General features: G+C 66.2%; 46 protein-coding genes, 1 tRNA gene and 2 riboswitches. Of the genes, 17 read left to right on the top strand and 30 right to left on the bottom strand.

All coding sequences use genetic code 11. From position 1 onward, the window contains the following. Positions 1-73: 73 nt before the first annotated feature. From PV761_RS18530 to PV761_RS18520, 3 genes are read right to left on the bottom strand one after another with little or no spacing between them, the layout of a single operon-like run. Positions 74-1405 carry a nucleotide disphospho-sugar-binding domain-containing protein gene (locus PV761_RS18530; RefSeq protein WP_347899011.1) on the bottom strand — a complete coding sequence of 444 codons (1332 nt, stop codon included), beginning with the start codon at positions 1403-1405 and terminating at the stop codon, positions 74-76. Between the two features lie 55 nt (positions 1406-1460). After that, positions 1461-3953 carry a DNA helicase PcrA gene (gene pcrA / locus PV761_RS18525; RefSeq protein WP_347899009.1) on the bottom strand — a complete coding sequence of 831 codons (2493 nt, stop codon included), beginning with the start codon at positions 3951-3953 and terminating at the stop codon, positions 1461-1463. Between the two features lie 44 nt (positions 3954-3997). Continuing rightward, positions 3998-4846 (bottom strand): inositol monophosphatase family protein, encoded by an 849-nt coding sequence (locus PV761_RS18520; RefSeq protein ID WP_028271291.1) that lies wholly within the window; start codon positions 4844-4846, stop codon positions 3998-4000. 68 nt (positions 4847-4914) lie between these two features. Between PV761_RS18520 and PV761_RS18515 the strand changes: the two genes are divergently transcribed. Then, complete coding sequence (locus PV761_RS18515; protein ID WP_347899007.1) at positions 4915-5535, top strand: hypothetical protein; 621 nt, start codon at positions 4915-4917, stop codon at positions 5533-5535. Here PV761_RS18515 and PV761_RS18510 read toward each other — a convergent pair. Further along, positions 5437-6309 (bottom strand): hypothetical protein, encoded by an 873-nt coding sequence (locus PV761_RS18510; RefSeq protein WP_347899005.1) that lies wholly within the window; start codon positions 6307-6309, stop codon positions 5437-5439. The two genes, PV761_RS18515 and PV761_RS18510, sit on opposite strands and share 99 nt — an antisense overlap. A gap of 85 nt (positions 6310-6394) precedes the next feature. Between PV761_RS18510 and PV761_RS18505 the strand changes: the two genes are divergently transcribed. The 3 genes from PV761_RS18505 to PV761_RS18495 all read left to right on the top strand — a co-directional run bounded on the left by PV761_RS18505 (position 6395) and on the right by PV761_RS18495 (position 7343). After that, a tRNA-Arg gene (locus PV761_RS18505) sits at positions 6395-6467 on the top strand. A 1-nt stretch (position 6468) separates the two neighbouring features. Beyond that, positions 6469-6936, top strand: a complete 468-nt coding sequence (locus PV761_RS18500; protein ID WP_028271294.1) for a DUF6314 family protein — start codon at positions 6469-6471, stop codon at positions 6934-6936. 2 nt (positions 6937-6938) lie between these two features. Continuing rightward, entirely contained in the window at positions 6939-7343 is a 405-nt protein-coding gene (locus PV761_RS18495; protein ID WP_028271295.1) for an NUDIX domain-containing protein, read from the top strand. A 9-nt stretch (positions 7344-7352) separates the two neighbouring features. On the opposite strand, the gene PV761_RS18490 is transcribed toward PV761_RS18495, so the two are convergent. Together PV761_RS18490 and PV761_RS18485 are read right to left on the bottom strand one after the other, a co-directional pair. Further along, positions 7353-9266 carry an ABC transporter ATP-binding protein gene (locus PV761_RS18490; RefSeq protein WP_347899002.1) on the bottom strand — a complete coding sequence of 638 codons (1914 nt, stop codon included), beginning with the start codon at positions 9264-9266 and terminating at the stop codon, positions 7353-7355. After that, entirely contained in the window at positions 9263-10972 is a 1710-nt protein-coding gene (locus tag PV761_RS18485) for an ABC-F family ATP-binding cassette domain-containing protein (protein WP_347899000.1), read from the bottom strand. The genes PV761_RS18490 and PV761_RS18485 overlap by 4 nt, the downstream gene beginning before the upstream one ends. Positions 10973-11154: 182 nt before the next feature. On the opposite strand from PV761_RS18485, the gene PV761_RS18480 reads away from it, so the two are divergent. Next, positions 11155-11901 carry a hypothetical protein gene (locus PV761_RS18480; protein ID WP_347898998.1) on the top strand — a complete coding sequence of 249 codons (747 nt, stop codon included), beginning with the start codon at positions 11155-11157 and terminating at the stop codon, positions 11899-11901. Beyond that, positions 11898-12632 (top strand): hypothetical protein, encoded by a 735-nt coding sequence (locus tag PV761_RS18475; protein ID WP_028271299.1) that lies wholly within the window; start codon positions 11898-11900, stop codon positions 12630-12632. Before PV761_RS18480 ends, PV761_RS18475 begins: the two co-directional genes overlap by 4 nt. Before the next feature lie 217 nt (positions 12633-12849). On the opposite strand, the gene PV761_RS18470 is transcribed toward PV761_RS18475, so the two are convergent. The 10 genes from PV761_RS18470 to PV761_RS18425 all read right to left on the bottom strand — a co-directional run bounded on the left by PV761_RS18470 (position 12850) and on the right by PV761_RS18425 (position 24095). Continuing rightward, complete coding sequence (locus PV761_RS18470; protein WP_347898995.1) at positions 12850-15876, bottom strand: glycoside hydrolase family 38 C-terminal domain-containing protein; 3027 nt, start codon at positions 15874-15876, stop codon at positions 12850-12852. Positions 15877-16051: 175 nt separating this feature from the next. Beyond that, positions 16052-16924: a formate dehydrogenase accessory sulfurtransferase FdhD gene (gene fdhD, locus PV761_RS18465; RefSeq protein ID WP_347898993.1), complete on the bottom strand. Its 873-nt coding sequence runs from the start codon at positions 16922-16924 to the stop codon at positions 16052-16054. Positions 16925-16996: 72 nt separating this feature from the next. After that, a complete protein-coding gene (locus PV761_RS18460) occupies positions 16997-18439 on the bottom strand; it encodes a molybdopterin molybdotransferase MoeA (RefSeq protein WP_347898991.1) in 1443 nt (480 codons plus the stop codon). Further along, positions 18436-18774, bottom strand: a complete 339-nt coding sequence (locus tag PV761_RS18455) for a DUF6457 domain-containing protein (RefSeq protein ID WP_028271303.1) — start codon at positions 18772-18774, stop codon at positions 18436-18438. The genes PV761_RS18460 and PV761_RS18455 overlap by 4 nt, the downstream gene beginning before the upstream one ends. Before the next feature lie 59 nt (positions 18775-18833). Further along, positions 18834-19451: an NTP transferase domain-containing protein gene (locus PV761_RS18450; RefSeq protein ID WP_347898988.1), complete on the bottom strand. Its 618-nt coding sequence runs from the start codon at positions 19449-19451 to the stop codon at positions 18834-18836. Positions 19452-19531: 80 nt separating this feature from the next. Then, positions 19532-20032 carry an HNH endonuclease gene (locus PV761_RS18445; RefSeq protein WP_028271305.1) on the bottom strand — a complete coding sequence of 167 codons (501 nt, stop codon included), beginning with the start codon at positions 20030-20032 and terminating at the stop codon, positions 19532-19534. 222 nt (positions 20033-20254) lie between these two features. Beyond that, on the bottom strand, positions 20255-21010 hold the full coding sequence (locus PV761_RS18440) for an NlpC/P60 family protein (RefSeq protein WP_347898986.1): 756 nt from the start codon (positions 21008-21010) through the stop codon (positions 20255-20257). Between the two features lie 158 nt (positions 21011-21168). Beyond that, complete coding sequence (locus PV761_RS18435) at positions 21169-21843, bottom strand: NlpC/P60 family protein (RefSeq protein WP_347899015.1); 675 nt, start codon at positions 21841-21843, stop codon at positions 21169-21171. Positions 21844-21913: 70 nt separating this feature from the next. Then, positions 21914-22108: riboswitch (cyclic di-AMP (ydaO/yuaA leader) on the bottom strand. 112 nt (positions 22109-22220) lie between these two features. Next, the gene (locus tag PV761_RS18430; RefSeq protein ID WP_347898984.1) at positions 22221-23045 is read right to left on the bottom strand and encodes a M23 family metallopeptidase; all 825 of its coding nucleotides are present in this window, start codon (positions 23043-23045) and stop codon (positions 22221-22223) included. Positions 23046-23048: 3 nt separating this feature from the next. Beyond that, a riboswitch (cyclic di-AMP (ydaO/yuaA leader) is annotated at positions 23049-23259 on the bottom strand. Positions 23260-23399: 140 nt separating this feature from the next. Beyond that, positions 23400-24095: a metal-dependent transcriptional regulator gene (locus PV761_RS18425; RefSeq protein WP_347898982.1), complete on the bottom strand. Its 696-nt coding sequence runs from the start codon at positions 24093-24095 to the stop codon at positions 23400-23402. A 378-nt stretch (positions 24096-24473) separates the two neighbouring features. Between PV761_RS18425 and serC the strand changes: the two genes are divergently transcribed. Then, positions 24474-25604, top strand: coding sequence for a phosphoserine transaminase (gene serC, locus PV761_RS18420; protein WP_028271310.1), 1131 nt, complete (start codon positions 24474-24476; stop codon positions 25602-25604). Positions 25605-25686: 82 nt separating this feature from the next. On the opposite strand, the gene PV761_RS18415 is transcribed toward serC, so the two are convergent. Together PV761_RS18415 and PV761_RS18410 are read right to left on the bottom strand one after the other, a co-directional pair. Beyond that, positions 25687-26244 (bottom strand): DUF3027 domain-containing protein, encoded by a 558-nt coding sequence (locus tag PV761_RS18415; RefSeq protein WP_347898980.1) that lies wholly within the window; start codon positions 26242-26244, stop codon positions 25687-25689. Positions 26245-26252: 8 nt separating this feature from the next. Continuing rightward, positions 26253-26636 carry a cold shock domain-containing protein gene (locus PV761_RS18410; RefSeq protein WP_011690655.1) on the bottom strand — a complete coding sequence of 128 codons (384 nt, stop codon included), beginning with the start codon at positions 26634-26636 and terminating at the stop codon, positions 26253-26255. Between the two features lie 184 nt (positions 26637-26820). On the opposite strand from PV761_RS18410, the gene PV761_RS18405 reads away from it, so the two are divergent. Genes PV761_RS18405 through PV761_RS18395 form a run of 3 tightly spaced genes read left to right on the top strand, consistent with a single transcriptional unit; the run spans position 26821 to position 31265 of the window. Next, the gene (locus PV761_RS18405; protein WP_055797600.1) at positions 26821-27054 is read left to right on the top strand and encodes a hypothetical protein; all 234 of its coding nucleotides are present in this window, start codon (positions 26821-26823) and stop codon (positions 27052-27054) included. Between the two features lie 10 nt (positions 27055-27064). After that, complete coding sequence (locus tag PV761_RS18400; protein ID WP_347898978.1) at positions 27065-29569, top strand: helicase-associated domain-containing protein; 2505 nt, start codon at positions 27065-27067, stop codon at positions 29567-29569. A 40-nt stretch (positions 29570-29609) separates the two neighbouring features. Then, positions 29610-31265, top strand: a complete 1656-nt coding sequence (locus tag PV761_RS18395; protein ID WP_347899013.1) for a DNA repair helicase XPB — start codon at positions 29610-29612, stop codon at positions 31263-31265. A 74-nt stretch (positions 31266-31339) separates the two neighbouring features. Here the strand turns inward: PV761_RS18395 and PV761_RS18390 are convergent, their stop codons facing one another. From PV761_RS18390 to PV761_RS18380, 3 genes are all read right to left on the bottom strand, one after another. Further along, positions 31340-32206: an FHA domain-containing protein gene (locus PV761_RS18390; RefSeq protein ID WP_347898976.1), complete on the bottom strand. Its 867-nt coding sequence runs from the start codon at positions 32204-32206 to the stop codon at positions 31340-31342. Positions 32207-32213: 7 nt separating this feature from the next. Further along, positions 32214-32471, bottom strand: a complete 258-nt coding sequence (locus PV761_RS18385; RefSeq protein WP_347898975.1) for a hypothetical protein — start codon at positions 32469-32471, stop codon at positions 32214-32216. 141 nt (positions 32472-32612) lie between these two features. Next, complete coding sequence (locus PV761_RS18380; RefSeq protein ID WP_347898973.1) at positions 32613-33809, bottom strand: phosphotransferase; 1197 nt, start codon at positions 33807-33809, stop codon at positions 32613-32615. 67 nt (positions 33810-33876) lie between these two features. On the opposite strand from PV761_RS18380, the gene PV761_RS18375 reads away from it, so the two are divergent. The 4 genes from PV761_RS18375 to PV761_RS18360 all read left to right on the top strand — a co-directional run bounded on the left by PV761_RS18375 (position 33877) and on the right by PV761_RS18360 (position 37049). After that, a complete protein-coding gene (locus PV761_RS18375) occupies positions 33877-34329 on the top strand; it encodes a MarR family transcriptional regulator (RefSeq protein WP_347898971.1) in 453 nt (150 codons plus the stop codon). Between the two features lie 73 nt (positions 34330-34402). Then, positions 34403-35113: a response regulator transcription factor gene (locus PV761_RS18370; RefSeq protein ID WP_028271318.1), complete on the top strand. Its 711-nt coding sequence runs from the start codon at positions 34403-34405 to the stop codon at positions 35111-35113. Positions 35114-35115: 2 nt separating this feature from the next. Continuing rightward, positions 35116-36627 (top strand): HAMP domain-containing sensor histidine kinase, encoded by a 1512-nt coding sequence (locus PV761_RS18365; RefSeq protein ID WP_347898969.1) that lies wholly within the window; start codon positions 35116-35118, stop codon positions 36625-36627. Between the two features lie 134 nt (positions 36628-36761). Beyond that, positions 36762-37049 (top strand): WXG100 family type VII secretion target, encoded by a 288-nt coding sequence (locus PV761_RS18360; RefSeq protein ID WP_347898967.1) that lies wholly within the window; start codon positions 36762-36764, stop codon positions 37047-37049. A gap of 23 nt (positions 37050-37072) precedes the next feature. On the opposite strand, the gene PV761_RS18355 is transcribed toward PV761_RS18360, so the two are convergent. The 6 genes from PV761_RS18355 to PV761_RS18330 form a co-directional block, all read right to left on the bottom strand. Then, a complete protein-coding gene (locus tag PV761_RS18355; RefSeq protein WP_028271320.1) occupies positions 37073-38047 on the bottom strand; it encodes a ribonuclease HI family protein in 975 nt (324 codons plus the stop codon). Between the two features lie 167 nt (positions 38048-38214). After that, positions 38215-39843 (bottom strand): chaperonin GroEL, encoded by a 1629-nt coding sequence (groL, locus tag PV761_RS18350; protein ID WP_028271321.1) that lies wholly within the window; start codon positions 39841-39843, stop codon positions 38215-38217. A 293-nt stretch (positions 39844-40136) separates the two neighbouring features. Further along, the gene (locus PV761_RS18345; protein ID WP_347898965.1) at positions 40137-41432 is read right to left on the bottom strand and encodes an ABC transporter substrate-binding protein; all 1296 of its coding nucleotides are present in this window, start codon (positions 41430-41432) and stop codon (positions 40137-40139) included. After that, positions 41432-41635 (bottom strand): cold-shock protein, encoded by a 204-nt coding sequence (locus PV761_RS18340; protein WP_347898963.1) that lies wholly within the window; start codon positions 41633-41635, stop codon positions 41432-41434. The genes PV761_RS18345 and PV761_RS18340 overlap by 1 nt, the downstream gene beginning before the upstream one ends. Positions 41636-41800: 165 nt before the next feature. Beyond that, entirely contained in the window at positions 41801-42451 is a 651-nt protein-coding gene (locus PV761_RS18335; RefSeq protein WP_028271324.1) for a LytR C-terminal domain-containing protein, read from the bottom strand. Positions 42452-42499: 48 nt separating this feature from the next. Further along, positions 42500-42787: a DUF3263 domain-containing protein gene (locus PV761_RS18330; protein ID WP_051628911.1), complete on the bottom strand. Its 288-nt coding sequence runs from the start codon at positions 42785-42787 to the stop codon at positions 42500-42502. A 263-nt stretch (positions 42788-43050) separates the two neighbouring features. On the opposite strand from PV761_RS18330, the gene PV761_RS18325 reads away from it, so the two are divergent. Continuing rightward, complete coding sequence (locus PV761_RS18325; protein ID WP_028271326.1) at positions 43051-43818, top strand: uracil-DNA glycosylase; 768 nt, start codon at positions 43051-43053, stop codon at positions 43816-43818. 15 nt (positions 43819-43833) lie between these two features. Beyond that, a complete protein-coding gene (locus tag PV761_RS18320) occupies positions 43834-44673 on the top strand; it encodes a siderophore-interacting protein (RefSeq protein WP_347898960.1) in 840 nt (279 codons plus the stop codon). Positions 44674-44744: 71 nt separating this feature from the next. On the opposite strand, the gene PV761_RS18315 is transcribed toward PV761_RS18320, so the two are convergent. The 3 genes from PV761_RS18315 to PV761_RS18305 form a co-directional block, all read right to left on the bottom strand. After that, complete coding sequence (locus tag PV761_RS18315; RefSeq protein WP_028271328.1) at positions 44745-46241, bottom strand: threonine/serine exporter family protein; 1497 nt, start codon at positions 46239-46241, stop codon at positions 44745-44747. A 28-nt stretch (positions 46242-46269) separates the two neighbouring features. Beyond that, on the bottom strand, positions 46270-47343 hold the full coding sequence (locus tag PV761_RS18310) for a peptidoglycan bridge formation glycyltransferase FemA/FemB family protein (protein ID WP_347898956.1): 1074 nt from the start codon (positions 47341-47343) through the stop codon (positions 46270-46272). 120 nt (positions 47344-47463) lie between these two features. Further along, the gene (locus tag PV761_RS18305; RefSeq protein WP_347898954.1) at positions 47464-48285 is read right to left on the bottom strand and encodes a DNA/RNA non-specific endonuclease; all 822 of its coding nucleotides are present in this window, start codon (positions 48283-48285) and stop codon (positions 47464-47466) included. 77 nt (positions 48286-48362) lie between these two features. Here PV761_RS18305 and PV761_RS18300 point away from each other — a divergent pair, with 77 nt between their 5' ends. After that, on the top strand, positions 48363-48920 hold the full coding sequence (locus PV761_RS18300; RefSeq protein ID WP_347898952.1) for a TspO/MBR family protein: 558 nt from the start codon (positions 48363-48365) through the stop codon (positions 48918-48920). The last annotated feature ends 131 nt before the right edge of the window (positions 48921-49051 follow it).

The raw sequence follows: 49051 nt of genomic DNA, 5'->3' as shown, positions 1-49051 counted from the left end.
CCTGGACCAAGACAGCAGAACAGATCCTCGAATCCATCGGCCGACTTCTGAACCGAATTTCAGGCGCGGGACACTAGGAGCCGGCGGCAGGTCCTGCACTTTCGACGACGGCGGCAGCCGCCTCGGCGGGGTCCGCCTGGTCAAACTGCTCACGCATCTGCGCCGCCCGTCTTTTCCAGGCAGGATCCCCCAGAACGTCAGCCACCGCCCGGGCAATGTCGCCGGACCTGGGCGCCTCGGTCCGCAGACTGATGCCCACGCCGGCGTATTCGACGCGGGCGTTGACGTCGCTCTTGCCCTCGTTGATGCCGGACACCACCAGCGGAACGCCCTTGGACAGGCTCAGCTGCACGCCGCCAAAACCGCCGTTACTGATGAACACATCGGTGTGCTCGAAGACTTTGGCGAAATCCACGTAGTCGCGCACCATGATGTTGGGCTGCGGATACCGGGCCTTCAATTCCTCGGTGCCACGGCCGCCGGTGGCAACGATCACCAGCGCGTCCAGGTCCTTCACGGCTTCGAGCGCAGGGACGATCAGCTTGCCTTGGTCGATGTTGTCCACGGTTCCCTGCGTCACCACGATGGTGGCCGGGTAGGACCGCGGCCGTGCCCCGTCGTCGCCCGGCACCACCTCTGCTGAGCGGGCACCGTCCGCCCCGGGGCCGACAGCCTCCGCTGCCCGGTAGGGAAGAAGCGCGCCGACGTAATGGACCTTCGGATTGACGGTCCGGCGCGGGAAGTCCAGCGACTCCGGGCCCGTTTGGATGACGGCAGCCGCGCAGCGGTACGGTTCATCGGTCAGCCGTCCCCGGCGGGGGACCTCCTGGCCGTACGCCGCGTGCTGCCGCCTGTAGCTCTGGCTGGCAGGCCGGAGGATGACCTTGTCTGACAGCAGCCCCGCCGCGGCCTGGGCGGCTTTTTCTGCCAGGTTGCGGGACGGCTTGAACCCGAAGAAGAGCGGCGGCACCAGGGGGTCGCTTTCCATGTTGGGAATCGCCACAAACGTCACAACCGGCGTGCTCATCAACCGGGAAACCAGCCGCTGGATGAACATGGAGCTGTCCACCACGGCCACGTCGAACGGGAAGTCGCCGCGGAGCTCCCGGATGTCCTCGAAGAAGTGGCTGATGTTGCTGGCAAAGATCTTTTCGCCGTCGAAGCCGATGGCCCGGGGGCCCTTGAGCCTGGCGCGTTCCGGATACAGCTCGTTCAGGTTGTCGCCCCGGTGCTCAATGGCGCGGCGGAACGGGAAGTGCAGAACCTCGAGCCTGCGCAGTTTGTCCGCGAAGACAGGTCCTGTGTACCAGCCGACGTCGTGGCCGCGCTCCCTGAGCCGCACGGCAACGCCGGTCATCGGATTGAAGTGGCCCTCAATGGCCTGGCTGGCGAACAGGATCTTCATGGTCCCCCCGGACTCGCTTTGAGCCTGAGCGGCTCCGCGCCGCGAGCCTGCGGCGCTATGCGTCCAGTTTGGTCAGCGGCGCGTACCTTAGCAATAGCCGCTTCTCGCCAACGCTGAACTTCACCTTCGCGACTGTCTTGTCGCCGGCGCCTTCAACGGCCAGGACCGTGCCGTTGCCGAAACTTGTGTGATTGACCTTGTCCCCCACGCTAACGGCCACCACTTCCTTCTGCGGCTGCACGCGGTTCTTCGCGACGGCGGCGGGCACGTCGGCGTTGAAGCCGGCGGAAGGGCTCGCAGCGTTGCCGCGGGCTGTGCCGGCGCCCCAGAACGAGCCGCTGTACCGGCTGGAGCCGATGGCGGCGCCGCTCCCCCAGCCGCCGACCTGGCGGCTGGTGCCTTCGCGCCGCCATTCCACCAGTTCGGCCGGGATTTCCTCGATGAACTGGCTGGCCGGGTTGTACTGGCTCTGGCCCCACATGCTGCGGACCTCCGAGCGCGTCACGTAAAGGCGCTTCCGTGCACGGGTCAGGCCCACGTAGGCAAGCCGGCGCTCTTCCGCGAGTTCTTTGGGGTCCGTGGCGGACCGCTGGTGCGGGAAGAGTCCGTGCTCCATGCCGGTGAGGAACACCACCGGGAACTCCAGCCCCTTGGCCGTGTGGAGGGTCATCAGCGTGACAACGCCCAGCCGTTTGGCTTCCGCGACGGCGGCATCGATGTCCGCGCCGGGGGCGTCCGGGATCTGGTCTGCGTCCGCAACGAGCGAGACCTGCTCCAGGAAGGCGCCCAGGGATCCTTCCGGGTTTTCCTGCTCGTATTCGCGCACGACGGCGACGAGTTCGGCGAGGTTCTCCACGCGGGACTCGTCCTGGGGATCCGTGCTGGACCGCAGGCCGGCCAGGTAGCCGGTCTGTTCCAGGACGGCTTCCAGGGCTGCCGCCGCGCCGGAGCCGGTGGCCACCTCCGCGAGGTCATCCAGCAGCTTCACGAAGCCCAGCACCGCATTGACCGAGCGGGTGGCCATGCCGGGAGCCTGGTCCGCGCGGCGGGCGGCGGCCATGAACGAAGTGCGTTCGCGTTCGGCAAGGGCAGCCACAGCGCCCTCGGCGCGGTCGCCGATGCCGCGCTTGGGCTCGTTGAGCACCCGCCGGAGGTTGACGTCGTCGTCGGGGTTGACCAGGACGCGCAGGTACGCGAGGGCGTCCTTGATTTCCTTGCGCTCGTAGAAGCGCGTGCCGCCCACCACCTTGTACGGCAGCCCGACGCGCACCAGGACGTCTTCAATCGAGCGCGACTGGGCGTTGGTGCGGTAGAAGATGGCGACGTCGCCGGGGCGCAGGTTGTCCTCGTCCTGCAGCCTGTCGATTTCCTTGGCGATGAACTGGGCTTCGTCGTGTTCGTTCTCGCCCACGTAGCCGATGATTTTGTGGCCCTCGCCCTCGGCGGTCCAGAGCCGTTTCTCCGGCCGGTTGGGGTTGCGCGAGATCACCGAGTTGGCGGCGGAGAGGATGTTCTGGGTGGAGCGGTAGTTCTGTTCCAGCTTGATGGTGCGGGCGTTCGGGTAGTCCTTTTCGAACTCCACGATGTTGCGGATGTCGGCGCCGCGGAAGGCGTAGATGGACTGGTCCGAGTCGCCCACCACGGTGAGTTCGGAGGCCCCGGGTCCCTCGCCCACAATTTCGCGGACCAGTGCGTACTGTGCGTGGTTGGTGTCCTGGTACTCGTCCACGAGGACATGGCGGAAGCGCCGCCGGTAGGACTCGGCGAGCGCCGGAAAGGCCCGGAACATGTAGACGGTCTCGGCGATGAGGTCGTCAAAATCCATGGCGTTGGCCTGGCGCAGCCGCTGGGTGTAGCCCTTGAAAACATCGGCCACGGCTGATTCGAAGGGATCGTTGTGGTTGGCCGACATGGCGTAGGAGTCGGCGTCGATCAGCTCGTTCTTCAGCGCCGAGATCTTGTGCTGGATGGCCTTGGGCGCGAACTTCTTGGGATCGAGGTCCAGGCTCTTGGACACCTGGGTCACGAGGCGGAGGGAGTCCGCGGAGTCATAGATGGAGAAGTTGGACTTCAGTCCGACGTTAGCGGCCTCCTGCCGGAGGATCCGCACGCAGGACGAGTGGAACGTGGAGATCCACATGATCTTGGCCTTGCCGCCAACCAGCGCCTGGATGCGCTCCCGCATTTCCGCGGCCGCCTTGTTGGTGAAGGTGATGGCCAGGATCTCCCCGTGATGCGCCTGCCGGGTGGCGATGAGGTACGCGATCCGGTTGCTGAGTACCCGGGTCTTGCCGGATCCGGCTCCGGCAACGATGAGCAGCGCGCTGCCGGAATGCTTGACCGCTTCCTCCTGCTGGGGGTTGAGGCCCTGCAGCAGTTCATCGGCTCCGGGCAGCCGCGGGTGCGCCCGTTCCCGGTCGGATTCCTGCCCGCCGTTCCCGTACCGTGCAGGATCTTCCCCGCCCCCGGGGCGCGACTTAGTGAGCGCTGCCGCTCGCGGGGCAGCCTTGAACGGTCCGTCGGCGTAGGGGTCAAACAACATATCCATGGTGCTATAAGTCTAGGCGGTGGGGCCGACACTAACGTCCGGGCTTACTCCACCGAGCCGGCTTCGAGGGCCGAACGGAGCTGCCGGACCGCCGTCGTTCCGCCTGCCATGAACCATTCCAGCCCGTTCACACGGACGGTCTCGGCGGCGCCGCCGGCGGCGATCACGATCGCCTGGCCGGGGAGCCAGTCCCATTCGGGGCAGCTGTGCTGGAACCAGCAGTCCAGTTCGCCGTCGGCCACCCGGCCCAGGTCGCACGAGCCCGAGCCGAACATCCGCAGCGCCGCTGCAGCGGTGGCCGCGGCGTGCCAGGGCATGGCGCACAGCGGGTCCGCGAGCCAGGACGGGTGGATGTAGGTTGCGGCACCCTGCTCGGCCAGCGGTTTCCGGGTCCTGGCCCCGCCGTCTTCGTGGAAGGAGGTGATCCGTTCTCCGTTGAGGGTTGCGGGCCGGGTGGTTCCGCCGAGCCACAGCTTGTCCTCTTCGGGCTGGAAAATGGCACCAAGCACGGTCCCGGCAGTGTCCTTGAGGGCGAGCGCGGAGCACCAGTACGTGGAGCCGTGCAGGAAGTTGTACGTGCCGTCCACGGGGTCGATCACCCAGGTCCGGCCGCTGCTGCCCTGGACGGACGCCCCTTCCTCCCCCAGGATGCCGTCGTCCGGCCGGCAGCGGCGCAGCTGGTCGAGGACGTAGGCTTCGGCGGCGTGGTCGGCGGCGGTGACAACATCGGAAACCGACGTTTTTTGCTGCCCTTCCAGGCCGCCCTGGCGCATCATGAGCGCCAGCATCCCGGCTTCCCTGACCAGGGCCTCGGCCAGCTGGTAGTCGTCCAGGCCCGCGTTGAGTTCAGCCGCGCTGTGCCTGCCAAGTTTGTGTCTTCCTAGTTCCGTCACGCGTCCCAGCCTATCCGGGGCCACCCGCAAGGGACAGGAACAGGAACAGAACCAGCGATAATGAACGCATGGCCAAGACACCAGCACAGCGGATCAAGAAACACGGCGCCAGGGCGTCCGTTCCCCAGCATCATCTGCCGCCGGTGATCAACCCGACCACCCGGCGGACGCCGGAGAAGGCGCAGAGCAACAGCAGCCTGATCCTGATCGCGGGCGTGGTGGCCAGCCTCTTCCTGTTCTGGTACCTGCACTTGCTGACGCTGAACCAGCTCACCCAGCTCTCGGGCGGCCTGCCCATGCCCGATTCGCTGATCGGGGGCTTTGACCAGGGCTTCGTGGAGCAGCTGAGGGCGGCCATGAACGAGGACGCCCGCGGCCAGCTCAACTACCTCCACAAGACGGCGGGCACCCTGTTTCCGCTGATCTTCGCCTTCACCTGGCTGCTGCTGATCGGGACCAACGTTGCGCGCAAACCCCTACGCTGGGCGCTCTGGGCGCTCCCGCTGCTGTTCGCTGCGGTCCGGTTGTGGGGGAACGCCGCCATTGATTCGATGATGTCCGCGTCAACGGCCGACGCCGGCCAGGTTGCACTAGCGTCCGTGCTCACTGTTTCCGGCTGGGTGCTGCTCGTGCTGAGCCTGCTGGCCGGCGGCGCTGCGGTGTTTATCGGCCGGAAGCCGCGGAAGTAGCTCCGGGGCAGCGGCCCGCGCCGCCTTCCGCGCCCTCAGCTCCTGCCGCACCCGCTGGGCGATGACCAGCCCCGCCGTGGCCAGGCCGACCGTCACCGGGTAGCCCATGAAGCGCTCCAGCGTGCCCGGCTGGGGCACGGCCATCCCGGTGACGCCGCCGGTCACCAGGGCACCGAAGGAAACTGCGCCGCAGGCGAGGATGAACCAGCCCAGGGGTGACTGCCGCAGCCACAGCACCCCCAGCAGCAGCAGTGCCAGCGCGCCCCCGATGAAATACATCAGGGCGCCGGTCAGATGCACGGCAAACAAGCCGGCGTCTTCGGGCACCAGCCCCACGATGATTGTCCCGGTTCCGGCGGTGAAAGTCAGGACCTTGGCAGCGAGGGCGGTGAGCCAGGGCGCGCGGTGGCCCGGGCCGAAAGCGATCCGTATACCGGGACGGGCTGCCACGCACAAGAGCGCGGAGCTGAGGAGCAATGCCCCCGCGAGCATGCCCAGCCCCTGCACCACGAACGAGGCGTTCATCAGCGCGTGCAGGGGCGAGCAGACGTCCCGGTCCTCGTAGATCCCGCAGTGCACGGCCCCAAGGTCACTGATGTAGCCGGTCCGGCGGTCGTAGGGTTCCGGCCCCGCCCACGCCGCGATCACGGCCGATTCCGCCACGAAGTATTGCAGCACGCTCAGCTTGGCCCACGCCCCGAAATACTCCCGGGCGGAGGCGATATCCGGGAGGAACCCGGCCCGGTAGGACGTTGCTGGTGTTGCTGCAGTCATGCCAAGAGCGTAGTACGGGCCCGTACCTTGTATGCTTGTATCCGTGCCCGAACAGGACGGCCTGTGCCAACCGTTTCGGACGCCCGCCCTCGTAGCTCAGTGGATAGAGCACGGCTCTCCTAAAGCCGGTGTCGTTGGTTCGATTCCAATCGAGGGCACTTGAACTTCCACCTGCGCGCGTACCTGCTGGGCAGCTGGTCCGTGGAGCGCACCTTGTGGGACCGCAGTTCCGGAACCCGGGGGACCTTCACCGGCGTCGCCCTGTTTTCCCCCGCGGACGACGACGGCCTTGACTTCCACGAAGAAGGCACCGTGCGCTGGCCTACTCCGGACGGCGGCGCGTTCACGGGCCCGGCAAGCCGGAACTACATCCTGCAGCCTGCCGATTCCCCCGACGCGATGGACATGACGTTCCCCGACGGACGGCCGTTCCACCGCATGAGCTTCCGGGAAACGGCCAGCCAGGACAACCACTGGTGTGATCCGGACACCTACCGCGTGACGTACGCCCTCCGCGGACCCGACGAATTCAGCTATTCCTGGGACGTCCAGGGGCCCCGGAAGGACCTGCTCCTGGAATCAGTGCTGCGGCGGCTCGCCCCGGACGCGGATGGGCTAGGGTCGTAGCCGTGAAAGACCGCATTGTTGTGTCCGCCGTCTGCGTCTATGACCGCGCCGGCCGCCTGCTGACCGTCCGCAAGCGCGGCACGGACAAGTTCATGCACCCGGGCGGCAAACCCGAACCCGGCGAAACGGCAGCCCAGGCCGCATCCCGTGAACTGCTGGAAGAAGTGGGCATCATCGTGGCGCCGGAACATCTCCAGCTCATGGGCGTATGGCTGGCCGACGCCGCCAACGAGGCCGCCACGGATATCGAGGCCACGGTTTTCACTGCCCCCGGGACCTGGCAAGCGCACCCGTCCGCCGAGATAGCGGAAATCCGCTGGCTGGACCTGGCCGGCGAACTGCCGGCCGATCTTGCGCCCCTGTTGACGGACCACGTCCTGCCTGCCCTCGCCGCCGGCGGCAGGTAGCTTCCCGGGCTAGAACTCCGGCACAGCCTCTTCCACGACGGCGGTCGCCTCGGCAAACTGCGTGCGGTACAGCTCCGCGTACCGGCCTTCCGCCGCGAGGAGTTCGGTGTGGGTACCGCGCTCCACGATGGTGCCGTCCTCCACCACCAGGATCATGTCCGCCGCTCGGATGGTGGACAACCGGTGGGCGATCACGACGGCGGTACGGCCCTCGAGCGCGGCGCCCAGGGCCTCCTGGACCGCGGCTTCGTTGGTGGAATCCAGGGCCGCGGTGGCCTCGTCCAGGATCACGACGCGCGGCTGGGCAATGAGCAGGCGGGCGATGGTGAGGCGCTGGCGTTCGCCACCGGAGAGCCGGTAGCCGCGCTCCCCCACCACCGTGTCCAGGCCGTCCGGGAGCGTCCGGATCATGTCTTCGAGCCGGGCCTGCCGCAGCACATCCCACATGAGCTCGTCGCTGGCCTCCGGCCTTGCCAGGCGCAGGTTGGAGGCGATGCTCTCGTGGAACAGGTGCCCGTCCTGCGTCACCATGCCGAGCGTGTGCCGCATCGAATCGAAGGTGAGGTCGCGGACGTCCACCCCGGTCCCCGGAGTGGTTCCGCCGAAGCGGACGGCGCCGGAATCGACGTCGTACAGGCGGGAGAGCAGTTGCGCGATGGTGGACTTTCCGGCGCCCGAGGAGCCCACGAGGGCGACCGTCTGGCCGGGTTCCACCCGGAAGCTGATGCCGTGGAGCACCTCTTCGCCGCCGCGGGTGTCGAGCGTGGACACGTCCTCCAGCGAGGCGAGCGAGACCTTGTCTGCGGACGGGTAGGAGAAGCGGACGTCGTCGAACTCCACGGACAGCGGACCGGCCGGCGATGACACCGCGTCAGGCTTCTGCTGGATAAGCGGCTTGAGGTCCAGGATTTCGAAGACCCGTTCAAAACTGACCAGGGCGCTCATGATCTCGACCCGGGCGTTGGAGAGGGCGGTGAGCGGCGCATAGAGGCGGGTGAGGAGCAGCGCGAGCACCACGACGTCGCCGGCGGCCAGCTGCCCCTGCAGCGCCAGGAAGCCGCCCAGCCCGTAGACCAGGGCAAGCGCCAGTGCCGAGACGAGCGTCAGGGCGGTCACGAAGGTGAACTGCAGCATCGCCGTCCGCACGCCGATATCCCGGACGCGTCCCGCGCGGGCGGCGAATTCCCGGGATTCCTCGTCCGGGCGGCCGAAGAGCTTCACCAGAGTGGCTCCGGGGGCGGAGAAGCGTTCCGTCATCTGGGTGCCCATGGAGGCGTTGTGCTCCGCGGCTTCCCGGCGCAGGTCGGCCAGCTTGGAGCCCATCCGGCGGGCGGGGATGAGGAAGATCGGCAGCAGGATCATGGCGAGCACGGTCACGAGCCAGGACTTGCCCAGCATCACCACGAGGGTGAGCGCGAGGGCCACGACGTTGCTCACGACGCCGGACAGCGTCCCTGCGAAGGCGGACTGCGCCCCGATCACGTCATTGTTCAGGCGGCTGACGAGGGCACCGGTCCTGGTGCGGGTGAAGAAGGCGATCGGCATTTTCTGCACGTGGTCGAACACCTTGGTGCGCAGGTCCACGATGACGCCCTCACCGATGGTGGAGGACAGCCAGCGCGTCACCAGGCCCAGTCCGGCCTCGGCAACTGCAACGACGGCGATGAGGACAGCCAGCCGGACCACGACGTCGGCACCCACGCCGGCGATGATGGCATCCACCACCTGCCCGGCAAGAACGGGTGTGGCCACAGCCAGGACCGCCATGGCGATGGACAGCAGCACGAAGGCGATCAGCTTGCCCTTGTGCGGACGGGCGAAGCCGAACACCCGCTTGAGCGTTGCCTTCGAGAACGGCTTCGATCCGCTCGAGGCGCGCGTGATGTTGTAAAGGGAGCTCCACGCTACCCGGTCCATGCTCATCGTGACTGGCCTTTCGTGGCACGTTCAGTGGCGCGGCCCGCGTTGCCTTGCGGCGATCCCGCGCCGGCGAGTTGTTCGGTCACCACACCGTCCTCGACGTTCCACCGGACGTCCAGGCGCACATTTTCCAGCAGCCGCCGGTCATGCGTCACCAGAAGCAGGGCGCCGTCGTAGCTTTCCAGTGCTTCTTCGAGCTGCTCGATAGCGGGCAGGTCCAGGTGGTTGGTGGGCTCGTCCAGGACGAGCAGGTTCACGCCGCGGGCCTGCAGGAGCGCCAGCGCAGCGCGGGTCCGCTCGCCCGGGGAAAGCGAGTCGACCGGACGCGAGGTGTGGTCGGCTTTGAGGCCGAATTTGGCGAGCAGGGTGCGGACCTCGGCGGGAGTCAGGTCCGTCAGGACGGCTTCGACGGCGTCACCCAGGTTGAGGTGGCCGGCGAGCAGGCCACGGGCCTGGTCGATTTCGCCGATGGCCACCGAGGCGCCCATGGCGGCGTTGCCGAAATCGGGCTCCCGGATGCCGAGCAGGAGCCGGAGAAGCGTCGACTTGCCGGCCCCGTTAGGGCCCGTGATACCGATGCGTTCCCCGGCGTTGAGCTGCAGGTTCACCGGTCCCAGGGTGAAATCGCCCTGGTGCACGACGGCGTCCCGCAACGTGGCCACCACTGCACTGGACCGCGGCGCCTGGCCAATGCTGAACTGCAGCTGCCACTCCTTGCGGGGTTCCTCGACCTCATCGAGCCGGGCGATCCGGGACTCCATCTGGCGCACCTTTTGGGCCTGCTTCTCCGACGATTCTGTAGAGGCGGCGCGGCGGATCTTGTCGTTGTCGGGGCTCTTCTTCATGGCGTTGCGAACGCCTTGGGAGCTCCATTCGCGCTGGGTCCTGGCGCGGGAGACGAGGTCCGCCTTCGTGGACGCAAACTCCTCGTAGCGCTCCCGGGCATGGCGCCGCGCGACGGCGCGTTCCTCCAGGAACGCCTCGTAGCCGCCGTCGTAAACAGCCACGGAATTCTGGGCCAGGTCCAGTTCCACGATGGTGGTGACACACCGTGCCAGGAACTCACGGTCGTGGGACACGAGGACCACACCGCCACGGAGGCCCTGGACGAATGCTTCCAGCTTGGCCAGTCCGTTGAGGTCCAGGTCGTTGGTGGGTTCATCGAGCAGGACCACATCGAAACGGCTCAGCAGCAGGGCGGCCAGCGCCACCCGCGCGGCCTGTCCGCCGGAAAGTCCGGTCATCAGCGCTTCCGGTCCCACGTCCAGGCCAAGGTCGGCCAGGACCGGCGCAATCCGTTCGTCAAGGTCGGCCGCGCCGGAGGCCATCCAGCGGTCGAAGGCCAGGGAGTAGGCGTCATCCGCGCCGGGGGCGCCGGACCCCAGGGCCTCGGCAGTGGATTCCATGTCCGCCGTTGCCTGGGCGCAGCCGGTGCGGCGTGCAACGTAGTCCGCCACGGTTTCCCCGTCCACGCGTTCGTGTTCCTGGGGCAGCCAGCCCACGAAGGCATCGGCCGGGGCCAGGTTCACCGTGCCGGCCAGTGGCTGGTCCACACCGGCCAGGAGCCGCAGCAGGGTGGATTTGCCCGCGCCGTTCGCTCCAACGACGCCCACGACGTCGCCGGGCGCCACTGTGAGGGAAAGTTTTGAGAAGAGTGTGCGGTGGTCGTGACCGCCAGAAAGATCTTTGGCAACTAGGGTTGCAGTCATTAGTCCATCCTCTCACTGCGGCCCAAAACGGCCTGAAATCCCGCCGGGCATGGAGGAACCCGCTGGTCCGGACTTGGGGGGTGTACGGACCAACGGGTTCGACCATTTAGCATAGTTCATATACCCCCCGCCGTAAAATCGACCGACGAATCCAGCCCGCCCCACCCTGCAGGAAGCCATCCATGCCACTCCCCGCCAAGGCGTTCCAACGCTGGCTTCACGGAATTGCACCCCAGGCGAGCACTGCCGATATCTGCAGGATCTCGGGGGTCAAGCGGACCACGTTGGCGCAGCAGCTGGTCCGCGGGAAAGTGGCGGAAAGCACCGTTGTCAGCATCAGCCGGGCCTTCAACATCAACCCCGTGGCGGCACTGGCCACCTTTGAAAATTTCGGCGAGCTCGGCGGGAGTCCGCTGCTTCCCACCGCCGCCGAGCTGGTCAGCCAGATCGCCACGATGGATTTGCTGAAGGCAGTCATTGCCCGCTCCGCCGAGGCTGCGCGAGCGGGCGACACGGACCAGCCGCAGCCGGCCCCGCCGCTGACCCCCGTTCCGCATGCGACGTCGGTGAAGAACTGGGTGGACGCAATCGACGACGGCGAGCTGCGGCACCGGGTGTCGGCAGCCACGGGAATCGCCCCGCAAAACTACTCCGCGCAGCTGACCGCCAACCGGCTGACTCCCGAGCTGGCCATCGCCACGGCCAAGGCGGCCGGCACCGGCCTGACCGGCGGGCTGGTGGCCACCGGCATGATCACCGAGGCGGAGGCCGGCTGGCCGCGGGGGGCGCGGCAGGCAGCCCTGGACGCGTTGTCCGATGGGGAGCTCGCCGCCCTGGCCGGTGACCGGCTGCAAGCATTGGGGAAGACCCTCAAGCGCCAGGAACAAGACCACGAACAAACCAAAACGATCTGGGAGAACCTCGGATGATCGAGATCCTGCAATGGTCCACGCTGGCAATTTGTTGTGCCGCCGCCGTGGCCCGAATTCCAAGCGCCGTCAGGGGTGAGAACAGGTCGCTTTTCTACATTTTCGTACTGGCCACCCTGGCGATCCTCCTGAGCATCGATGGCCCGTACATTGCCATCGACCGGCTGCTCGGAGGCACCAACGTCGCCAACCTCATCCTTCGGTTCGTCATCTTTGCCGTCATCTTCTTCATCGGGCTGCGTTTCATCAGGGGCTTCGGCGCCCATGGGGCGCGGCGGTGGCTCCTGGGCATGCCCGGGCTGCTGGTGCTTGGCGTTATTGCTGCCGCCATGGTCGTCTTCTTCGCCATGATGGATTCGTCCGGCTCATCGGCGGGGCTTGTGGCTGTGTCCCAGAGCAGCGAGAGGAATGCCCGGCTCGTCGAATATTATGGCGCCGCCGGGCGCGCCTATCCTGCCTATGTCTCCCTGGTGCTGCTCCCCGCCATGGCGAAGGCCGTTGCCAGCCGGCTGCCGGTGCTGGTCCGGGCAGGGGCGCTTCTGCTGGCTGTCGGCGGCATCTCGCTGGCCATAAGCCTGCTTTTCCCTTTCATTCCGGCACAGTGGCACTTCCTCAGATTCATCATCAATTACGGGGCCGCGCTCTGCTTTGTCCTCGGCCTTGCCGCCTTTTGGGCTGCGCGGGTCCGGGCGACCCAAATGAGCACCCGGAAGTCATCTACTGCAAAGTAGACTTAGTGCTTTCACAAAATCATTAGAACGTGAGAGAATCATGAAAGTGTGAAAGTGGGTGCGGGCTGGGGTCGTGAATGGGGATAATCCGTTCGGCGCCGGCCGGCCACTGAGCGCTATTGGGGGGATGAGTGGTGGCGGGCCGTTGGGGACCGCCCCCACTCAGCCTGTTTAACGGCGGGATGGCCGCGGGCCAGCGCCCTGGACCCCTGGCGTCCTAGCGGGCAAAGCGCAGGGTGACCAGCTGGAACGGCCGCAGCGTCAGCTTTGCGGAGTCCTTGCCGGCAGTCACGCCCGGGTCCTCAACCGGACGCTCCAGCAGGTCCACCGCCTGCACTTCCCTGGCGTCAAAGTTTGCCGTCACCAAACCCTCGGACCGCTCCCCCAGCGACTCATAAAGCCGCACAATGACGTCGCCGGAACCGTCCTCCGCCAGCTTCACCGCTTCCACCACAATTCCCTGGTTGAACACGGTAAACAGCGGGCTGACGGCGTTGGCGCCCTTCACGATGCGCGGGGCAAGGTTGGTCCGGTAGCCCTCTTCCACGGCATCGGCGATCTCCGCCCCCGGCCTGATGGTCACCAGGAGCTCGTGCCGCCCGCGGTCGGCGCCGGGATCCGGATATTTGGGAGCGCGAAGCAGGGACGTGCGCACGGTGGTGGTGGTGCCGCCGTCGTCCCTCACGCTGCGGGTGACATCGTGCCCGTAGCTGGAGGCGTTGGAGACCGCCACGCCATAGCCCGGCTCTGCCACGTGGATCCAGCGGTGGGCGCAGATTTCGAACTTGGCCGCTTCCCAGGACGTATTGGTGTGGGTTGGCCGGAAGACATGCCCGAACTGCGTCTCCGATGCTGATCGGTCCGCGCGGACGTCCAGGGGGAAGCCGATCTTGAGCAGTTTTTCCCGTTCCTGCCAGTCAACGGAGGTCAGGATGCCCAGTGAGCCGGAACCGGCCTCGAGCGATATCCGCTGGGTGATCGCTGATGTTCCGGCCAGCCGCTCCACCACCACGACGGCGTCCCAGCCGCCCCGCTCCAGCGTCACCGAATGCGCTTCGGTCAGTGAGGTGACGTTGCGGCGGTAGAACTCGTCAATGTCCCACGCGTCCCATTCGTTGGGCGTGTCGCGGTGGAGTTCCAAGTGGTTCCCGAACTGGCCGGGGGCAATCGCTTCCCGGCCGCTGGCATGGTCGATCAGCGAGGTCAGGAGTCCGTTGGAGTCCAGCACGGCCTGGATCACGCCGTTATCCAGGATGTATCCCCCGCTGGATTCGGTGACCGTCACCGGGTGGTCGCTGCGGACGGGTTCGGCGGCAGCCAGTGCAGGCACGCCGCTGCGTTCGTGCGGCGCGGCGTTGAGCAGGAACTCGCGGCTGCCCTCGCCGAGAACGGCACGGGCAGCGCCGGCAATGATGGACTCCAGGGCATCCGAGATGGCTGCGTAGTTCCGCTCCGCGTCCTGGTGGACCCAGGCAATGGAACTGCCGGGCAGGATGTCATGGAACTGTTGCAGCAGGACCAGCCGCCAGAGGCGTTTCAGCTCGGCTGCCGGGTAGGTGAAGCTGCCGTCAGTACGGACGGACGCGGTGGCGCACCAGAGTTCGGCCTCCCGGAGCAGGTGCTCGCTTCGCCGGTTGCCCCGTTTCGTCTTGGCCTGGCTGGTATAGGTTCCGCGGTGCAACTCCAGGTACATCTCCCCCACCCATACCGGCAGGGACGTGTACTCGGCCTGTGCCTGGCTGAAGAAGTTCGCGGCCGTTCCGATCCGCACCTTCGGGGACCCCTCGAGGTCGGCCGTGCGGTGGGCTGCTGCGATCATCTCCCGGGTGGGGCCGCCGCCGCCGTCGCCGTAGCCGAACGGGACCAGGGAGACAGTGCCGCGGCCGTGGTCCCGGTAGTTCCGCTCCGCATGCGCCAGTTCCCGCCCGCTCAGCTCGGAGTTGTAGGTGTCAACCGGCGGGAAGTGCGTGAACAGCCGCGTGCCGTCGATGCCTTCCCAGTTGAACGTGTGGTGCGGCATCCTGTTGACCTGGTTCCAGGAGATCTTCTGGGTCAGGAACCACTTGCTGCCAGCTGCCTTGACGATCTGCGGCAGGGCGGCGGAGTACCCGAAGGAATCAGGCAGCCAGGCTTCCCGGCACTCCACGCCGAACTCGTCCAGGAAGAACTGCTTGCCTTCGATGAACTGCCGGGCCATGGCCTCTCCGCCGGGCATGTTGGTGTCCGATTCCACCCACATGCCGCCGACCGGCACGAACTGGCCCGCTTTGACCTTCTCGCGGATGCGGCCGAACAGCTCCGGATAGAACTCCTTCATCCAGGCGAGCTGCTGCGCGGACGAACAGGAGAACACGAAATCGGGAGACTCGTCCATCAGCGCCACGACGTTGGAGAATGTGCGTGCACATTTGCGGATGGTTTCCCGGACGGGCCACAGCCAGGCCGAGTCGATGTGCGCATGGCCCGTGGCCACCAGCTGATGGGCCGAGGCGTACGCCGGGCGGGAGAGTACCTCAGCCAGGGCTGCACGGCCGGCCGACGCGGTGCCGCTGACATCGTCCGGGTCCATGACGTCCAGCATCCGCTCCAGGGCGCGCAGGATCTCGTGGCGGCGGGGCAGTTCCATCGGCAGCTCGTGCATGAGCCCGCTGAGCGTCCAGACGTCCTGCTGAAGCTCCCAGACGGTCTGGTTGAGTTCGGCGATGGCGATGGTGCCCAGCCGGTATTTGGGTTCGCTTCCCGCTGTTTCCTTGTCCCCGTAGGGCATGGCTGCGAAGGTCCATCCCTGCGCGACGTCCGGGTTGGCAGCTGCCTCCACGTAGAAGTCCACTGCCATTCCGCTTCCGAGGAGCTTCAGGGGGATGTACTGGTTCCGCGGCGAGATGGCCTTGATGATGGTGCCGTCCGGCCGCCACGCAATTCCCTCGCACTGGAATCCCGGCAGTTCGCGGGTGAAGCCAAGGTCCACCACGATCTCCACCGCGGTATCCGGAGCGGTCCCCCAGGAATCGGGCACTTCGCCCTGCAGCCTCAGCCACTTGGTGCTCCATGGCTTACCCCAGGCAGTTCCGTGTTCCAACGGGGCGAAGTCGTGGCGGAGGGCTTCCATGACGGAAACAGGCTCGTCCGGAACGTCCCAGCTGGTCAGGTTCAGCGGGACGCTGCGGGTGTACACCGCGGGGTCCACGCGTTCACGCATGAAGCGGTCAAGACGGACTTCCGTGATGCGGCGGTCGTCGTGCAATGTGGTCCTCTTTAATACCTGTGGTCTGGAAGCTGACGGCTGGCTCGCGGTATTGGCTTTGGCGTTGGCTTCAGCTTATGCGCAAGCCCTTGAACACTGCCGAAGGAGCGGATCGGCGCGTCCAATCGATGGATAAAATCTACTGTGCCGGGCCCGATAAACCAAGCACTTTGTCCTATCCGGGGACCGGAGCCGGTGCCTGGATCCGGTGCTGCCCGGCATAGACGTTGAGGGTGGCGCCCCTGCTGAAGCCGGCCAGTGTCATGCCGCTGGCGTCAGCAAGTTCTACGGCCAGGCTGGATGGCGCACTGACGGCAGCGAGCACCGGAATCCCGGCGAGCGCCGCCTTCTGGACCAGTTCGAAGGAGGCACGGCCGGAAACCTGCAGCACGCTGCCCGCCAGCGGCAGCAGCCGTTCGCGGAGCGCCCAGCCCACCACCTTGTCCACGGCGTTGTGGCGTCCCACGTCCTCGCGCAGGCACAGCAACTCAGTGCCGCCGTCGTCGGTGATCCTGAAGAGGCCGGCAGCGTGGACCCCTCCGGTGGCGTCGAAGACGGCCTGCGCCTTACGAAGCTCGTCCGGGAGCCCGGCGAGCGTCTCAACCGGGACGGTCAGCGGATCACCGGCAGGGCTGAAATGCGATGACTTGCGGACGGCGTCGATGGAATCGGTGCCGCAGATGCCGCATGAACTGGACGTGAAGATGTTGCGGCCCCTCTCGGGGAGGACGACGTCCGGCCGCAACTGCGCCTCCACAACATTGAAGGTCTGAACGCCGTCCTCGTCCTCGCCCGCGCAAAACCGCAGGGAGATGAGTTGCTCGGGGTCCCAGATGATGCCCTCGGACACCAGGAACCCGGCCACGAGGTCAAAATCGTCCCCGGGTGTGCGCATGGTGACGGTAAACGGGAGGGATCCCAGCCGTACTTCCAGCGGTTCCTCCACGGCAAGTACGTCTTCCCGGTGCCGCACGGGGAATGCGAGGGCCTGCGGCGAACCGTCCAGGACGAACTTGTGAATTTTGCGGCGTTGCGTCATGCGGGCCACGATGCGCTCCTCTTTAGTGCGGGGTATGACCATCATTGCAAGCCCGGACGGCCTTCACCAGCCGGGACCGTCTTAGCCGAGCAAAGCACTCCAGTCCACCGGACCGTCTGATGCGGCGGGCTTCCGCGGGGTCTTGCGGGGAGCCGCTTTGGCCTTCGCCGCGGCCAGTCCAGCCGCCGGGATCGGGGCACCCCACGGCAGGGCGAAAGCGGGCGCGGCCTCCCCCAACTGGATGCCGTGCGGAGGCACAACGAGGACGCCGTCGGCTGCCGCAAGGCCGCGCATCATCCCGGACCCCGCGTGCTGGGCAGGTGATGCCATGCCGTAGAGCAGCCTGAAAGGCATCAGCCGGGTCCTTCCCGGTTCAGCGTCGATCATCGTCCCGCAGGGTACCTCACTGATCGGCGGCAGCGACCCGTGGCCCAGCGCGGCCAGCAGCGGAGCTCCCACTGTGCAGAGCGCCATCATCGCGGCAAGGGGATTGCCGGGCAGTCCAAGGATGAAGCGGCCGTCTGGCAGTTCGGCGAGGACAGCCGGGTGCCCGGGCCGCATCGCGATGCCGTCGATCAACAGGCGGCCGCCGAGTTCCGCGACCGCGCGGCGGAGGTGGTCTGTGCCGGACCGGCCGGTTCCGCCGGTGGTGATGACGACGTCGGCCGGCGCCTCCTCCGCAGCGTCGTCCTCCAGGGCGGCGAGCCATTCGTCGTAGCTGTCACCGATCTTGTCCTGCCCGGCGCTGATGCCGCCCATCATCTCGACGACGGCGCCAAGCTGTGGTCCGAAGGTGTCGCGCACCTTACCCGGCGCCGGCAGGCCTGAGGTGACCACCTCGGAGCCCGTGAGCAGGATCCTCACCACAGGTTTTCCCTGGACGTGGAGGGAGTCGTGGCCGGCAAGCGCCGCGAGGGCCAGATGGGCCGGGTTGAGCACAGTTCCGCTGGCGATCAGGACGTCTCCGGCCGCTGCTTCCTCGCCGGCTTTCCGGATGTGCTGGCCGTTCCTCGGTTCACCGGGCCGTGCCCCGCCGCCCAGGACCAGGACGGGGAGCCCTTCCTCATCCGTTGCCATGGCGCCGCTTTCACTGCGGAGCACAGCCTTGGCACCAGGGGGGATCAGGCCGCCGGTGACGATGGGACTGGCCTGGTGGGGTGCCAACCGGTGGCCGGGCTCCGCGAGGATCCACGGCCCGCTTCCGTTGACCGCCCAGCCGTCCATGGCCGATGAAGCGTAGTGCGGCATGTCCTGGAGCGCGGTGACGTCCTCCGCGAGTGTCCGGCCGAGCGCGGTCCTGAGCGGCACCGGCCCCGGCGGGATCGGTGTTGCGGAGTCGAATGACGCCTGCCGCGCCTCCTGCCAGCTGTGCGCCAAATGGGTGTGGCCGGTGTCGGCAGTGCCCGCTTCAACAGTGCCCGCTTCGGCAGTCCCCGTTTCCGCGGTGCCGGGACCCTCGGAGGGTTCCCCGTTTTCAGGCACGTCGCTGGCGGCGTCCCCGCCGCCCGGCGGCGCAGCCGTCATGCGCCGGGGTTCCCGCTGCTGACGGCCGGTCCGTCATCGGGCTGCGGCGTGGCCGCGGCGGAATCCGCCGCGGCGTAATCCATCGCCAGCGCCCGCGCCACGCCCATGGCGGCCTGCATTGAAACCGCGTCCGGGGCCTGCCCCGAACCAGACGCCATACCTGCCGCGAAGCCGGCGATGAACGTGGTTAGCGGCGCCGCCGGACGGACCACAGAGTGGGCCGCAACCCCGGCCAGCGCCAAGACTTCATTGACGTCCACCTCGACGTCCTCCAGCTCGAAGGCTTGCAGCAGCGCCCGGCACCAGTCCTCCAGCGTTTCGTCCTGGCTTTTCACCGTTGCCTCCAAACTCAAATTCAGTTGCAGTACCACCGCCCGGTCCCACCAACGGTGGCTTATGACCCCTGGCGGGATACCCCTAGCGCGGTGGCATCGTCCCAGGTATCCACATCGTCCGTGGCACCGGCGGGGACGATAACAGTCCGCACGTCAAGCCTAGCAAGGAGGGCGAAGACTGAAGCGCCTGCCAGGCCTCCACTCTCCCCCAGTTCGTTCACGGCACGTTGTAGCGCAGCCGTGCCATAAAAACCCGCAAGCGGCTGTCTGCGGCCATCAGGCGAAGCGGACATGATTCCCTCGGAGCCGGCCGCGCCGCTGCTGTCCTCCGCCAGGGCGAGCAGAAGTGCGGCAACGGCTTGGTCGGCTTTGGGCATGTCACAAGCCAGGATCAGGGTCGTCGCCGCGCGCAATGGACCGCGTGCGCGATCCAGGGCGGCCAGGCCGGCGCCTATGGCCGCCGCCGGGCCGGCAAACGCGGGTTCCTCCCGGCATGACAGAACACCGGCGGGCAGTCCGCCGGGATCAGGTCCCACCACCACCACCTCTCCCGCCCCCGCGGCTGCCGCGAGCGACCGCGACAGGAGGGTGGCGCCGTCGTACACCAACTGGGACTTGGGCACGCCACCCAGGCGCGATGACCGCCCGCCGGCCAGTATTAAGGCATCAAACTCCACAGTGCCAGCCTAGCCATGCAGGCCGACACCGCGTAACCGTGCAGCCTTAGGAACCGTGAAGCCTTAGAAACCGTGAAGCCTTAGGCGGCGGATTCGGGCAGGAGGAAAGGGTCCCAGGCGGGCGTGGGCTTTTCCAGTTCCTTGATCTGCCAAATGGTGCCGTGCGGAGGCGCGGGGACGAACCTGAGCTTCCAGCCCATCTCGGCGGGCGTGTGGTCGCCTTTCACGTTGTTGCACCGAAGGCAGGCGGCCACCAGGTTCTCCCAGGAATCGGCACCGCCCCTCGATTTCGGGTGGACGTGGTCAATGGTGTGTGCTGCTTTCCCGCAGTAGGCGCAGCGGTGGCCGTCACGGCGCAACACGCCCCGGCGGCTCACAGCAGTGATCGTGTTGTACCGGGGCCGGATGTAGCGGTTCAGGAGTATCACGGACGGACGGCCCAGGATCTCCTGCGGCCCGACGACAGGATCGTCGCCTTCGGCCACTACGCTAGCTTTTCCGGTCAGCACAAGAACCAGCGCCCGGCGGAAGGTCACAACCGCCAGCGGTTCATATCCAGCATTAAGAACGAGAGTGCGCATGCACATACCTCTTCACGGCCGCACCCGTCAGGGGCTCGAGGGCCGGCTGCCCTCTGCTTGTCCGGGCTATGGATCGACAACACAAGAGTAAACACTCAAGTGGCCTATCGCCGAATCGGCTCCTTACCATAGACTCCGTGTCGGCAAAAATTCACCTGCCGGAAACGCAAAAGGACCCCAGCCCGAAGGCAGGGGTCCTTTTGTTACGCGGAAACCGGGGTATTAGCCGCCGACGCGGATGAAGACCGGGCCGGAGCCAACGTTGACGCTGAACAGGACGGTTGTTCCGCCGTTCCAGCCCCCGTGGACGGCCATGCCGTTGCCGACGTAAACAGCAATGTGGGCCCTGCCCATGCCGCCGTCTTGATAGTAAGCGAGATCGCCAGGCTGGGCTTCAGCTGCACTGACGGTGCGGCCCAGGGACAGGTAGCCTGCGGGCCAGCCGCGGTAGTTGATGCCAACCGCAGCGAGAGAGTTTGTCACAAGCATCGTGCAGTCCTGGGCAACGCCGAGCTGGGCGTACGCTGCAGCCGCGATCGCGGCACCGTTTCCGCTGGCGGCAGCGGGGGCTGCAGCTGCGGGGGCGGCCGGGGCCGACACGGTCGCGGCAACCGGAGCAGCCTCGGGAGCAGCTTCCTGAACCTCGACGACAGGCTTGGGAGCCTCGACGACCGGAGCCGGGGAGGTGGAGACAGCCGGCTTCTCGAAGGAGATGGCAATACTGGAAGCGGCCGAGATGTTGGCCGGAGCAGAGGACTGCACTTCCAGGGTGGAAGCAGAGGTTGCTTCGCGCTGTACGTTGGTATCGGCAGCGTTCGCTGCGATACCGCTGGTCAGGACCAGGCCGGAAGCTGCAGCGATAACCGCAGCCTGGCGGCCCACGCCGCCGGCGTTGTCGCCGACAGCCTTGGCAATGACAGCAAGCGAGTTGGTTTTGGTAACCTCGGCGCGGTGCCGTGCGATCGCACGAGTAGTCATTATTTCTCTCTTTCGTTTTCCTCAGACTGCGTGGCAGGCCGCGGTTTGGACGCTCCGGCATCTTGGGGGTAAGCCGGAACGGCCCGAACAGGTTTATATAGCGAAGAACGCGCGCTTCAGCGACGGGAAACCCGTGATGGAGCGAAGCGCCGCGTGTTCTAGCGAAGCGTGTAGAACGCGGATGTGCCCGTGGCGGACACAGCGTGCAGGAGCGTGCCCTGCGACGGGTTCAGCGCGCTGATCATCATGCCGTTGCCGACGTAGATGCCAACGTGAGCTCCGCCGTTCTGCATGACCAAGTCGCCCGGCGCCGGGGTGGCGGTGGGCTTCATGGCGGTCCATGCGTTGGTGCGGGGGATGCTGATGCCGGCCTGGGCGTAGACCCACTGGGTGAAGCCTGAGCAGTCCCAGCCGCTGGGGGTGGTGCCGCCCCAGACGTAGGCGCTGCCAATGCCGGTGTACGCTATGGCGGCGAGGCCAGATGCTGCTGCAGAGGAGGCGGCGTCGGCAAGTTTGCCGGCCTTGGCCTCCCCGTCAGCTGCTGTGGGGTTCTCACTGGCGTCGGTACCGGTGGATTGTGCCCGGACGGTTTCAATCTTCGGCGCTGCCATCGTGGTGACGGACGGACGCTCGAAGGAAACAGTCGCTGTCGGTTCAGCGCTTACGGCCAGCTGGGCTGACTGAGAGCCGGACTCCGTCGAAGCGGAAACACCCAGGTTGGTATCGGCGGCATTTGCCGGCATGCCAACACTGAGGATCAGTCCGGACGCGGCTGCGATCACAGCCGCCTGGCGACCTACGGTCCCGGCGTTGGCAGTAACAGCCCTGGACACGGAGTTCAACGGGTTCGTACGAACCGTTTGCGCACGGTGGCGCGCAGAAGTGTTGCGTGTAGACACGAAGGTAGCCTCTCCCAATGCCTACGAGGTGAGCTGTCGGATTCGGATGGGAGTCACCCGGCCGCGCGGCTTCCTGGGAAGCTTTTGCGACTTAACCCCAAGGTCTTCTTGCGAAGACCAAAATTGGTTCCCCCGCCTCTGCCAGACGATGTCATGCGAACGGACCTTGAGCGGTGGCAGAGTTAGGCAATCCACTCAAGAGCGCCAACTTCGGAAAAGTTGGCGTGCTTTAAACGGTACAGGAATTCCGATCGCATGTCACATTCAGGTCACGGCATGTCACAGGAATGCGAGAGTAACCCATCGCTTGGTCAGAGCCAGCCGGTGGGGTCGACGACTTCGCCGTTGACCATCACTTCGAAATGGAGGTGGCAGCCGGTGGAGGCTCCGGTGGTCCCGGCGAGCGCCACGACGTCCCCGCGGCCCACCTTTTGCCCCACCTGGACACTGGAGGACGACAGGTGGTTGTAAGTGGTTTCGAGGCCGTTGCCGTGGTCGATCACCACGCGGTTTCCGCCGCCATAGGGGTGCCAGCCCGAAAAGGTTACTGTTCCGCTCGCAGCGGCGAGGACGCTGGTGCCGCACTGTGCCGCATAGTCCTGGCCCCGGTGGAACTCACCTGAGCCACCCGTGATCGGGCTAGTGCGGAAACCGAAGGGAGATACCGAAATCATTTGTTCCAGCGGAGCCCCCAAGCTGCCCGCGGAGGCCGCACGCGTGATCGTCCCTGCCGACTGTGCGCTCAGGAGCTGTTTCAGCTTGCCGTCGGGATCGCCCTTGGTGGCCACGTAGGTCCGATTGAAGTCGATCTTGGCACCTGCAGCAACGGACACTTCGGGCTGGGGCGCAACCGAAGCGGTGGCGGCAGCGTTCCCGGTGTCCGCAGTGGACATCATGGGCCCGGTCGACGGGACGGAGACGGTGAGCACCAGTCCGGCGGCGGCGAGGGCAATGCCGGCCTTCTGACCCACGCCGCTTGCCGAAGCGAACTCCGTCACCTGGCTGAACAGGCTGCGGCGTCGGCGCGCATCACGGTGTGCATCGCGCGGCCTGACCGTCATAACGGCTTCGGCCACGGGGTACTCCGAAGCGGGACCGGTCGCCCTGCGGCGGCCCCTGACGGTCTGCGTGGTCAAGAATTATCCTCTCTGGAGAGCCTGCGAAGTTAGCTGTCGGATTCGGGTCAGAGAGTGCAAAGACCCGGTCCGCCATTGCAAGGCATCCGGCACAGGTGTCCCTAGGGAATCCTTCGTCGGAGGTGACTTGCCGCTGACGGACTTCACCCCAAGGCCGTATTCAACGGCCGATTGTGGTTCCTCCGCCTCTGCCAGGAGATGGTTCTGACGCTGATCCGCTGGCAGAGCTCGGCTTCGGATCAGGTAACGCTTTTGTATCGGCGCTAGTGCTCAACTATAGGCGATTAATCAGCGCGGTAATAATTCCGTTATCTGGGTCTCAGTAAGTTGTAGGTGGTCCTACCACTACGCCGGTTAGCTGACCGTAACAAACACGTGGGCAGCAACCTCGGGCGGCAACTCCAGCGCGCCTTCGATCTCGGGCACACGCACGGAGATGTATTCGCCGACGCGCTCGAGGGCCAGGGACGCTCCGGGCCGGATTCCGCCTTCATCCAGCTGCACCAGCAACTCCGGCTCAACCTGGATGGGTTCGGCCAGCCTGCTCACGGTGATACGCGAGTCGGCCCCGTACGCGGTCATGGCCTCAAGGAGGTTGACCACACCGTCGGTGAAAGCGGGAGCCGGCTGACCGCCAAGCGCCGCCAGTCCCGGAATGGGATTGCCGTAGGGGGAAACGGTGGGGTGGTTGAGGAGTTCAAAGATGCGACGCTCCACCCGCTCGCTCATGACGTGTTCCCAACGGCAGGCTTCGTCATGGACATACGCCCAGTCCAGTCCGATCACATCGGCCAGGAGCCGTTCCGCGAGGCGGTGTTTGCGCATGACTTCGGTGGCGCGTTTCCGGCCGGTTTCAGTCAGCTCAAGGTGCCGGTCCCCCGAAACAACCACCAGCCCGTCACGCTCCATCCGCCCGATGGTCTGCGAAACGGTGGGTCCGGAGTGGCGCAGCCGTTCGGCAATCCGGGCGCGGAGAGCCACGATGTTCTCTTCCTCAAGCTCCAAGATTGTCCGAAGATACATCTCCGTGGTGTCGATTAGATCGGTCATCCAGCTCAGCTCCTCGAGCACAGTCCTTGCGTCAGTCCCACCGTACCGCGCAAAGGCTTCCACGTTGGCCTCGGCGGGGTGGACCTGCATCCACCAACCAGCCGCTGGGAAAAGCCCCACGGGATCAGCCAGGCCGGCTTCGCGGCCCACTGTACGACAGCATCCAGCTTAGCCTATTTTGAATTACTCCGGATAATCTTCAGCGTATCGCTCTGACCTGCCGCCGGGATGTCTCAGTGACTGGACTATGACGGATGCCGTTCCCTCCCCCGCAGGCACGTCAGGCAGAATATAGGGGATTCCCCTGCAGGAACCCGTGCACTGCCGGGCCCACGTCCACGCCGGAAACCACGTCCACGCCGATAAATTGGAGCCATTGTGAGCGACACCAGCATCACTATCCCCGCCAACCTCCTGCCCAAGGACGGACGGTTCGGCGCCGGGCCATCAAAGGTCCGCCCCGAACAGATCGAAGCACTGTCTGCCGCCTCTGCCACCCTCCTCGGCACGTCGCACCGCCAGGCCCCGGTGAAGAACCTGGTGGGATCTGTCCGCAGCGGCCTCAGCGAATTTTTCCGCGCCCCCGAAGGCTACGAAGTCATCCTCGGAGTGGGCGGCTCAACGGCGTTCTGGGACGTCGCGGCGTTCGGACTGGTGGACAGCAAGGCCCAGCACCTCTCGTTCGGCGAATTCGGCTCCAAGTTCGCCTCGGCTACGAATAAGGCTCCGTTCCTGGACGCCTCCTCCATCATCAAGGCCGAGCCCGGGACGCGGCCGGTAGCCGCCGCGGAGGCGGGCGTGGACGTCTACGCTTGGCCGCAGAATGAGACCTCCACAGGCGTGGCAGCACCGGTCAAGCGGGTTGCCGGCGCGGATGAAGGATCGCTTGTCCTGGTGGACGCCACCTCGGCTGCCGGCGGCCTGGACGTCGATGTCTCGGAAGCCGACGTGTACTACTTCGCCCCGCAGAAGAACTTCGCATCCGACGGCGGCCTGTGGCTGGGGCTTTTCTCCCCCGCGGCCCTGGAACGCGCCGCCCGGATCAAGGCAAGCGGCCGGTGGATCCCCGATTTCCTGGACCTGCAGACCGCCATCGACAACTCACGGCTCAACCAGACGTACAACACCCCGGCGCTGGCCACCCTGGTGACCCTGGACGCCCAGGTGCAGTGGCTGAACGCCAGCGGCGGCCTTGAGTTTGCCGCGGCACGGACCGCCGATTCGGCCGGCCGCATCTATGACTGGGCGGAGGCCTCCGAATACGCCACGCCGTTCGTTGCCAAGGCAGAAGACCGCTCCAACGTGATCGCCACCATCGACTTCGATGATTCGATCGATGCAGCCGCAATTGCCAAGGTCCTGCGCGCCAACGGCATCGTGGACACCGAGCCGTACCGCAAGCTGGGCCGCAACCAGCTGCGCATCGCCACCTTCGTGGCAATCGACCCGGACGATGTTTCGGCCCTCCTCTCCAGCATCGACTACGTCGTGGGAGAACTGCGGAAGTAGGAAGTCAGCTGCTGCTGACGCGTTAACGTCCGACGGCGTCGTACGGGTCAGGTCCCGGACGGCGCCGTCGTCGTTAAGTGCTCTAGTCGGTCTCGCGGGCGGAGCCGGATTGTTCCTCCGGTGAGTCACTGTCGTCGTCGGAATCGTCGTCGTCGGAATCGTCGTCAGCGGAGACCGCGGTGTCGTCGTCGTAGCCCGCCGGGGCAGTGTCCTGGGCGTCGGCGTCCACAACAAGCGCCTCCGCGTCCTGTTCATTTTCCTGGGCATCCTCGGGGCGCACCCGTTCAGCCCAGGGCACCCACTCCGGCGCGAGGATGGAATCCTCCGACGGCAGCAGGCCAAGTTCGTTCACCGTGACGACCTTGGAGCGGGAATTGCGGGTGAGCACCGCGTACCACTGCCACCCCTGGTACCCGGCCAGCTTGGACTCGAAGAGATGAGTGACAACGCGGTCCCCTTCACTCTTGGCACCTAGGTGCTGTCCGATCTGTTCGGCCGGGGCGATGCCCTCCACTGCAGCCCGGGCAAAGTCCACGGCTGCAGCGAGCACCGCATCCGGTTTGCCGACGCGCCACACGGGGACGCCGGCACGGGGCTTGGACGCCGGTTTGGAGGTGCTCTGGTCAGGTTGGGAAGTCATGCGGGTGCCTAAGCGTCCAGCTCGTCGGCAACCTTACGGAGGGCCGCTGCAATCGCCTTGGCCTTGTTGCCTTCCGGGTATTTTCCGGCGGACAGCGTCCCGGACAGGTTGTCCAGGACGGTCACGAGGTCCTGGACGAGTGGCGCCAGGTCCTTGGCGCTGGGACGCTTTGCCTTCGCGATGGACGGGGTCTTGTCCAGCACCCGCAGCCCGAGGGCCTGGGCTCCCTTGCGGCCGTCGGCCACACCGAACTCCACGCGCGTGCCGGCTTTGAGCTCCGTTACGCCCTCGGGCAGGGCGGATTTGGGCAGGAATACTTCCTGGCCGTCCTCACCTGCGAGGAATCCGAAGCCTTTTTCCTTGTCATACCACTTGACCTTGCCGGTAGGCACGTAATCAACCTTCTTCGTTCTGGACTTCCTGTGACACGGCCGGCGGCCACCGCATCCGCACTGATATGCGGGTTCAGGGTGTGGCTGCCCGGACCATGTTGGTCTGTATCTTCAAGGTTATCCTGCCGGGACCCGGATTCCCGCTTTGCGGCACGGGCACAGCCGGGCTGTTAGCGTTACTTCCATGACACCCTCCCGCTACCGGCGGCCCCTGATGATAGTTGCGGCGGTTATTGCTGTCCTTTCGCTGGCTGCCGTGGGCGCCGTCATGGCCATCGCCTTTGGCGGCAGTGCCGCCCCGGTGTGGGTGACATCCCTGGCCCTGTACGGCCTGCCGCTGGCGTTCCTCCTGATGATATTCCTGGTGATCGACGGCGTCGCCGCCCGCCGCCGGGCAGGAAAGTCCGGCGGGCGGTAACGTTGGACTGATGTCCTTTATTCGCGCGCTCAGCAAGGAACTGGAGGCCCGCAGCGACGACTCGTTGCGGGCCCTGTTCTCCGCGCGGCCGGACCTGGTCTCACCCAACGTTCCGGACTTTGCGGCCCTCGCGGCGCGGGCCAGCGCCAGGGTCAGCGTGCAGCGTGCACTGGAGCGCCTGAACCGGCCGCAGATGCAGGTCCTGGAGACGCTCCACCTCTGCACCAACACGGACACAGCCCACAGCGCCTCGGCCGCCGGACTCAAGAAACTCATCCGCGGCGCATCGCTGTCCGCCATCGAACGGATCCTGCACTCCCTTGAAGAACTCGCCCTCGTGCACCGCGCCGAGCCCCCGCACGGTGTCGCACTGCCGGCAGGCGCCCGCCAGCGCTACTACCTTCCGGTAGGAAGCCTCCGTGACGTCGTAGGAATATATCCGGCGGGACTAGGCAGGAGTTACACGGAACTTGTCCGGCTGCAGCCGGCCTTCGCCCAGCGCGTGGTGCAACTGGTGGGCGAACTGCACCACAGCGGCGCCTCCATCCATCCCGCCACAACACCTATGGAAGCCGCCCTGTCATTGCAGCATTGGACAGCCACGCCCGAGGCCCTGGAACGGCTCCTCGCCACCGCCCCGGAGCGCACCACGGCGCTCCTGGCCCGTTTCGGGAACTGGGCCATGGGCGCGGTGCCCCAGGCCCAGCGGCGGGCTTCCGTCCTCAATGAGGGCCCCGACGTCGGCCCTGTTGACTGGCTCCTGGCGAGGGGCCTGCTGGTACCGCTGGACGCCGCCCACGTGGAGTTGCCGCACAGCGTGGGGATCGCCCTCCGCGGCGGGGCCGTGATCGAGGACTTCACGCTGACTCCCCCGGTGCCCAGGCTAGGACAGACCACAGCGGCGCTCCGGCGAAATGCCGCTCTGGGCGCCATTGCCGAAACCCTCCGCCTGACAGGTGAGCTCCTGTACAACGTGCGCGAGCAGCCCCTCATCACGTTGCGGAGCGGGGGCGTCGGCGTCCGCGAGATGAAGCGCCTGGCGGACGCACTCCGGATCGACCTTCACGCCGCCGGACTGCTGGTTGAACTCTGCGCCCTGGCCGGCCTTCTCCGGCTTGACGTTGACAGCTCCGCCTGGGTGCAGCCGGAACAGCTTGAGTGGCTTACGCTGCCGCGCCAGGAACAATGGCTCTGGCTCGTGAATGCCTGGCTGGCCAGCGAACGTGCCCCGTCGATGGTGGGCCAGCCAGTCACCGGTCCGGGCGCGGGGGCCGCCCCGCACCGTACGGCGGCGGGCACCACCATCAATGCGCTGTCGGCTGAGGCCCAGCGGCCGGACGCGCCCGTCATCCGGAAGAGGATCCTGGAAATCCTCAACGAACTGACGGATGAGGCCGTTGAGGCCGACGGCAAGGCGCCGGTGCTGGACGCAGCCGCGGTGCTGCAACGGGCAGAGTGGACCCAGCCCCGGATGGCACGGCGCTTTAGTTCGCTGATCCGCGGCGTCCTGGCCGAAGCGGAGATGCTCGGCCTCATCGGTTCGGGCGCGCTGAGCCAGTTGGGCTCGGCCATCGCCGCAGAGCGTCCTGATGAAGCGCTGGATATCCTGGGGGAACATCTCCCGGCCGCCCTCAACCACGTGTTGCTGCAGGCTGACCTCACCGCCGTCGCGCCGGGGTACCTGGCGCCCGAGTTGAGTGAGAAGCTGCTGGTGATGGCCGACGCCGAAGGCCAGGGTCCCGCGACGATCTACCGGTTCTCCGTGGCGTCCGTCCGCCGGGCGCTCGACGCCGGCCACGACGCCGGCAGCATGTTGCGTTTCCTGCGCGAGCACTCGGCCACCGCTGTACCGCAGCCACTCGAATACCTCGTGGAGGACACCGCGGCCAGGCACGGCAGGCTGCGCGTGGGCGTGGCGTCCAGCTTCATCCAAAGCGACGACGAGGAAGCCCTGCTCGAACTCGTCAAGGAATCCAGCGCGTCCGGGCTGGGGCTGGTGCGCATTGCGCCCACAGTCCTGATTTCCCGCGCGGGCACCAAGGAAACCGCCCAGGTCCTGCGCGCACTCGGTTTGTCACCGGCCGTCGAGGAGGCTGAGTCAGGGCTGATCCGGCTGCGCCGGACCACCGCTGTTCCGGGCAGCGGGCGTCCTGTGTACAGCGCGCCGCGGACGGCACCGGCAGAGGCCGACGTCGACGCCCAGCTGACGATTCTCCGCAGCCACGGTGCCGCCCATGGAGCGAACGGCAATGGAAGCCACCGCCCGGCGTCGGGGGCAACGGGAGAGGAAGCAACGCAGCTCGGGCTCGAAACCCTGCAGAAGGCCATCCGGCTCCGGCAAGCAGTCGTAATGAACGTGGTGGACAGCCAAGGGAATTCCAGCAGGGAAACGGTTGTTCCGGTCTCTGTGAACGGCGGCCGGGTGAGGGTCTTCGACCCCGCACGCGAAACCGAACGCGTGCTCTCGATCCACCGGATCATCGACATTGAGGCGGAAGAGGGATCCCAGCAGTGACCAGCACCCCACAAACCAGCGGCATCAGGGCTTGGGCGCCGTGAACGACGGGCCATTGATCGTCCAGAGCGACAAAACAATCCTGCTCGAAGTGGACCATGAGCTTGCCACCGAGGCCAGGCACGCCATCGCCGCCTTCGCCGAGCTGGAGCGCGCGCCGGAACACGTGCACAGCTACCGCCTGACTCCGCTGGGGCTGTGGAACGCCCGCGCCGCCGGACTGGACGCGGAACGCGTGCTGGACACCCTGTTGAAGTATTCGCGCTTCCCGGTGCCGCATTCCCTGCTGATCGACATCGAAGAAACGATGTCCCGCTACGGCCGGCTGCGGCTGGAAAAAGACCCGCAGCACGGGCTGGTGATGCGGACCAGCGATTACCCCGTGCTCGAGGAAGTCAGCCGTGCCAAGAAGATCCAGCCCCTGCTCGGCCCGCGCATCGACGGCGAGACCGTGGTGGTCCATTCCTCGCAGCGCGGGCAGCTGAAGCAGCTGCTCCTCAAGATCGGCTGGCCTGCCGAAGACCTGGCCGGTTACGTGGACGGCACGCCGCACCCCATCATGCTCAACGAGTCCGGCTGGAAGCTTCGGCCGTACCAGAAACTGGCCACGGAGAACTTCTGGGCCGGCGGCAGCGGCGTCGTCGTACTCCCCTGCGGCGCCGGCAAAACGCTGGTGGGTGCGGCGGCCATGTCCACAAGCTCCACCACCACGTTGATCCTGGTGACCAACACTGTGTCCGCCAGGCAGTGGAAGGACGAGCTCGTCAAGCGGACCTCGCTGACGGCGGACGAGATCGGTGAGTACTCCGGCTCGGTCAAGGAAGTCCGCCCGGTCACCATAGCGACGTACCAGGTCCTGACCACGAAACGGGGTGGACTCTACCCCCACCTGGAACTGGTGGACGGCCACGACTGGGGCCTGATCATCTACGACGAGGTCCACCTGCTGCCGGCACCCATCTTCCGGATGACGGCCGATCTCCAAGCCCGGCGTCGGCTCGGATTGACCGCAACCCTGGTGCGCGAGGACGGCCGAGAAGGCGAAGTCTTCAGCCTGATCGGGCCGAAACGCTACGACGCGCCGTGGAAGGACATCGAAGCCCAGGGTTACATCGCCCCGGCTGACTGCGTGGAAGTCAGGGTGGATCTTCCCCACGACGAACGCGTTGCGTACGCCATGGCGGAGGACGCCGACAAATACCGGCTCTGTGCCACGTCCGAAACCAAGACCACGGTGGTGGAGCAACTGGTGGAACAGCACCGCGGTGAGCAGCTCCTGGTCATCGGCCAGTACATCGACCAGCTGGACGAACTGGGCGAACGGCTCCAAGCCCCCGTGATCAAGGGCGACACGTCCGTGAAGGAGCGCCAGAAGCTGTTCGAAGCCTTCCGGGCAGGCGAAGTGAAGACCCTGGTGGTTTCCAAGGTGGCGAACTTCTCCATTGACCTTCCGGAAGCTTCGGTGGCCATCCAGGTGTCCGGCTCGTTCGGTTCCCGGCAGGAGGAAGCCCAGCGACTGGGCAGGCTCCTGCGCCCCAAGCAGGACGGCCGCGCTGCGCGGTTCTACTCACTGGTGGCACGGGATACGCTCGACCAGGACTTCGCGGCCAAGCGCCAGCGGTTCCTGGCCGAGCAGGGCTATGCCTACCGGATCATGGATGCCAAGGACGTGGGACGGAATCCTTCGGCCACCTGATGCGGCAGCCGCCAGCCTCCGCGGAACCCTGTCCCGTTAGGGTCCCGCGGCCGAACGTCACCCGCGGGTGGCAGTCAACTGATCCCCCACGATCCGTCCCGTTCCGTGGTTCCTGTCCGCGGGTCAAGCTGCGGTGCCTGATAGGCGAGTTCGCCGCCGCTGCGGCCACCGAACGGACGTCCGTGGTCCGCGAACTCCTCCCGGAAATAGGCAAGGCACCACTGCCCCATCTGAATCCGGGCGCCCGTGCGAAGAACGGACTCACCCGTGGATGCGACACTGCCTGTCACCCTCCCGTGCGGCACCAGTACGTACTCGTCGTCCGCGTTGTGGACTATTTCCGCATGGAGTCCGTCCAGCCCGTCCAGTTGGACGTCCGAGGACCCGTCACTGCCGATCCATACGATTTCCCTGCTCAGTGTGTACTCGCGGGGCACCTGGCCGTTCCACGTTGCCGAGTCCTGGACGAAGATGAGCCGGGGCCGGCCGCTTCCCCGGCTGTGGTGGGTGGTGGTGGCACGGCGGACGATGCTCCGCCTGACTGTCGGCATCAACGGCAGCGGAGTCTGCGGGGGCAGCAGCGAGAACCGCGGCGAACGCCGTCCGCGTTTCATGAGTGGCGCCAGGGGGCCGAGCTTCCCCAGCTTGATGTGCGGCGAGCGCGTAATGAGCCGCTGCGACGCCGGGCTGGCAACGGCTCCGAGGCTCACGATGTGGCCGTCCGGACCGTCAACCACCACTGAAAGCCCCCGCTCCGCAAGGGTCTTCGCCAGCGGTCGGATGTCCTCCAGCGACGGCATGCCGCCGGAACCGAACGGCTCAAGGCCGTCCACGGCAATTCGCACTTCGGTGCCGCCGGCCTGTGCTGTTCCCCGCGTTACGGCTCCGGACTCATCGGTATAGGAAAAGTCCAGATCCATGTCGAGGCGGAATCCGTTCACGTCCGGATCAGCTCCGGTTCTCGTCTGACCCCGAGGCATCGTTGTCACTGGTGGTCACCCGGAGGTTGCCGTTGAGCTTCCATGTGGCGCGAGGGGCGTCCGGGCCGATGTCTCGCGGAACCTCCACCGTCATGTCGATGAAGTTGTAGTTGATCGCGGCGCCCTTGCCGGTCAAGTAGGACCACATTTCCTCAGCCAGGTCTGCCCAGTCGCGGATGCTGCGGTCGGCCGTGCGGGTACTCTCGGGCGCTTGTATTTCCGTCATGGTGGTTGTTCCCCTTCATTGGGTGCCGCATGAACGATTGGTCCCGAATCCTCATGGACTCAGTGCGCCCACTCTAATACCGGCCGGTAGCAGGGGAAACCCTCCGCGGCCCGAACGAATTAGCCGCAAAAAGGGTTCCCCTCAGTCCGTGGCCGCGAGCAGGTCCAGGACAAACCGCGCCATGTCCGCACGCGCGGCCACCAGGGCCCGGAGCGCGTCTGAGTCCTGCTCTGCCAGCTTCTGGGTGGGGATCGCGGACAACCCGGTGAAGACGGCCATCGATGCCGCGTGGCCCCGCCTGACGGACGCCTCCGCGACGTCAGCCCCGGCATCGGCCAGGCCGGCGCAGTACGCCTCCAGGCACAGCGGTCCCAGCCGGTACAGCTCCGCCCCGCCCATGACGCCCTGGTTGACCCAGCCGGAGAGCAGCTGGCCCAGGTCGAAGCCACAACAGGCCAGGCCGAACCGCCCCCAGTCGATAACCGCGAACGACGCCGCGGCGGTGCCGGCGGGCAGGGACTCCACCAACAGGTTTTGCGGACTCGCGTCACCATGGGCGGGAAGCTGGGGCAGGGCGGTCATTTCGTCCACCAGCGCGAACGCCCTGTCCGCCAGGTCCCGAAGGCCCGCGACCAGAGCGGCATCAGCGGCAGGAGCCACCGCCGGGTGCCGCCACAGGGAGTCGCCCTGGATCGCGGGGATGAAGACGTTGGCGCCCACACCCTCCACGAAGAACCGGAGCGCGCCGGGAGTGCTGGCATCCGGGATGGCGGCGACGCATTCCCTCGCCTCGGAGCTTCCCGACAGCCTGCCAAGGAATCTGGCTGCATCCACGAAACACCGGTCCGTCCAGCCGGCCGCCGCGACCTCGGCGACGTCCTCCATCCAGATCGCCGTGCGCTGGTTGTCGAGTTCCGCGATCTTGAAAACCTCGGGAAGCCGACCGCCCTGCGGCATCACCGAGCCGAGCGCCGAAGCGTAGACCTGCGCCTCGGTGCGCCACAGATAGTTGGCGGCGAGGGCAGCACGGAATGGCGGCGGCACCTGCCCGATGCCCTGCCACAGCAACGGCGACTGGATAACCTTGACCACCATGCTGAAGCGGGCGACGCCGACCGTGTTACCAGCGCCGGCGCAACTGGTGCGGGCTGTGCCGCCGACCCGCCAGAGCCCTCCGGTGGTCATGTTGAACATGGGGAACTCGATTGCGTCGGCACGGGCACCCAGCAGCTCCACATCCCGCTCCCCGAGGGCGGCAGCGGCCAGCAGTGCCATGTCAGCGGGCTCCGCCCCGGCAGCACCCAGGGCATCCATGTTTTCGAGCAGTGGCGCCTTCATGGATTTACACCTCGGTAGCCGGGCGGCCTCTGGAAAGGCCTGAGACCAAAAATGGTAAAGTAACTTTATGATTGATGTCAATGAGTTCCCGGCAGACGCGTCTCCCCAGCACATCGCCGCCCTGCTTGCAGGGGCCTTCGACTCCCTCCGGGCTGAATTGAACGCGCGGACCTTCCCTGGACTCCGGCCCTCGCACTACCGCGTTATGTCCCTCATTCCGGGCGGCGGCCTGAGATTGTCCGAACTCGCCGAGCGGGCCGCAATCACCAGGGCCGGAATCGGCCAGTTCATGAAGTACCTGGAGAATCTGGGATACGTGGCGCTCCGGCCAGACCCCTCGGACAGCCGGGCAAAAATCGTAAGGCTGACGCCTTCGGGGACCTCCGCCGTCGAACTTTCCACGGCAATCATTGCCGAGACCGAAACGCGCTGGGAGGCGGCGCTGGGGGCCGGGCGGTACGGGGAACTGCGACGGTCACTGCAGGAAATTGGCCGGCTTGCGCCGCCACCGGCAGCCTAGTGCCGGGTTCCACACACGGGACACTCAACATTCATTCAGAAAACTCCCAGATTCTGGGAGCATCATGGGAGGTATGAAAAAGAACGGTCCCGAAGCCAAGCTGCTCGTCGTCGATGATGAACCAAACATCCGCGAGCTGCTCTCCACCTCCTTGAGGTTCGCAGGCTTCGAGGTCGTCTCGGCCGGCAACGGACGCGACGCCCTCGCCGCCGCCGAGCTCCATGCTCCCGACCTTGCGGTGCTCGACGTGATGCTCCCGGACATGGACGGCTTCACAGTGACCCGCCGGCTGCGCGCCTCAGGCAAGCACTTCCCCGTCCTGTTCCTCACGGCCAAGGACGACACCGAGGACAAGGTCACCGGGCTCACCGTCGGCGGCGACGACTATGTCACCAAGCCCTTCAGCCTGGACGAGGTGGTGGCCCGGATCCGCGCCGTGCTGCGGCGCACCCAGCCCCTGCTCGACGACGACGCCGTCATCCGCGTGGACGACCTCGAGCTCGACGACGACGCCCACGAGGTGCGCCGCGGCGGCACGGTCATTGAGCTCTCCCCCACGGAGTTCAAGCTCCTGCGCTACCTGATGCTGAACCCGAACCGGGTCCTCTCCAAGTCCCAGATCCTGGACCACGTCTGGGAATACGACTTCAACGGAGACGCGTCCATCGTGGAGTCCTACATCTCCTACCTGCGGCGCAAAGTGGACATCGACCCCGATGCCCCGGCGCTCATCCAGACCAAGCGCGGCGTGGGCTACGTACTTCGGACAGCCGAAAAGCGCTGACCTTGCTGCACCGTTGGAAGTCGGCCTCGCTGCGTTCCCAGCTGGTGGCCATCATGATGGCGCTCATGCTGGTGGCCTTGGCCGTGACCGGAGCCGGCACGCTGACGCTGCTCCGGAGCTACCTGCAAGGGCAGGTGGACGACAAACTCAAAGTCGCGGTCAAGTCCGTGCAACAGCAGCAGTCCTTCAACCAGCTGCTGCAGCAGAATCCGAACATTCCCACGGATTATTCGCTCATGCTGCTCCGCCCGGACGAGGGTCCCATTCCTTTCGGCGGCAACAAGGACTCCCACCCGGACATCGAAAGCCTCTCCCCGGTCGAAGCCAACAGGCTCGACCTCGCCCCGTTCCAGGTCCGCGGCACCGACGGGCGGAACTGGCGCGTCGTGGCACTGCCTGTAGTTGACGGCAACCAGCGCAACGCCGTCGTCATCATCGGCCTGTCGCTGGCCCCGGTGGACTCGGTGGTGGAACACGCTTCACTGGTGGTGGTGGGAGTGGGCTTCCTGACCCTGGTGCTGGCCTTCTTCATTGCTACCTGGACAGTGTCCAGGTCCTTCCGTCCGCTGGCCCGCGTGGAAAGGACCGCCGCGGCCATCGCCGCCGGTGACCTTTCCCGCCGCGTCGATGTGGAGAATCCGGCCACCGAAGTGGGCCGGCTGGGCGGCTCCCTGAACGCGATGCTCAGCCATATTGAATCCGCCTTCGCGGCCAGGCTCGCCTCGGAAGAGCGGATGCGCCGCTTTGCCGCCGACGCTTCCCATGAACTCCGCACTCCCCTGGTGACGATCCGGGGGTTCTCCGAGCTCTACCGCCAGGGCGCCCTGACCAAGGACGAGGACGTGGCCATGGCCATGGGCCGGATTGAGAGCGAGGCCAAACGGATGGGCTCCATGGTGGAGGACCTTCTGCTCCTCGCCCGGCTGGACGAGCAGCGCCCCCTGCAGCAGAAGCCCGTGGATCTGCTGCTTCTCGCCAACGACGCCGTGGTGGACACCCAGGCCAGCGACCGGGACCGGACGATTTCACTGACGGGCCTCGACGGCGGACCGCCCTCCCCCGCGCCGATGCTGGGCGATGAGGCCAAGCTGCGCCAGGTGGTGGGCAACCTGATGGGAAACGCCCTGCGCTACACCCCGGCCGGGACGCCCATCGAGCTCGCCGTCGGAGTGCGCACCGGCGAGGCGGGCCAACGGTTTTCCGTCATCGAGGTGCGCGACCACGGCGCCGGGATCCCGGAGGACGAAGCGTCACGGATCTTTGAGCGCTTCTACCGGGCGGACACCTCCCGGACGCGGGAAACGGGCGGCAGCGGCCTCGGCCTGGCCATCGTTGCTGCCATCGTGGGCTCACACTCGGGGTCCGTCCGCATGGTCCCCACGGACGGCGGCGGCGCCACGATGGTGGTCAGCCTGCCGTTCCGGGACGAGGCAGCCGAGTATTTAGGCAGTAGGAACGACGGCTCAGGCAGTAGGAACGACGGCGGCGAAGCCGGCGAAGTTGTCCACATATAGGAAGTTGTCCACATATAGGTAGCGGATGTGGCGCGGCTTTCCGCCCGTTTCCTAGGCTCGACGTAGCGGTCCGAACACCCCGGTCCGCCCGCAGGCTTGACCCGGCTTGCGAACAGCGTCGAAGGGCAATCACCATGAGCATCATCTCCGTAGATACCGAACTGCTCCAGCTCAAATCAGCCAACGTGAAGGCCACGGTTGACCGCATCAGCGCGGACGTCCAGGCCATGAAGCGGGGGCTGGATGAGCTGCAGGGCACCTGGCGCGGATCGGCGGCCACCAACTTCCAGGCGCTGATCACCGAGTGGACCATCACGCAGGGCAAAGTGGAGGCTTCGCTGGCCTCGATCAATACGGCCCTGACGTCAGCGGCCGCCACGTACGCCCAGGCAGAGCAGGGCAATACGCAGCGGTTCAGCTGATTCAAGGGCTCAGCTGAAGCGGGCTAAGCCTCCGGGGTTCCCTGGTGGAAGCGCAGGCGCCACTGGGTGCCGTCCAGCACCCAGAGCGAACTGCGCAGCGACGATCCCGACCGGTCCTTGCTTCGGTACGTCAGCAGGACCGCCTGCGGTCCCACCCGGTCGGCGCCAATGATCTCCAGTTCGGCGGCAGTGCCCGGGCTCTCCTCGAGGGCCATCATCATGGCATCGCGTGTCCAGAACCGGCCCGAGCTGCCGATTTCCGTAAACTCCGGATGCAGCAGCACGCCGGTGCGCCCGATGTCGGCGCGGGTGTCGGGGCTGAGCAGTTCCCGTTCCAGTGCCTCAACGACGGCCTCGGGAGCTGCGTCCGGCCCCGGCTGCGCGAAGGGGTCCGTCTCCAGCTCACTGAATAGGTCCGGCTCGGTGAAAAGGTCCGGCTGGTTGCGGCTTCCGGCCAGGGTGAGCGATTCCTGGCGCTGCGGCACCCGGGGCGCGGCCTGTGTGGAGGCGCCTCCCTCGGGGACAATGCCGGCGCGGACAAAACCCGGTCCCGACCGTACTGCAATGCCCTGCTGATAGGAGGTGGCCGCAGCCCGCGCCCGGTCGTCGGCGGCCTCGTTGAGATCGTGCCCGGCGTGGCCCCGGACCCATTCGAAGCGGTACTTGCGCCCAGTCAGCGCCTGGTCGATTTCCCGCAGGATCTCCACGTTCAGGACCGGCTTGCCGTCAGCCTTCCGCCAGCCCTTGCGCTTCCAGCCGGGCATCCACTTGGTGACCGAGTTGATGACGTATTGGCTGTCGCAAAGAATATGCAGCTCCTCCTCGGGGAGGTGCGCGGTGCAACGGAAAAGATCCAGGACGGCCATCAGCTCGCCCTGGTTATTCGTGCCGTGCGGCCACCCGCCTGCCCGCCAGCAGTCGTCGTTCACGTACCAGGCCCATCCGGCCGGGCCGGGATTTCCTAAAGCCGAACCGTCGGCTGCTGCAGTAATCGTCACCGCACTATCCTGCCAGACCCGCCCGACATTGTGGCTTTCGGTGATGCACGGCCACGGCGGACGGTGGCTGCACCAGTGTCCGTGCGAACGTCCTTCCGAACGCAAAAGTGCGGCCCCCCTCGCAATGAGGGGGCCGCACTCAGGTGCGCTTTGCGCGGTTGGGCAGGTTAGAAACCGCCCATGCCGCCCATCTCGTCGCCGCCACCCATGGCCGGAGCGTTCTTCTCCGGCTTGTCGGCCACAACGGCCTCGGTGGTGAGGAAGAGACCCGCGATGGACGCAGCGTTCTGCAGGGCAGAGCGCGTTACCTTGACGGGGTCGTTGATGCCGGCAGCCAGCAGGTCAACGTACTGTCCGGTGGCGGCGTTCAGACCGTGACCGGCGGGCAGGCCGCGGACCTTGTCGACAACAACGCCCGGCTCGAGGCCGGCGTTGAACGCGATCTGCTTCAGCGGTGCGTCGATGGCAACGCGGACGATGTTGGCGCCCGTTGCTTCGTCGCCTTCGAGCTGCAGGTTGGCGAATGCCTTGGCGCCGGCCTGGATGAGGGCAACGCCACCACCGGCAACGATGCCTTCTTCAACGGCAGCCTTCGCGTTACGGACAGCGTCCTCAATGCGGTGCTTGCGTTCCTTGAGCTCAACTTCGGTTGCGGCACCGGCCTTGATGACTGCAACGCCGCCGGCCAGCTTGGCCAGGCGTTCCTGCAGCTTCTCGCGGTCGTAGTCCGAATCGGAGTTCTCGATCTCGGCGCGGATCTGGGAAACGCGGCCGGCGATCTGGTCGGCGTCGCCGGCACCTTCGACGATGGTGGTCTCGTCCTTGGTGACAACAACCTTGCGTGCCTTGCCCAGGAGTTCGAGGCCGGCGGTCTCAAGCTTGAGGCCGACTTCCTCGGAGATGACCTGGCCACCGGTGAGGATGGCGATGTCCGCGAGCTGCGCCTTGCGGCGGTCGCCGAAGCCCGGAGCCTTGACGGCGACCGACTTGAAGGTGCCACGGATCTTGTTGACGATCAGGGTGGCCAGGGCCTCGCCCTCGATGTCTTCGGCAATGATCAGCAGCGGCTTGGAGGACTGCATGACCTTTTCGAGGACAGCAACCAGTTCCTTGACGTTGGAGATCTTGGAGTTGACGATCAGGATGTACGGATCCTCGAGGACCGTTTCCTGACGCTCAGCGTCGGTGACGAAGTAAGCGGAGATGTAGCCCTTGTCGAAGCGCATGCCCTCGGTGAGCTCAAGCTCGAGGCCGAAGGTGTTGGACTCCTCGACGGTGATAACACCTTCCTTGCCGACCTTGTCCAGTGCTTCAGCGATCAGCGCGCCGATTTCGTCGTCACCGGCGGAGATGGAAGCCGTGGCGGCGATCTCTTCCTTGGTTTCGATTTCCTTGGCGGAAGCGAGCAGCTCGGTGGTGACGGCTTCAACAGCCTTCTCGATGCCGCGCTTCAGGGACAGCGGGTCAGCGCCGGCTGCGACGTTGCGCAGGCCTTCCTTGACCAGTGCCTGTGCGAGCACGGTGGCCGTGGTGGTGCCGTCGCCAGCGACGTCATCCGTCTTCTTGGCAACTTCCTTGACCAGCTCGGCGCCGATCTTTTCGTAAGGATCGTCCAGCTCGATCTCCTTGGCGATGGACACACCATCGTTGGTGATCGTGGGGGCGCCCCACTTCTTTTCGAGGACGACGTTGCGTCCACGCGGGCCGAGGGTGACCTTGACGGCGTCGGCGAGGATGTTCAGGCCCCGCTCAAGACCGCGGCGTGCCTCTTCATCAAATGCAATGATCTTGGCCATAACGGCAGTAGTCCTTTCGGGACAGTCGTTAAGAATGAACCTTCACTGCGGTGCCCGCGACGGACGACCCTTCACCGGCGGCCTCTGTATGCCGCACGGATGGGATCTCACCCCAGCAAGGTATTTCTTTCGCTCCTTGTCCTTCCCGCTCTCCGCGGCCGGCCGGAACCGGGCGTGGAATTAGCAGTCAGTCCGTGGGAGTGCTAAGTCAATAATTAGCACTCCCCCGGGGAGAGTGCAAGCAGGCATTGCGCGGAAAGGCCCTGCCGCAGCCCCGGCTACGCTAGGAGCGATCAGCCGCCGGCACGGGCGGCGGTTTCGCTTCCGCTCATCCTGGCCCTGTTATCTGCGGCATAGGTGAACACCATGTAGTTGGCGCTGGTGACGTCCCCTGTGGAATCGAAGCCGATCTGCCCTGACTCGCCGTCGTAATCCGCAGGCTTACCGGCCTTGAGGGCGTCGGCACAGTCCTTGTAGCTCCTGCACGGTTCAGCCGTGCCCGCGCCTTGCGGTCCGGAGACTGCGATCAGCTTGGCAGCGATGGAGGAGCCGGCGTCGTCCTGCGCCGCAACGGCCGCGATGGCGGCCAGGTTGACGGCGTCGTACGTTTCCGCGGCGAACGTCAGGTCCCTAAGGCCGGGATCAACCGCCACCAGTTCGCCCTGGAAATGCGCCGAGGGGAAGACACCCGGCAGAATTCCGCGGGCACCCTCAAGGGCCTTGGACCCCAGCGCGGAGCCGTACTGGTTGACGGCGCCGTCACTGAGGATCAGCTTGCTGCCCGCCAGGCCCGCGTTGTTGAGTTCCGCTATGGCGCCCTGGGCGCCGGCGCGGGCAACGACGATGACGGCGTCCGGGCCGGCGGCCTTCGCGGCTGCGGCCGCCTGCTGTGCCTGGCCGGCTGTGAATCCGGCCTCGGCCACCGTGCCTACGCCTGCTGCCTTGGCCGCGGCGGCCACGGCCACAGAGACGTCCTTGCCGTACAGGCTGTCCTCGTGAAGGACCGCTACGGTCCGGGCGCCGCTGTCCTTGGCCAGCTTGACCAGCACTGGCGCCTGGGCCACGTCGGCTGCCGACGTGCGGAAGTAGTACCCGCCACTCTTATACCGTGTGAGGCCGTGCGCGGCGTTCGCCGGAGAAATGATGGCCACTTTGGCCCGCGACAGGACATCTATTGCCGCCGGGGCGCGGCTCGAGTCAGTGGGACCGATGACCACGTCAGCCTTGGCCGCCACGAGTTCCTTGGCCTGTGAGGCGGTGTCTTCGCTGATTTTCTCGGGCAGGAGCTCCACCGGCCGCCCCTTGTGGCCGCCCGCGGCGTTAATCTCCTGGACCGCGAGTTTTGCGGCGGCAAGCTGGGAGGCGTTCAGGAAGGATTGTTTTCCGGTGTTGTCCAGGATGATGCCTATGCGCAGTGTGCCGTCGCCATTGGCGTCGACCGAATCAACCCGCACGTTGCCGCTCTGGCCGGAGCAGCCGGCCAGGACCAGCGCCGTGGCTGCGCCAAGGACCGCCGCCGACAACAACCGTGGCCGCACCCGGGCGGAGCGGGCAGGAGCGCCTGGGCCGTGCACTGCCGCGGGCAGCATCAGGCCGGCCGGACGTACTCTGCCTGGGGACCCTTCTCACCTTCGCCGACTTCGAACTGCACCCGCTGCCCTTCATCCAGGGCACGGTAGCCCTCACCCTCGATGGCCGACCAGTGGACGAAGACATCGTCTCCGGAGTCGTCGACAGTGATGAAGCCGTAGCCTTTTTCGGCGTTGAACCATTTGACGGTTCCCAATGCCATGGTGCCCACTTTCGGTTGCTTCTGTTCGGCCCACGTCACTGTGCGCCATCGGTACGGTCCGCATCCAAATGCGGCGTCCGGAATCACTTTAGCCACTGCCGTTTGCCGGAGGCAGGACCCTGTCCTGCGAGCCCCTAATAGTTATTCAGGCGTAACCGAAATTCCCTACTGGAACCCGGGCCCGAGTACCACGACCACGGGTATCTGGAACTCGGCGGAGTCCACCAGCGAGGTGATGTTCAGGAGCTCGCCGAGCGCTTCGGCGTTCGCTTTTTGCCCAGCCCCGCTGTAGTAGATCACCGAGGACTGCTGCGGCATTCCTCCCCAGTTTCCCACCGGGCCCAAAGCCCATCCGTCCCCGGCCACGGTGGCGCTTACGCGGCCGGCCAGGCCGGCCGTGGTGGTCCCGTTGTAGACGGCCACGGCCTGGGTCTTGTCAACAGCCTGCGCGTTGGCGGAGGGTTCAGCGGAGGGAGTGCCGCTGTTCGCGAGCGCTTCAGTGGTAGAGGGCGTCGCACTTGGCTCTGCGCTGGGCGCAGCACTCGGGGATCCGGCGCCCTGGGTGGCCTCGGCGGACGGTGAGGCGGAGGGGCTTTGCTGGGCGGACCCTGCCGCCAGCAGCGGGGTGCCGGTGGGAACGAACCCCAGCTTGGGCAGGAAAAGGAAGGCAACCAGGCCGATGGCGAGCGCCACAACGCCGACCGCCAGGATGGGTCCCAGCCGGCGCCGGGGGGCATCGGCGGCGACCCGGTGGACACCCTGTCGTGAAGAGGCCTCCGGGACCCTGTCGAATTCATCCCGAGCGTATTTGGTCATGGTAAAACGATGTCCTTGGTGGTTTTGCTGATTGCCCAGCCCCGACTGTTAGGCGTCAGAGCCCAAACGGCGCGCCGTGCGTGCCCGTTGGCGTGACGTACGTAGTCTACGCAATCTCTTCACGAGCATGGGGTCGTGGGCCAGGGCGTCCTCGGTATCAATCAGCGTGTTGAGGATCTGGTAGTAGTGGGTGGCCGAGAGGTCGAACAGCTCACGAATGGCCTGTTCTTTGGCCCCTGCGTACTTCCACCACTGCCGCTCGAGGGCCAGCATTTGCTGGTCCCGCTCACTCAGCCCGGAGCCCTGCTGCGGAGCGGGCACCAAGCCGTTCGCCACCGCGCCCTGGCTGCCGGCAGCCGCAAGTGAGACGTCGTCGTGCACAGGTTCGGCCACGGCAAACTCCTTCACTTGATCCGATCAAAGTCTCTTTCCATGGTACGGGCGAATAACACGCCTGTCATTTACGCACTGTGACGCGGGGGCGGAGAGGCTGACAGGCTCCATTCACCGGCTCCTGCGCTCGTTCCTCACGCAACAACGGAGCCTACGCTGATGTGGCCCGCCAGCCTCTTGGAGTCCAGCACTGCGAGAATGGACTCGTGTTTGATTCTGAAGCTTTGTTCGAGCTGGAGCCTGCCGTGGAGGCTTTGGCTTTCGCCGAGATGGTTCAGATGCCGCTGGACCGGCTGATGGCCCCGGACTGGGCGGCGGCGCTGGCGCCGGTCGAAGCCGGACTGCGCAGCGTCCTGGAGTACCTCGCTACGGAAGTGGCCGACGGGCACCAGGTGCTGCCGTCGCCGTCGAACGTGCTGCGCGCCTTCCAACAGCCGCTGGCCGGCGTCAAGGTCCTCATCGTGGGCCAGGATCCGTACCCGACCCCCGGGCACCCCATCGGGCTGTCCTTCGCAGTGGAGGGGCACACCCGGCCCATTCCGCGGAGCCTTGCGAATATCTACAAGGAACTTGAATCCGACCTCAATCTTCCCGCCCGCGTCCATGGGGACCTCACCCGCTGGGCGGATCAGGGCGTCCTGCTCCTGAACCGTGTCCTGACAGTCCGTGCGGGAGCGGCCGGATCCCACCGGGGCAAGGGCTGGGAACCGATTACGACGGCGGCAATCGCCGCCGTTGCCGGGCGCCGCACTCCTGATGGCAGCCCGGCGCCCCTCGTGGCTGTGCTGTGGGGCAAGGATGCAGGGGGCGTCCGTCCCCTGCTGGGAGACGCTCCGGTGCTTGCCAGCGCCCACCCCAGCCCGTTGTCGGCAGCGCGCGGATTCTTCGGGTCCCGCCCGTTCAGCAAGGCCAACGAACTGCTGCGTTCGCAGGGCGCGGAGCCCGTCGACTGGGAGCTCCCGCCGGTCTCTTAGCCTAGGCTTACTTCCATGACTTCCCTCCCCGCCGCCACGTCAGCCAGCCGAAAATCGCGCCCCCAGACGAACCTTACGGTCCTCCGGCGCGAAGAACTCTCGCCGCACATGGTGCGGATCGTGGCCGGCGGCGAAGGCTTCTCGAGCTATGTGAACAACGATTACGTCGACCGTTACGTGAAAATCGCCTTCCCGCAGCCGGGCGTTGAATACCCGCTCCCCCTGGACCTGTGGGCCATCCGTGAGTCCATGCCCCGCGAACAATGGCCGCACACGCGGACTTACACGGTTCGTTGGGTGGACGAGGCGGCCCGTGAACTGGCCATCGACTTCGTGATCCACGGTGACGAAGGCCTGGCCGGCCCCTGGGCTGCCAATGCCCGTCCCGGCGACAGCCTGGTACTCACCGGACCGGGGGGTGGCTACAACCCGGACCCGGCGGCCGACTGGCACCTATTCGTCGGTGACGAGGCGGCCCTTCCAGCCATCGCCGCCGCCATTGAGTCGCTTCCGCCCCAGGCCCGGGGACTCGCGTTCCTGGAAGTGGACAGCAACGCCGAGATCCAGCCCATCACGGCCCCGGCCGGCCTGCGGATCGAGTGGCTGCCACGCAACGGCACCCCTGCAGGCGCCAGCGGTCTCCTGGTCAGCGCCGTGCGCGAGGCCGAGTGGCCGGAGGGCACGGTACAGGTCTTCGCCCACGGCGAGCGGGGCTACATGAAGTCCCTCCGCGACGTCTTCTTCCGTGAGCGCGGCCTCGAACGGGCACAGGTATCGCTTTCGGGCTACTGGGCCGCCGGACGTGTCGAGGACGACTTCCAGGCCGAAAAGAAGCTCCCCATCGGCCAGATCTAGCCGGCCAGAGCCAGCCGGCCAGAGCCAGCCGGCCGGTTCCGGCCGGCCAGTTCCGGGAAAGCCTTCCCCGGTTAGCGGCGCCGGGCGCGGCGGCGTTCGTTGCTGGCCAGGCTCCGCGTGAGCGGACGGGCCAAGGTGTCGCCGAGGACGATTCCCGCCGCCACTCCCAGCACAATCGCCCCGGCGTTCAGCATGCCCCCGGCGCCCATCAGAATCTGTGACTCTTCAATGGTCAAAACATACATGGACCGGAATATAGTCAGGCCCGGCAAGAGGATGAGGGCAGCGGGGACGGCCACCACCAGCTGTGGCGCGCCCATCTTCAAGGCGACCACCCTGGCCAAAAGGCCGATTACCACCGCGGCCACGGCCGGGGAAAACCTGGCCCCCATGCCGATCAGGTCCGCGCCGAGCAGCACAAGATGGCCCACCACGCCCACCGCCGCGGTGGGCAGGAGCAGCTTCCAGGCGGTCTGTTCGGTGATGCCGATGGCGACGACGGCTATTGCCACGAGGATGATGAGCGCCCACAACGGATACGCGGGCGGGAATGTTTCCGTGACGTCGATTTCCTCCATCCCCATTTTCGAGCCGAGCACAAAAGCGACGGAGATGCCGGACACCAAGGCGCCGAAGGTCAGCATGGTGGAGAGGAACCGGCCAGCCGCCGTGACGGGGAAGCCGTTGATGGCGTCCTGTACGGACGAAACGAGGCGGCCGGTGGGCAGGAGCAGCAGGATTCCGCCTACCACCACGATCGCGGGCGCAATCTGGATTCCCACCGGGCTGCCGAATCGCCATAGCAGCAGGGCGATGAACGTGACCAGGAACGCGCATGACGCCGTGGTGAAGAAGTCCGGAACCCGCCAGCGGCCCAGCTGCCGGGCGAGCAGGCTCACCAGGATATTCGAGCCGAACGCCACGGCCGACGCGCCCGGTCCGCCGCCCAGCACACCGACGAAGACCGCAGCGAACACCGCGAAGGCAACGGTGACCATCCAGCGAGGAAACGGCTTGGAGCTGCGGATGATTTCATCCAGCCGGCGGACTGCCTCGTCACGGCCGACGCCGCCTGCCACGATATCCGTGACCAGCTGGTGCACCTGGGCCAGGCCCGCGTAGTTGTTGGTCCACGACCGCACCACCCGGAGCAGCGAAATGGGGGTCTGGTCCTTCGGTGCGTAGTTGATGGCCACCGACTGGTTGGTGATGTCCACTTCGATGTGCTTCAGGCCCAGGGCGGCAGTGACGGCGATGATGCTGGTTTCCACTTCAAGGGCGCCGGCGCCGTAGCGGAACATCGACTCGGCAAGGTGGAGCGCGAAGTCAATGGTCTTGCGGGCGGAGGTGTCCACTCCCCCTACCTGGATCATGGGGTTGGCGTACGGACTTCCCGCGAGCCTGTCCACGATGCTCATGGGGGCGGTGGGCGGGTTTTCACCCTGCACCAGCCTGCGGAGCATGCGCTTGGCGGCAGCGTTCTGCCGCACCTGGGAGGCGGTGAGTGGTTGGGTCGGGGGCAGGGCCGCCGTGGGCGGCCTGCGGCGACCGTCGGGTGCTTTGGTCATTGCGGCCTCCTCTGGGGCTTCACAAGGTTTAGTAGAACTGCTGGCCGGTTCGCCGGGTGTACAGCTGGCGGGCCACGCGTTCGCCGGCGGCCATCCAGGCTTTGTATTTCAGCGGGCTGAGGACCTGGTCATAGCAGCCCACGAAGTCGGTGACTGTCTTGCTGAAACTGGTCTTGAACAGCCCCAGCCCGTGGAAGGGGTTGGAGGTGTCCTTGAGTTTGTCGCTCGGCGGGGTGCCGCAGAAGTCGTACTCCGTGCAGCCGAGTTCCTTGACCTGGCTAATGGCAGTCCACTGCACCAGATGGGAGTCACCGTACTGGCTGCGCTTCTGGAGTGAGCCGCCGTCCTTGTACGTCCCCTTGCGGCCGTAGTTGATCACGAAGGCGCCCACAGAGGGCACCCCGTTTTCGTAGACAAACAGGAGCCGGCCCTGGCCGCGGTTGATGAAGTTGGTCCAGAACTGCCGGTAATACTCATACTCGCGGACCCTGACCTGCGACTTCGCTTCCACCGTGGTGGTCATCAGCGCATACATGGCCCGGAAGTTCTCCTCCGTGGGCTCCACGTTGTGGACTTCCACTCCCTCGCGCATTGCCCGCCGCACGGCGTTGCGTCCCCTGGAGTGCAGGTTCCGCAGCAGCTGGTTTTCCTCCGGTGCGATGTCCAGCAGGGCGGTGGAGTCGTTGGGCTGCAGGTTGTGCGTCTTGACCAGTCCTGCGCCCTCAATCACCTGCTGTGCGTCCTCGGAAAGGATGATGTCCGGCTCGATCTTGATGGCAAAGACGCCCAGCCGTGCACGTTTCACGAATTCGGCGTTCGCGGCGGCAATGCCCGGAATATCCTCGACTGCTGCGACATCCGGTCCCTTGATGAGGTACCAGAGCTTGCCCAGGACCGGAAAGGACTTCTCCAGCACCAGGTTATAGCTCGTGTAGTCCGCAGTTTCGTAGACCAGGTGGAGGGGCTTCCAGCCAAAGTGTTGTTTGACCTCGGCGAAGGCCTCGGACTGAAGCAGGTTTCCGCCGTTCGGGTTCGCAGTGACGTGGTTGTCCCAGTTGGCGACCTCCTCGGCGGAGGCAAAGCGGGCAGTAAATTCTCGCAAGTGCGCGGTGTCCAATCTTTGCGGTCTGTGCTTCGGTCGCATGCCGGGCATGCAAGCCACAAGTCTATCGGCCCTGCCTAGGAGGACGCTGACCGGTCACCGGCGTCGCGGCATTGGCGCTCAGAGCCGGATCTGGTCCAGGGACTCGAGGCGCACGGCCAGGGGTTCCTTGCCGAGGGAGCGCTGGCTTTTGACCAGCCGGTCCGCATTTTCCAGCCGGGACAGGCTCAGTCCGGTCATTTCGGCGATTTGGGCAATCGGGACCTGGAAAGTGCGGAAAGGACCCAGCGGCGGCGGCTCATCGGCAAGGAGCCGTTCACGGATAGCCTTTTTGAGGTCCACCTTCCCCAGCAGCGGGGACTGGTCCAGCACGAATCCTGCGGCCGCGAGCTTTCCGTCCGTGGTCCAGGCTGCGACCTTCCAGAACTTCCGCGGTATCTGGACGCCCCGGTACGGCAGGTCGTCGTCGGCGAGGACCGGCCCCGTGAACACGCTCAGTTTGGCGTCGTGGAGGTCCGCGTGGTCAAGGACGTGGTTCTCCAGCCCCACCCAGAGTTCCTTGCCCTGGTTGAAGTCATCAACCTGGGGCGCGGCGTTGGTGAAGGCGAAAGTGTCCTGGTTGGCGGCCTTGGCCGTTTCGGGATCGCCCCACACCGGATCCAGCCGCCGGACCAGATGCCCCCGGTCGAAGGCGTTGTTCTTGTACACCTCCGGGCCCGCCTGCTGTTCCTTCGGGACCCTGGGATCGAAATGCCAGGTTCCTTCGCGGGCCAGGGGGACCAGTTCGCGTCCGTGGATGTTCACGCCGACGACGGCGGCCAGCTTGCGTGACGGTCGCAGCCGGACGGAAAAATGAATGTAGTCAAGCAAAAGCGTTGCTGCCGGCGGACTGGGCAGCTCAAGGCGTGCCCGCAAAAAGTCCCGGTCGTATCCCCCAGTCATAGCTCCATAGTGGCACTGCTCCCTGCGGGTGAATAGACCGGCTTGACTAGGAATGCCGGACTGGCAAGGGTTGGAGCATGCAGGCACCTCACGAACAGCCCACAGCAGCCCCCGACGGCGGGACCGCCGCCGTCGCCGAGCGCCGGAGCACCCGGGTGCAACTGCTGGGGCTGGCCGTCTTCCTTGGTGCTTCCGCCCTGGTCGCCTGGTTGGGCGCCTTTGCCACCCTGAACAACGTTGACGGCTGGTATGCCACAGCTGACAAGGCCCCGTGGTCACCGCCCAATTGGGTGTTTGGCCCCGTCTGGACGCTGCTCTACACCGCCATGGCCGTTGCCGCCTGGCTCGTCTGGCGGCGCCGCGCCCAACGCACCGGACCCGCCTTGGCGGCTTACGGGGTCCAGCTGGGGCTCAATCTGTCGTGGACGCCGGTGTTCTTCAGCCTCTATCCGGTGATGGGCACGGCGGCACTCTGGCTGGGGCTCGTCATCATCATCGCCCTGGTCATCGCTGTCACAGTGACGGTCCTGTACTTCGGCCCCATCAGCCGGACCGCAGGCTTACTGCTATTGCCGTATATCTCCTGGCTGGTTTTCGCCACGAGCCTGAACTGGTGGGCTGCCCTGCACAATTAGGTCCCGACGGGCTCGACCGACGGGCTCGACCGACGGACTACGGACTACGGACTACGGCTTCAGCATTCGACGACGTTGACGGCGAGGCCGCCCATCGCGGTTTCCTTGTATTTGGAGGACATGTCCTTGCC

It is taken from the genome of Arthrobacter sp. CC3 (assembly GCF_039907775.1).
Lineage (GTDB): Bacteria > Actinomycetota > Actinomycetes > Actinomycetales > Micrococcaceae > Arthrobacter.
This window is presented reverse-complemented; position numbering and strand designations above follow the sequence as displayed.

What these genes read in the sequence shown, in the direction of transcription:
- PV761_RS18485 (WP_347899000.1), bottom strand. Translation starts at nt 10,972, where the DNA reads ATGACTGCAACCCTAGTTGCCAAAGATCTTTCTGGCGGTCACGACCAC.
- PV761_RS18490 (WP_347899002.1), bottom strand. Translation starts at nt 9,266, where the DNA reads ATGAGCATGGACCGGGTAGCGTGGAGCTCCCTTTACAACATCACGCGC.
- PV761_RS18305 (WP_347898954.1), bottom strand. Translation starts at nt 48,285, where the DNA reads ATGACTGGGGGATACGACCGGGACTTTTTGCGGGCACGCCTTGAGCTG.
- PV761_RS18460 (WP_347898991.1), bottom strand. Translation starts at nt 18,439, where the DNA reads ATGACGGCTGCGCCGCCGGGCGGCGGGGACGCCGCCAGCGACGTGCCT.
- groL (WP_028271321.1), bottom strand. Translation starts at nt 39,843, where the DNA reads ATGGCCAAGATCATTGCATTTGATGAAGAGGCACGCCGCGGTCTTGAG.
- PV761_RS18335 (WP_028271324.1), bottom strand. Translation starts at nt 42,451, where the DNA reads ATGACCAAATACGCTCGGGATGAATTCGACAGGGTCCCGGAGGCCTCT.
- pcrA (WP_347899009.1), bottom strand. Translation starts at nt 3,953, where the DNA reads ATGGATATGTTGTTTGACCCCTACGCCGACGGACCGTTCAAGGCTGCC.
- PV761_RS18515 (WP_347899007.1), top strand. Translation starts at nt 4,915, where the DNA reads ATGGCCAAGACACCAGCACAGCGGATCAAGAAACACGGCGCCAGGGCG.
- PV761_RS18340 (WP_347898963.1), bottom strand. Translation starts at nt 41,635, where the DNA reads ATGGCATTGGGAACCGTCAAATGGTTCAACGCCGAAAAAGGCTACGGC.
- PV761_RS18415 (WP_347898980.1), bottom strand. Translation starts at nt 26,244, where the DNA reads ATGACTTCCCAACCTGACCAGAGCACCTCCAAACCGGCGTCCAAGCCC.
- PV761_RS18440 (WP_347898986.1), bottom strand. Translation starts at nt 21,010, where the DNA reads ATGACTACTCGTGCGATCGCACGGCACCGCGCCGAGGTTACCAAAACC.
- PV761_RS18385 (WP_347898975.1), bottom strand. Translation starts at nt 32,471, where the DNA reads ATGACGGAAATACAAGCGCCCGAGAGTACCCGCACGGCCGACCGCAGC.
- PV761_RS18405 (WP_055797600.1), top strand. Translation starts at nt 26,821, where the DNA reads ATGACACCCTCCCGCTACCGGCGGCCCCTGATGATAGTTGCGGCGGTT.
- PV761_RS18530 (WP_347899011.1), bottom strand. Translation starts at nt 1,405, where the DNA reads ATGAAGATCCTGTTCGCCAGCCAGGCCATTGAGGGCCACTTCAATCCG.
- PV761_RS18510 (WP_347899005.1), bottom strand. Translation starts at nt 6,309, where the DNA reads ATGACTGCAGCAACACCAGCAACGTCCTACCGGGCCGGGTTCCTCCCG.
- PV761_RS18425 (WP_347898982.1), bottom strand. Translation starts at nt 24,095, where the DNA reads ATGACCGATCTAATCGACACCACGGAGATGTATCTTCGGACAATCTTG.
- PV761_RS18360 (WP_347898967.1), top strand. Translation starts at nt 36,762, where the DNA reads ATGAGCATCATCTCCGTAGATACCGAACTGCTCCAGCTCAAATCAGCC.
- PV761_RS18315 (WP_028271328.1), bottom strand. Translation starts at nt 46,241, where the DNA reads ATGACCAAAGCACCCGACGGTCGCCGCAGGCCGCCCACGGCGGCCCTG.
- PV761_RS18475 (WP_028271299.1), top strand. Translation starts at nt 11,898, where the DNA reads ATGATCGAGATCCTGCAATGGTCCACGCTGGCAATTTGTTGTGCCGCC.
- PV761_RS18320 (WP_347898960.1), top strand. Translation starts at nt 43,834, where the DNA reads ATGACTTCCCTCCCCGCCGCCACGTCAGCCAGCCGAAAATCGCGCCCC.
- PV761_RS18445 (WP_028271305.1), bottom strand. Translation starts at nt 20,032, where the DNA reads ATGCGCACTCTCGTTCTTAATGCTGGATATGAACCGCTGGCGGTTGTG.
- PV761_RS18345 (WP_347898965.1), bottom strand. Translation starts at nt 41,432, where the DNA reads ATGCTGCCCGCGGCAGTGCACGGCCCAGGCGCTCCTGCCCGCTCCGCC.
- PV761_RS18375 (WP_347898971.1), top strand. Translation starts at nt 33,877, where the DNA reads ATGATTGATGTCAATGAGTTCCCGGCAGACGCGTCTCCCCAGCACATC.
- PV761_RS18300 (WP_347898952.1), top strand. Translation starts at nt 48,363, where the DNA reads ATGCAGGCACCTCACGAACAGCCCACAGCAGCCCCCGACGGCGGGACC.
- PV761_RS18370 (WP_028271318.1), top strand. Translation starts at nt 34,403, where the DNA reads ATGAAAAAGAACGGTCCCGAAGCCAAGCTGCTCGTCGTCGATGATGAA.
- PV761_RS18400 (WP_347898978.1), top strand. Translation starts at nt 27,065, where the DNA reads ATGTCCTTTATTCGCGCGCTCAGCAAGGAACTGGAGGCCCGCAGCGAC.
- PV761_RS18480 (WP_347898998.1), top strand. Translation starts at nt 11,155, where the DNA reads ATGCCACTCCCCGCCAAGGCGTTCCAACGCTGGCTTCACGGAATTGCA.
- PV761_RS18380 (WP_347898973.1), bottom strand. Translation starts at nt 33,809, where the DNA reads ATGAAGGCGCCACTGCTCGAAAACATGGATGCCCTGGGTGCTGCCGGG.